This window comes from Pseudarthrobacter sp. PS3-L1 (assembly GCF_030063285.1).
Classification (GTDB): domain Bacteria; phylum Actinomycetota; class Actinomycetes; order Actinomycetales; family Micrococcaceae; genus Arthrobacter.
In genome coordinates, this window is record NZ_JASISU010000002.1 from 1 (window position 1) to 54,348 (window position 54,348).

Consider the following 54,348-nt stretch of genomic DNA (forward strand, 5'->3'; position numbering starts at 1 on the left):
TCTGTCAGTTTCTCAGCGGTATTCGTACTCGGCACAGCCTCAAGTGTTGCGGCCATATCGGGCTCCTCCCCGCCAGGCTCACCGCCCGGCGTGTCGAGCCAGATACACCGTTAATTCCACAGTCCCCCATGGTGTTTCGCTGTCCCTACGGGAGGGGTTGTTTTCCTCATGTTGTGGCCTGGTGGTTTTGGGTTTGTGTGGTGCGTTGGGGGTAGTAGTTGGGGAGTGCTCTGTGGAAGGCTGCTGCTTTGGCTGCGAGGTGGTCTTCTGCACGGGTTTGGCCGTGGAGGTATGCGCGTTCTGCGAGGGCTTGGATTTGTTCGTAGGCTTGTTCTTCGATGATGGTGGTGCGTGCTTCGGCGGCGAGGATTTCGCCTTGGATGTTGCGTTTGGTGTGGCCGAGTTTTTGTAGTGCGGTGTCGAGTCGGCGTGATTGTGCGCGTAGTTTGCGGAGTTCGGCTCGTTTGGTTTCGAGGGTTGCGGCTACGGCGTTGATTTGGCGTTCTGTGGCGAGGAGTTCGGCTGTGGATTTGTTGAGGTTCCGGTCGGGGCTCGGCTTGTACGTGTAGGTCATCGCCTGGTTGCCATCCACTTGGCATTGATGATGCGGGTGATTTGCTCCATGTCCATTTGGTTGAGTTCGCGGTCGGTGACAATGCCGTACCTGAATCCCTGTGTGCCGATTTGCGGGCTTGTCGTGTTCCCGGGCTCACTTCCACCCGTATTTGCTGTTTCAGCGCGTGTGGGGCGTTCCTTTGGGGTTGCTGGAGGGGTTTGTGTGCCGAGTCCCAACTCCAGGATGAGCTTGCGGAGTTCGCGTTCGATTTCCTCGACTTGTCCTTCCCCGATGTGTATCTGTCGCTCGGCCTCAGCCTTCTCGCGTTCTGAAACCGCGAGGTCGAGCCTAAATTTCGCTAGGCGCTCGGTTTCCTGCGCGAGCTGCTTGTACTTTTCTGGGCTGGTCTGGTCGGTCACGGTGTGTTCTCGCTTTCGTGGTTGTGGCTGGTCATTTCAAGAGTCCTCGCTTTTCAAGATCGTCCCGCCGGGCCTGCCTGCCCTCCTCGACAAGCTGATCCCAGATCTCCGGATTACGTGAACGGAAACTGTTGGGGTGATTCCGGATTGGGCGCTTGGCCTCGATGGCTGAATGCTTGGCCTCTGAAGTTGTCCTTAGGGTGAGAACTCTCTTCCGAAGACCAGCCGGACTAGCTTGAAATTTCTCATTGATCCTGTAGTGATCGAACACTGCCTGCTTGGCCTCGGCAGGCGTGGCAGTGTTCAACGATGCCTGCCATATTTCGACTGAGGCAGAGGCGTTTGAGATGAGTTGGTCGTATTGGCAGAGCCATGTCAAAAAGGCATTTGTTTCCGCTAGGTTCACTGGCGTAGTTCCTTCATTTCGTTTTCGGCGTCCATCTGGGCGAACATGTCGTGATTGGCTCGGCCTTGGTCCATGCGCTTCTCGGCGCCGGTCTTGAACTGAGTCACGTTCTTTGGGGGGAGTGGTTCGTCGTCCCAACAGCCGCCGTTAAGCCATGTTGCTGGGAGCTTCGTGAACGCTGGCTCCCGGTTCGGGTCTTCCCGGTATCTGCGGGTGCCTTCGATTAGCTGCTCTTGGGTGGCGCGGGTCCTGGCCTTGGTGTAAGCCCTCTCGGCTGCGGCCCTGGCTTCTTTCCTTGGATAGTCGACGTACCAGTCGAAGAAGTCGTCCTGCGTAGCTGGACTAGTCTTTCTCTTCTGATCCACTGTTACCCTGTTCCCCTGTTCCCCTGTTACAGGCGCGACTACTTCGGGAGGGCTCGCGACACTCTCGCGAATTTCGGACTCTTTGTAATCAAAAGTCCCGTCAGGACGGGGATTTCTTCCCTTGCCGGGCTTATCTATCCGCTGAATGGACTCCCAAAAGGACACATACAGCAGATTGTCCATTTCGCCCTTGTAGCGGTGCACCAAACCTGCTTGGTGTAGCTCGGAAATGGCTTCGGACACCCTCGCGACTGTCTCGCGACTGTTCGCGAATAGGTCGCGAGGAAACACATCAGTGACGATCAACTCGATATCATCAACCCCCACGCCGTTGTCATCCACGTAGGATTCAAGACCCTTCAATACCAGCCGGGCGTCCCACGAAACGGAACTGATTCGCCTGGACTTCCAGAACTCTGGCTTCGTCCCACGGATTCGCACTACTCACCTCCGGGGCCGACGTAGCGGGCAACGACTTCGTTGCCGTGTGAGTACGCGTCATAGTGGCCAGCGGGACGGAATGCTGCGCGTATACCCTGTCGGATCTGGAAGGCCGCAGATGCTGATGCTTGGATGTTTGGCGCTGTCCTAACGAGGGCCCATACTCCGGGGTTTTTGCGGAGGTGTTCGGCCACTTCAAGGTGTGAGCGCCGATCGCGTGTCACGCTCGGACCTGGACGGTACTGAAATTCCTTTGTTGCCACAGTAATGTTCCTTCCTTGTTTCTATGTTCCATTCTAGCAAGCGTGAGTTGTTTTACCTACGCTTTTGATGCGTTTCCCGGGACATGGTTAGGTCGCGTATTTCGGTACACGCCTAGTCCAATGCCAGCCCGAGAATTCGCATTCGTAGAAGCGGCACAGCTCCGAACTATCCCCGCCCATATCCCGCCGCAACCTCCTCGCATCCTCCCGGGTGGGTGAGTATGCCTTCCCGCACTGGCACGTCAGAAAGTGTGGCTTCATCGCCGGGGGCCGCTGCGCCTGATGCGTGCTCATCATCTGTTCCTTTCGTTTGTGTGCGGGGCTCCCGCGGTGTTGTGGGAGCCCCGTTGGTGGGTCCGGGCCTGGTTCTGTAGGCGCTTTGGACCCGGGGTGTTATCTGGTGCAGCCCGCGCATTCCCCGGTGCCGTTGAGTGCCTTGTCGCACGAGTCGCAGAGCAGGACGGAAGTGGTCTTGCGAGGCAGTACCAGGGCGGTCCGCGGTGGCAGGAGGGCGATGGTCTTCACGCCGCAGCCTCCAGTTCTGCGATGCGGGCTTCAGCTACGGCGAGCTTCCGCTCGGCCGCCTCACGCAGCTCGGCCGGCGACTTACCTTCGAGCCGCTGGAAGTGCATGACGTAGCCCTTGCCGGATTCCCTGTCCCAGAGGCGCTGCTCCAAGTAGTTCTCCGCATCCGGGAACTGCTCGAACGAGGCTTTCATGATCTCTAGGCAAGCGGCGGCAAGCTTTTCCGGCGTTGAGATCGATATGCCGTCCGGACCGCACTCGAGAAGGGCCGTTGATGGCTCAGTCGCTTCCTGGGGTTTGCTTTTGGCCTTGGACACCTTCCGAGGTCTGGACCCGTCTGGAATGAGGAACGTCATGTTGTGGCCTTTGCCCTCCATGAGGGCGTCGGGGTAGGCGGTCCCGATGAGGCTCATGACCGTAGCGGCCACGTCCATAGGAAGTGGGAGTGCAATCTGAATCCTGGTCATTTCCTCACTCATGCCGCCGCCTCGGTGATGTGGGTCCGGATCTGGCCGGGCTGGAACCCTGACCAGTGGTGGTCGCCGCCCGGGCCGGAAACGACAACGACAGGTGCTTGGGCGTAGTTCAGGGTCTTCGTCACGTAGTTGTAGGCGGCCTGGTCGTTCTCCATGTCCACCTCCGTGAACGGGACTCCGGCACGGTCCAAGAGGCCCTTCGTTTTCCCGCACCCCCAACAATCCGACTTCGTATAAACGGTGACAGCTACCCCGTCGCGGGCCTCGATACGTGGGCCAATATCAGTGATGGTCATGCTGCCGACTCCAAATCTTCCGTCTCCGCGAAGTACTCAGACAGCTTCACCGGATGCCACACCGCTGGATCAATCTTTCCCAACTCGTCCTCAAAAGGTTTCCGTCCAAAAGCAAGGAACCAATCTCCTGTTCGCCCCTGTTCAACGGATGGTGAGAGTACATATGTGGAGAATCCGCCTACATCTGATGGAGCATGGATCATCTCCTTTATCCCAATGACCTCCGGAGACCTCCAGGAGAGGCTTTTTAGTTGGATATCCAGAGCTTTGCCTGCTTTAGACCGAAGATTCGGTACACAGATTCCCCAGTCCTTGTGAAGACGCCAGCCGCTATCCGGTGCCTCTCCCTCAGTTGGTACGTAGCCAAGAATGTGCTCCCCAAACACGCCGCGGCGCATGGACATGGAGTCATGCCCGATTTGTTTGCTAAAGGCTTGAACTCTTGACCACCATTCGGTGTGGCGCTCTTCTCGATCCGCCATGTACTTCTGCACCGATTCATTGCTGGTTGCCTTGTATGCGATTACCGTCGTCATGCTGTGCTCCTCATGTGCCGGCAGTCCCGACACTCAGTAATGGGTGCCCGGTCGGGCCGGGTCGTGGTCTTGTATCTGATCCCGCACCGTTCGTAGAGGCGTTCCCCGTAGCGGAGTGCCGGGCGGTAAGGGAGGGACCTTGCAAGGACGCCCATCAAAAAGGAGGTTCCTGGTCGAACCCGCCCGCGTTGTTGCCCTGCTCCGCCCACGGGTCGCCCTGCTGTGTCGACTGCTGGCCACCGTTGAATCCGGAAGCCTGCCCACCGAACCCGCCAGAGCTTGCCTGCTGCGACTGGCCGTTACGCTGCGTCCGGTTCACCTTCGCGGTTGCAGACTTCAAGCTCGGCCCGATCTCCTGGACGCCGAACTCGATCACAGACCGCTTCTCACCGTCCTTCTCATAACTCCGCTGCTTCAAGACGCCGGAGGCGATTACGCGCATGCCCTTCGTGAGCGTCTCGGCCACATTCTCCGCAGCTTCACGCCAAACATCGCAACGGAGGAACAGAGTGTCGCCGTCCTTCCACTCGTTGCTGTTCCGGTCGAAAGTGCGCGGAGTGGATGCGATGGTGAAGTTAGCCACCGCCGCCCCGGACGGAGTAAACCTGAGCTCCGGATCTGCCACAAGGTTGCCTACTACGGTGATGATGGTCTCGCCTGCCATGGTTATCGTTGCCCCTTGTGTTTGGTGAATACTGCCTGTTCGGGGAGTTTCCTGTGGGTTGCCTCGATTGCATCGCGGCACGCTTCGGCCGCTTCGAAAGCTGCCTTTTCTGCGCAAGCGCCTTCGAACGCTGGGTTATCGCCGAACCAGTCACGCCGATATTCAGCAACCGTTCCGTCGTCGAGCTTCACCCGGACCGTCACCATGCCCGCCATTACTGGGCACCTTCCTGGGTGAGACCCCACTCGGCGTCTACGTCGGGAATGACGCCGTCAGCGTCTGCCGGAGGGTTCTCAGCCTCTTCGATGAACCTGGACGCTTCACCCTTGGTCATATCCTTGGACGTCTCGATGGGGCGACCGATGAAGCTGGAGAGCTCAGCCAGCCCAGACTCACGGTCGCTGGCTCCGAGCTTGCCAAGGATCACGTGGATCTTGGTGAGCTGCGAGTTAGTCGCCATTTCGACCAGGTCATCTTCTGGCTCGGGCTCGACAGCATCCTTGGGCGCCTCATTCACAACCGGCGGTAGTTCAGGGGTGGGTGCTTGGCGGCGCTTCACTGTCCCCTTCGCCTTGGGCGCGGCGGCCGGTGCAGAAGTTTGGGCAGCGTTCTCGCCCATGTCTTCTAGCTCTGATTCCTCCACGCTGTAAGCCGATATGCCCGCAAGCACTTCGGGGAACATGCGGCGGCAAGCCTCGGTTGCGGCCTTCGCGTAAAGCATCTCCTGGGGGTTTGACGTGTACTTGGGGTTCGACGTGTACCCGGCCTTCTTAGCGCGGGCCATGTCCCAAGTGAACTCATGCCAGTCAGTCTCGTTCTTGTGCCGTGCGCGCACCGTAACTGCATCGGCTGTTGCCGAGGTCTGGTCAAGCTTGTGACCGTGGGACTTCACGAGAGCAACCATGGACCGGGCGTACATGGCGGGGGAGCCGTGCACGATGAACATCTGCTGGACAGCCTGGAATGGATCGTACCCAATCGACGCGCCAGCAAGGATGATCGCAGTGACGTCGAGTGCAAGCTCCTCAGTGGTCTTGTAGTTGTTCTTGGACTTCATCCGCAGCGGGGCCGGCACAAAGTTGGAGCGGGCCATGAAATTCGCGATCTTGTTTGCGTGGCCGAGGGCGGTCACCCAGCTCTCAAGACTGGCAACGCCTGCCACGGAGGGAACTTCTGGCATAGCCATGGAGGCTGGACCTGCTGGGGGTATGGATACTTCGGTCATGATGCGATACTCATTTCTTTGGCTGGGTGGGTGAGTGGTTCGCGGGCTAGGAGCTCGCGGGCTTTTTTGGCTTTGGCCGTGTAGGCGGCTGCTAGGAACCACCCCATGTGTTCGTTGATTTGCTCCGGCGAGTCAGCCATTGGGTAGAGGCTGGTGCCGAGGGGGCGGTCACCGTAGCGGGCATGGGCGCCCTCCCTATCCATGGGCGTCACGTGGGCGACATAGGTGGCGAACACTTCCGGCATGGGCTGCTCGTTGCCGTCCTCGTCGATGTAGAACTCGGCTCGGGCATATGCTGCAAGCTGCAGCGCGGTCTCCCCGTAAACACCCTTGGATGTTTTGAGGTCGATCTGCACGAGCTTTCCGCCAGCGAGTAGCGGGCTCGTGGCGTACATATCGAACGTGCCCGCATAGTGGTGGGTCCTGTTCCCACACGGACGCTCCAGCAAGACCGGTGTGATCTGCCATTCGTCCAGGAACGCCGCGAAACCTTCCACGTAGCCGAGGAGATCCGCGTCAGCGTCGACTTCACCAGTGCGGGACAACTGCTCAGCCATCTTGTGCACTGCAGTACCCGTTGCGCCGGCGTCGTCGCGGTGCTTCCGCCACGCCCACTTCATCTCCCGGACAGCTTCGTCGGCGGGCATGACTGGCAGTTGCTCCAGGTGATCCATGGCCCAGAGTGCGGCCATTTCTGCTGCCCAAGGGATCAGTGCACCTTTCGGCACACCCTCACCAATAAGTGTCGTTACGCCGGTGACTGGCAGGCCGTCTAGTTTGTAGCGGTGTCCGGCTGGGCTGAAAGACAATCCCGTGGTCGCGGCTTTGGTGCGGGACTTGGCCACCGCACCAGTAGTCACGGTGGTCTTGGCCGGAGTTACGGGCTTCGGGGTTGCCGCACGTGCTCCGGTGCGGATCATTGCCCGGCTCATGCTGCGAGCTCGCCGTCAACCATGCGGTATTCGTGATCTTCGCCGTCGCTGACGTATTCGATGAATGCGAGGAAGTTGTTGTCTTCCAGCATTTCTTCGAGCTGCTGCAGGCTGCCCTTGTCCAAAACGTTGCCGTTGCGGATGACCATGGTGCGGAGTTCCGGGTCGGTGGCGATGATCATGGCCGCGGAGACAATGATCTGTTCGGCCCCGGAGGCGCGGCTGAACGGGATGCCTTGGTACAGCACACCTTCCTCATCGAAGGACAGGCCCTCGATGGGCATCTCCACAGCGGCGAGCCCGTCCCTCTTGGTCTGGTCAATCGCGGCAAGATCTTCCGTCAGCTTCTCGGCGTTTCCCCTTGCTGCGGTGAGTGCGGCGGCTACTTCCTGTGATGACTTGTAGTCGCGGACTGTGGCGTTGATCTGTTCTGCATTGTCGATGCGCTCCTGAATTGCGTCAGTGTCGATCAATGCCGGTGCGCCAGAGGCATGGTCGATGGCCTTGGCTAGGGATTCCTCTGCCTCGGCCAGCTTGGCGCGGAGGCGCTCCACTTCCTCCGTCCACGAGGAAGTGGACTCGTGGGCTGCGGTTACCAGATTGTTTTGCCGGGTCGCATTGCCGTGTTCTGCGAGGAGGTCACGGACACTGACCTCATCCGTGGTGGTGTCCACCGGGAAGGCCGGGAATCCGGCAGCTTGTGCCTCCAGGCGCTTCATGTCCCGGCTCACGGCTGTGCGCTCATCAAAGATGGACTTGCGCTTGGCGTCCAACTCGGATGGCACAAAGGGGAGATCCACCACGGACAGGAGAGTCTTTAGCTGCTCTTTATCCCCAGACGTGGCGAACGTGGAGGCATCCACGCCGAGATGGGAGATGATCGCGTTCAAGTCGGACTGCTTCAACTTGGCGCCGTCAGGGCGGGTGCCTGAAAGGGTTGAGCCGGAGGGTGTGAATGTGCGCCTCACAACTGTTCCGTCCGTGAGGGCAATGTCGATTGACGCCTTGCCGTGGCCATCCTTGATTGGCCGCTTAGTGTTCCTGGCGTTGAACCCACAAAGGGTGGTCTCAATAGCGTCCAACACGCTCGTCTTGCCGTTGGCGTTCTGGCCGGCCAGCACGATCAGGCTTCCGGTCGGTTCAATCTTTGCTGCGGTGAGGCGCTGGAAGTTGCTGATTTCGAGGGACTTGATAACGCTCATTTGGTGTTGCCTTTCGGGCTTGACGGTTGTGTAGCTTGGTGAGTCCCACGGGTCTGTGGGTTCAATGTTGATTCCGTGTGAGAGGAGTTCAAGGTCGGTCGGTTCGTAATCGTCCGGATCGCTCATGAGGCCCGGCGGTCACTGTTGCGGGCTTCGGCTTGCTGCTCGGCCCAGTACTCCTCGTACTCGGCTTCGCTGTCGTGGCGGAACGCTGCGGGGATCATGGTCACGGCAGCCATGAAGAACCCGGCGATGAACAGTGCTTCCATCAGGCGGCCACCGCTTCCGGCGTGTAGACCTCGTGGGGCACAAAAGCGGCGATGGTGTCCCGGACCGCCGTGGTGAAGTCCTGCTCCATGCGTTCGGTGATCTCGGCCCGATTGTCGACCGTCCCCGCTGCGTTGAGTTCCAGTAACGGATGAGTGCCGTCCTCAACCTTGGCCAGGGACTCCAGCGCCTCCAGCGCAGCACCCGCATATGTCGTGTTGATCGGGCAGTTCAGCAACCCAGTCAGCGAATACGCCACAGTCGTCTCCTCCTGCCACGGGGTAGGTGTCAGTTCGAAGTAATTGATGATCATGGCCCGCGCTGCCGCTTCGGCCTGTTCCTTGGTAAAGTAGTAATTACTCATCGGACGGTGTTTCCTTTTCGTGGTTTCGGTGGGTGCGAGGTCCGTGGGTTGCAGCCCCCGGGCCTCTTTTCTTTGGTCCTGCAGCTCGTGGGATTCGTTGCGGAACGAACCTGATTTGTTAGTGCGGCTAAAAAAATCACTGAGTACTCCGTGTTGCCTGATACCTATCAATAGCCTTCGGCGGGATACGCCACGGGCTCGTCTTCCCACCCGTCTTATAAGCCCCATAAAGTGCCTGCGTCTGACAATGGCGCTTTATAGTCGCCACCGGCTCCGCCAACATCTCAGCGACCTCCTGGACCGTGTAAGCGCGCCGAGGGATGGTCCTCGCTGACCGTCCAGGTTCGACCAGTTGGCTCATACCGGCAACAACTCTCGCGACGGTGAAAGATCCCGGTGCAGACGCTGCAGACCCTTCGCGGTGATCCTCACCTGCGGGGTAGCCAACTGCTCCTCACCATTTGTTCTGTGGAACTTGAAAGAACTGATCTTCTCCGCCACCAACCCAGCATCAACAGCCCACTGGTAGGGGCGACTGTTTGAATCCAGCCAAGGCCTCTGGGCCTCACGGAGATGCCGAAACAAACGGTTCTGCCCAACTTGCACGCCGCCATCCCGACACAAAACCTGCGCCGCGTCCCTCACCGAGTAATCACCAGTCGCAGCCGCCAATTTCTCCCACGATTTCGCCAACGGCTCCAGCTCCTCCACCCGGGCCCGGTACGACGCCATCGTGCTGTGCGCCTCGATCAACGCCTGCGCCATCAACTCCGCACCCGACAGCGGCTTGGCCTGCAGCTGCTTTGCCATCTCGAAGAACGCCTTCACCAGGGCCAGCTTGAACGCCCGCACCTGGGAGGTGTTCCGCTGGTACGTCATGAGGAGCGTTGACTGCTGCTCATTCAACAGAGCAACACGGACATTCCCTCCGCCATGCTGACCGGCCAATCTTGGTCGCGTTTGAAACGCGACCTGCCCGAACTCCTCCAAGTCGGCCAGGCTGCTACCGATCAGTTCCAGCACGTTCTTGTGCTGCACCCCGGCACCCTCAGCAATGGTCAGGGAAGAGACAGTCAGCACCCCACCTTCGGCGCGTTCGATGGATACAAGATCACTCATAGTCCTAGGCTCCTGCCGTTTCGTTCTGTACTTCGCGCAGTCCACGGGCGTATTCCCGCTGCGCCTGCCAAGCGTCACGCATCTCCAATGACCCGCCACTAACCCACACAGCCTTGAGCGCCTCTTCAAGCTCCTCAGCTTTCATCACCTCAACGCTTCCCTCATCGAGGCCGTTGTAAGGAGAAACCTCCGTCATGGGAAGCTCCAACGCTGACTCCAGACGAAGCAACTCGTTGTGAACGTCCTCAACCGAGCACATGCCCGAATCCAAAAGATCAATCAAATCCCGCAAACCCTGAGTAGGGGCGACAGTAGGTGAATCGGCGGTGGGGGTGAGAGTCAGGATTGCCATGGTTTTCTACTTTCCGGTTTTTATTGCTTCGGCTGTTACTACGTAGGTGATCTCGTCTTTAGTGACTCCGAGGCGAGCGGCGATAGAAGAAACAACAGTTTCGGAAGGCTGCTTTACGCCCTTCTCTACGTTGGTGAGGTAGCCGGGGGAGATTCCGCATTCAATGGCAAACTTTCCATGCCGGATTCCGAGCGCTTCTCTGATTGCCCTGATTGCTGGGCCGTGGGCCATGCGCATTCTCATCGTTTTGTTTCCTTTTCTTCGGGCTGATGTGCCGATAGGAAGAGCTTAGGCAACAATAGGAAAGAAGTCAAGCAAGACGTAGGAAACATAAGAAATCCGCGCCAATGCTGGGCAAAGTCGATGAATGACACGCTTGGTTTTCCACTTTTTGGGCCATCTTTCCCCGATACGCTCGTTTGTGTTTCCTGAAATTTCCTACGAGAGTGAAGCCATGATCAGCGGAGAACAAATCCGGTCAGCAAGAGAAGCCTCCGGTCTAACTCAACAAGAACTTGCCAAGCAGCTCGGGGTGACGCTGAGGACAGTTGGAAACTGGGAACGTGGAGAGAGTGTCCCTCGGAACAGGGAGCCGGCTATTCGGCAACTGCTTGCTCGCTATATGGGCGCCAAGGCAGCAGTAGTCAATATTCTCGATGGGGCAACAGACATGGAACTTCTAGCGGAGATCGCAAGGAGAATGGCCAGGGCTGATGTCCGGGCTACGGCTAACTCAGAACGTCTCCCAAAGAGGCCGGAAGATTACCGACTGGCGGCGCGGGAGCAAGACTCGGAAGTTGGCATCGACCAGATGCCAAACGAAACATGAGAGGAGAAAGATGAAACAAAGGATTATTGCGGTAGCAATCCTGGTTATAGCTTTGGCCGGGTGCTCAAGTATCGAGGAAGACTCATCGTACAAACCACCCCGCCTCTTCACTGGCGTCCTGGAACTCAACTTCGCACCATCGGATAGCAGCGACATTACAAAAGTAAGCAGAGGCCCAATCGCTTGCTTCGGAAGAACCAACGCTGCAATGAGCCCATACAAAGACCTTGGCATAGACAGCAAGGCGACGATCATCACAAGTTCAGGACTGACAGTGGAGGGTGGACTCGAATCCTCAAGGCTTCGGAATGACGTCTGCGTCATGAGCTACTCCGTCGAAAAGATTCCGTGGGGAGACGGCCCCTACGCAGTCTTTATCGGGCACAGGTCAGTCCCAGAGCAGACAGACACCACCCTGCAGTCCGGCGCCCAGCTCTACATTGGCAAGTAACGCGGCTGCAACCGCAGCACCATCACGAAAAGGAACACACAATGTCATCCGGTAAGAACCTCCAGATCCTCATCAACAACAACCGCGGCACCCGCAACAACGTCGAGCTATCCCGCGACGGGGGAGGGAACCCCAAGCCGTCCAGGCTGCAGCAGCTCGCAACGAAACCACTGACGGGATTCCCCGAAGCTGAGACGATCCGCGGCCTAGCCCGTGCGTTGAACGTCACGTACTCGTCCGTGATCTCCGCTATCGCCGCCGACGTAGGCCTCCCCATGGGACTGCCCGACCAGTCCGCCCTCGTCCTGGCTGGCGCCGGGGAACTCCCATCCTCATCACAGGAGCTCCTACTCAACATGTCCCGTGAACTGCAGCGCCTCGCAGGAGCCACACAACAGGTCAACTGACCACTTTGTCAGTGCCCCCAAGTACCTTCTTCACCTATGGGGTTTGAGAAGAAGGCTGAAGAGATGGGGGTGAAGATCCTCTACAAGGCTCCACCGCACGGATGGTGGGGTTGCTGGGACCCCGACAAGCGCCACATCACGCTCCACCCGGACCTCGGGTACATACAGCTCAGATCGACCGCCTGGCACGAGCTAGGCCACGCGCACTACGAACACATCGGCCACACGCCAAAGCAAGAACTCCAAGCCAGCGTGTGGGCCGCCCGTCACCTCATCCGCCCCCACGCATTCGTCGAGGCAGCGCGGATCACAGACGACCTCATCAGCATCGCCCACCGCCTCCACGTCCTCCCCGAAGACGTCCGCGCCTGGGAGAAATCGCTGACCCTCGAAGAACTCATCCACATCAGGAAGGAAATCAATGGCCCGTGTTGAAGACCGCTGGGTAAACCAAGACAAATCCCGCTCAGCCCTTTATGGAAAGGGCCTGAGGTACCGGGCCGAATGGACACCACTGGGGGAGCGGAAGCAGCGGAAGAGCTTCGCAACAAAGGCTGCGGCGACGAACTACCTGGCCGATCAGGTCGCGGAAATGAACAAGGGCACTTACGTCACGAAGTCGAAGAAAGTACTTTTCGCTGACTATGCCGCGTCGTGGGAGAAAAGCCAGCTGCATTTACGGGAGTCCTCCAGGGAGCAAATCTCCCGGAAGCTCCGCAACCACCTGATACCTGCCTTTGAGAACAAGACCCTGGACGCCATCACGAGGGCCCACGTCCAAGAAGCTGTGAGTGAGTGGTCGAAGACGTTGGCACCGGCAACACTGAAAGTCACGTACGGGTATCTGGCGTCGATGTATAAGGCCGCGGTCATGGACGGTGTTGTGGGAAAGAGCCCTTGCGTGGGGATCAAACTCACGCCCATCGAGGACGTTGCTGTGGTGCCTCTGCGCACGGAGAAAGTGCAGGAGCTCGCTGATGCCAGCGTGGGGGTTTACCGGCGCATGGTGATCTTCTGCGCCGCTACCGGCTTGCGGTCTTCGGAACTGCGAGGCCTCACATGGGATCGTGTGGACTTCACGACGTCGATGGTCACGGTGGATCGGCAACTTATCGGCAGCGCATCATCGAGTGCATGGTGGGGTCCACTGAAGACCCGCAGCAGCCGGCGGAGCATCCACGTCGGAGAAGCTACCCTGCAGCTACTCAAGGAACTGCAAGCTGGGCAGCCCGGTTATGGCGGGCTGGTATTCCATGACTCTGGCAATGCCATCACAAGGAAGATGGCTTCAAGTGCCTGGCAGGTAGCCAAGAAGAAAGTCGAAGGGCTTGGAGCTGGGTGGCACGAGCTCCGGCATTACGCGGCCAGCCTGTGGATCTCCGGAGGGATGTCCCCCGTGGCTGTGGCACACCGCCTAGGGCACAAGGATGCCACGGAGACCCTTCGGGTTTACAGCCATCTTTGGCCCTCAGATGACAGGCGAGCAGCGGAGCTCAGTGACGGCATGATCACCCTTCCACGTGCGACCTCTGACGATGAAGCTGATGTTTGATTGGCTGATGCCAAACATCTCGCCCACCGCCTTCTGGGACATCGCTCCTGTGGCGTAGATCCGCTTTATCTCAGTTACGTCCGCGGCCGTCAGCTTGGCTTTAGGCGATTCCTCGCCTTGCCGTAGGCGGCCCTTCTGCAAGGCGTCCTGCATGTTTACCAGGCGAGTCCCTGGGAAGAGGTGTGCGGGGTTGATGCAAGGCGGGTTGTCGCACTGGTGGCAGATGTGCACCCCTTCGGGGATCGGTCCGACCCAAGCCAAGTAGGCGGCGCGGGAGGCAACGGCCGCGCCTTGCCCGGTGGCAACCTCGCCATAGCCGCCGTTCCGCCGGTTGCCGTCCCATTCCCAGCAGCCCGTGGCGGTGACGGTCCAGCCAGTCCAGCGGAGGCGCTCGTCAAGGCCGGCATCGCGGGGAGCGTTGATCGTGATGTCAGGTGATCCGTGGCGCCGCACTCTGGTGTCGTGCTTATCGCAGAGCCCGTGCACGCGGGCCATGTTGCTGCAGGCCTGTGCGGTACACAGGGACTTTCGGCGGGTTCGATCCTCAAGCGGGCTGCCGTATCGGCGGTTCCTGGCGTAGTGGCTTTGGCAAAGCCCTTTGGCGGCGATTGTCTTGCCGCATTCGTCCACGGTGCACGTAGGATGGGTCATATCAGCATTCCCTAAAAGTGTTGGTCGCGCCCCCGGATAGTTACAGCTATCGCGGGGGTTTTACAGTTCCCATTTTACCCTGGTTGCCCCCAGTTTGCCCCTGAACCCCTGTGTGGCCTTGTGTTTGCTGGGTTTTCGCCAGAACCCGGCGTATCGGTCAACCCATCCACACAGCCCGAAACAGGCTGCAGCTGCGGCAATGTCCGTGGAGCACCCCGTAGGCTCGGCGTGTGAGTGATTTCACGTTCCAGCGGGCCTGTCCGAACAGTGCCCGGCCTTAGAATTATTTCAGGACGTAGATGTTCTTCCGCCGGATCTGCGTTATGTAGCCGGCGGTATTTCTTTGCGCATCCCCGGTTGCCGGAACCGCACTCCGGCAATCCTGTGGCCCGAGCGGGCCGCCAACCGCGTACGACGACGTACGCGGCTGCACCAAGGAAGGTAGTTCTGTGAGCCACACGTCAGATTCTTGTCTTGATACCTGGATGGGCCGGGAGGCCCTGGCTGAGGCCATGATTCCCGTTATTGGCCGCCTGTACCGCGAGAATAACGTGGTCACCAGCATTCATGGCCGCAGCCTGATCAACAAGTCCACGATGAACATTCTCAAGGCACACCGCTTTGCGCGGCGGATGAATCGGGAAGAGCTCCGACTCGAAGACACGGCACCCCTGCTTGATACGCTGGCCCGCCTTGACCTTGGCGCAGCGGCGATCGACGTGGCCCGGCTGACACACAAGTTCAAGGCTGAAGGCGGCGACACGACACTGGAGCAGTTCCTGCGGACTGAGCTCGCCGACGTCGTGGGGAAGCGTGGCGCTGACGACCGCACCAGCACCGACGTCGTGCTGTACGGTTTTGGCCGAATTGGCAGGCTCCTTGCACGTCTCCTGATTGAAAAAGCGGGCGGCGGCCATGGGCTGCGCCTGCGCGCGATAGTGGTGCGTCGTGGCTCTGACAACGACCTCGCGAAGCGGGCCAGCCTGCTGCGTCGCGACTCTGTGCACGGTTCATTCGAGGGCACCATCAGGGTTGATGAAGACGCAAACACCATCACTGCCAATGGTGTCCAGGTGCAGGTCATCTACTCCAACGACCCTGCTGCCATCGACTACACCGAGTTTGGCATCCGCGACGCGCTGGTGGTCGACAACACCGGACGGTGGCGCGACGAAGAGGGCCTGTCCCAGCACCTGCTGAGCAGGGGAGTGGCACGTGTCCTCCTGACAGCTCCGGGCAAGGGAAACCTGAAGAACATTGTGCATGGCATCAACCATGGATCCATCGAAGACACTGACCTGATCGTCACTGCTGCATCGTGCACCACCAACGCGATCACGCCAGTTCTGAAGGCACTCAATGACAAATACGGCATCATCCATGGCCACGTGGAAACCGTGCACTCCTTCACCAATGACCAGAACCTGATCGACAACTTCCACAAGGGCGACAGGCGCGGTCGGTCAGCGGCACTGAACATGGTGATCACGGAAACGGGCGCCGCCAAGGCTGTCGCCAAGGCGTTGCCAGAGCTCCTCGGCAAGCTCACGGGAAGCTCGATCCGCGTACCCACCCCTGATGTTTCCCTGGCCATCCTCAACCTCAGCCTGGAGAAGGGGACCACCAAGGACGAGGTCAACAACTACCTCCGGGAGATGTCGCTGCATTCCGACCTTCGCAAGCAGATCGATTACATCGATTCACCCGAAGTGGTATCAACGGACTTTGTCGGTTCGCGCCGCGCCGGCATTGTGGATGGCCTGGCTACGGTCTCAACAGACAAAAACCTGGTTCTCTACGTCTGGTACGACAACGAATTCGGCTACAGCTGCCAGGTTGTTCGGGTCATGGAAGAGATGTCCGGTGTCAACCCGCCGTCGTTCCCTGCAAAGGAACCTGCGGTGTCCCTGGCTGCCATCGCCACCTCCTGACGACAGGCCCTCCAGCGTTTCCCCAGCTGATCCGCTGGAATCATCCGGCCAGAGGGGCCACACTGGGAGGATGGAAGCCAAAAAGAGCGTTGAACACGACACCACCCTTGAGCATGCCCTGGATGTTGCCACGGCCAACCACAAAGAAGCCACGCGCCTGCTTGAGGACGCAAAAAAAGCCCATGCCCAGGGTGACGTCACCGATGAGCGCGTTGCCCAGCTTGAGAGCCTGCTGGCGGTAGCCCATGAGGATCTCCGGAGGGTAGTCAAAGAGCAGTAGGCCATGCCCCTGGCTGGCACTTGTCCTCCACACTGTGGATCACGGGATGAGGACCAGCCAGGGAACTAGTCTGGGGCAATGCAGCAGCATGGTCCCCGGGGCAGTTCCCGATGAGCCTGGAGTGGAGCGGGTACCGCAGTGCCCGGCGTCGTTCCCGGCAGGCGTGGGTCCTTGTGACCGCCGGAGCGTTAGCCGTGGTGGTGGGGATTGGTTGGTTCTTCACGGTTGGGCAGTTCCTGATTTTTTCGCCGTCCATGAGTGGTCCGAGCGAGGTGGCGGTGCTGGACAGCGGATGGATGGGGCCCGTGCGGCAGCCTCACCAGGTGCCGCGGGAACGCGCTTCAGTGGTGCTTGAACTACTGGCTGTGAAGGAACGGGCCAGCAGCGACGGATATGACCGCGACCACTTCGGGCAGGCGTGGGCGGATGTAGACCGCAATGGCTGCGATACCCGCAACGATATTCTGCGCAGGGATCTTGCGGCGCCAGTCTTCGCTCCCCAGTCCCGCTGCACCGTTGTCTCGGGTGCTTTCCGCGAACCTTACACCGGGGCGAACGTTGAGTTCACCAGGGGCGCCGAGAGCAGCAAAGTGGTCCAGATCGACCACGTTGTGGCACTCGGTGATGCGTGGCAGAAGGGTGCCCAGGAGATGACACTGCAACAGCGCCAGTCCCTGGCGAACGACCCCCTGAACCTGATTGCCGCCGACGGCACTGCCAACCAGGACAAGGGTGCCGGTGACGCGTCACAGTGGCTACCACCAAACAGAACCCTTCGGTGTCATTATGTGGCACGGCAGATTTCGGTCAAAACGGCTTACGGACTGTGGGTGACGCAAGCGGAGCGCAACGCCATGCGCGATGTCCTGGGGCGCTGTCCAGAGCAGCAGACCATCAGGCCCGAAAAATGACGGAACGGGGAGTACCCAGGTTCAGTGTCCGAAGGGATCCGGATCAACACCCGGCATCCACGTGAGCCCCGGAACGCCCCAGCCGCTGCGCTTTGCAAGCTTCATGGCCTTTCGTGAGTAGCGATCCATGAGGCGGTTCACGTAGAGCTTGCCGTCAAGGTGGTCGAACTCATGCTGGATCACTCGCGCAAACCAGTCAGTTGCTTCAAATTCGAGTGGATTTCCATCGCCGTCAAAGCCCTGCACCCGGGCCCATTCGGCACGTTTGAGGGGAAACTGCCCGCCCGGAAAACTCAGGCATCCTTCTTCTTCCTCCTCGGGATCCGGCAGCGCGCCGGAAACCTTCGAGAGGGTCAGGACCGGATTGACGACGGCGGCTACGTCCGGGGCTCCGTCGTTATTGGCGTAGCGGTACACAAAGAGTCGTTTGCCCACACCTACCTGCGGAGCCGCAAGGCCTACTCCGTTGGCTGCTTCATTGGTTTCGAACATGTCCGCAATCAGCGTTCGCAGTTCGTCGTCAAAGACCTCAACTTCAGTGGCCCGCCGGTGCAGGACCGGCTCGCCCCAGATAGTGATCGGCAGAACTGTCATGGGGGATCCTTCCGGAGTGCCGTGCGGTGTTCGCCGCTGGAATGCCCAGGTGCTGGGCGGCGGTTCACTGCTGGGGGTATATGGGAACAACAAAGGCTGTACCGGATCTCCGGTACAGCCTTTGTCTGAACAGGATAATCTGTTCAAGCGGGTGAGCGACGGGGGTTGAACCCGCGACCTCCTGGACCACAACCAGGCGCTCTGCCAACTGAGCTACGCCCACCATGTACCAAGCTGGACTTCCGCAGTGCGGCTATCCGTGAAGGCAACGTCAAATAGCTTACCCGCTGTTTCTGCCTACTGCGTCCACTTTTGGCGAATTTCGGAAAATTCCTCATTAATTGTGGCGCAGATTACAGTACTCCAGCATCGGCTCAGGGTTCAGTGACCTGATTTTGTGGTGCTGAGATGGCCCGGGCAATCTTTTGGGCTGTGGCGGAGTCTGGTCCGGGCGCCGGCACAAAAACAGCTTCACGGTAGTAGCGAAGCTCCTGGATGGAGTCCTGGATGTCGCCCAGGGCGCGGTGCCCACCGTTCTTGGCGGGCGACTGGAAGTAGGCGCGGGCAAACCACCGGCGGGAGAGTTCCTTGATGGTGCTTACATCGATGATCCGGTAGTGCAGGTGTTCCACAATGGAGGGCATGTCGCGGGCCAGGAACACCCTGTCGGTTCCCACGGAGTTACCTGCCAGCGGTGCCTTCCTGGGTTCTGGCACCCACTCCTTGATGTACGCCATGACAAGCTCTTCCGCTTCTGCCATGGTTTTGCCTTCTGGCAGTTCCTTGAGCAGGCCTGACGTGGTGTGCATGGTCCGGACGAAGTCTCCCATGTTGGCCAGGGACACCTCGTCCGGTTTGATGACGACATCCACGCCGTCGCCCAGAATATTGAGTTCGGAGTCCGTCACCAGCGCCGCCACCTCGATGAGGGCGTCGTTGACGGTGTCCAGTCCAGTCATTTCGCAGTCAATCCAGACGATGCGTTCATTTGTAATAGGCACCCGCCAAGCGTACCGGCAGAGTGGGTCCGTGCCACGGAACACAAGGTGCTGATCTGAGGGGGCAAGGGGGCGGCTGATATCATGGGCTGGTCGTCAACATGCCCTTTGCTGCGGTTCCGACGCCGTTTCGACTACGTACCAAAGGACTCCCATCATCATGAAGGCACGCGGTTCTGGAACGGTGGCATTGGCCGCGGACCGGATCAGGCGTGCGTTCTCACCCAGGGCAATCCCCGTGTCCGTGGAGAATGCTGCGGCAAGTAGTGCCGCCAGTCCCGCCCCGGACAACTCTGCTAGCGCTCCTGCGAGAGCCCACGTGGCCATCATCCAGGGATTCGTTGGATCCTTCATGATGCTGGTGGGTTCCATCGGCGCTGGCTGGATTGCTAACGGATCACCCATGATCCGGCACTGGCTGGTGATCACGCTGCGCACTGACGGCTGGGGCGTCACCATGTCCACGGTGTTGTTGACAGTGGGCGCAATGCTCCTGACGCGCTCCTGGTTGAGGCTGGGACAGCGGCTCAGGACCTGGGGCCCAGGGGCGTTGAAATCAGTGACCATTGCCGTGGCCGCGTGGTCGGCTCCCATGGTCTTCGCCGTCCCCATCTACTCCCGCGACGTGTACGCCTATACCGGGCAGGGCCGCCTTGTCCTGGAGGGCCAGGATCCCTACACCACGGGCATCAGTTCGCTGAGTAACTGGTTTGCCCTGGGTGCGGACCCTGCGTGGGCAGAGAACAAGACGCCCTACGGTCCCTACTTCCTCTGGCTTGCCAGGGGAGTGGTCTCGATTACCGGAGCACAGCCCGACTGGTCAGTGCTCCTGTTCCGGCTCTTGGCTGGTGTGGGTGTCCTGTTGTGTGTGATCTATGTTCCCAAGCTTGCAGAGCTGCACGGGATCAGCGGTGCGCGCGCCCTGTGGATTGCGGTAGCCAACCCACTGTTCCTGATCAGTTTTGTGGCCAGCGCCCACAACGACGCCCTTATGGTTGGACTCGCTGTAGTTGGCGTGTACTTTGCTGCCACGGGCAAGCACGTAGCTGGCATTCTTCTCGTCACGGCCTCGATCGGGATCAAGCCCATCACGGTGATCCTGCTGCCGTTCCTGGGTCTCATGTGGGCTGGCCCGGGGTCCTCGCTGGTCCGCAAGTTCCTGTATTGGGGTGCCACAGCGGGCCTGAGCTTCGGCGTACTCCTGCTCAGTGGAATTCCCTACGGACTGGGGTTGGGCTGGACGTGGGCCATCCTTGATCCCACGCCTGGCTACACCGGCTACTCGCCGTCAGGCCTCATTGGGCAGCAGATCGAAGTATTCACAAACGCGTTGGGCCTTCCCGGCTCGGACATCGCTACGTTGTTCCGGACAGCCCTGAAGTGGCTCAGTATCGTTGCGGTGCTGACCCTGATGTTCCGGGGGAGTTCCTCGCTGCTGGTCCGACGGCTGGCGTTGGCTTTCGGAGCCGTCGTGATGCTGGCGCCCATCATTCAGCCCTGGTACGTTCTCTGGTTCATTCCGTTCCTGGCCGTCACGGGAATCCGCAATGACTGGCAAATCAAGATCCTCTACGTGGTCATTACGTTCTTTGTTGTCTTCGGGGCCCAGGACCAGCTCTCAGTGTGGTCCTTTGTGGAACTCAATGTCCCGGCGTCGTCCCTTGCCTCCATCATCACGCTGGCGTTCACGATCTATTTGCTGGTCCTTGACCCACACACCCGGAAACTGCTGATAGAGGGCAAACCCAGCGAGTGGCTGCGCAGCAGCCGCCAGCGTATCTCCCCCTAAGGACTTGGCTCCTACCCCGCTGGCTGGACGGTCCGGGATGCCCGGCGGCCCAGTTCAACAGTGCGCTTGACGGACCACCAGAGCAGGACCACCAGGAGGACATTGCGTGCGGTGAGGACCGCCGCCATGATGGGGTTCGCGTGGATCAGGGGAGTGTAGAACAGGGGATAGATGATGAAGGTTGTCACGGCGATGCCCATGAGAAGTGCAGCGGGGACCTTCCAACGCTGCCAATCATGCGTGAGCCCCGCGATAACCACCGGGGCCAGCCAGATGATGAACTGCGGGGACCCCACCTTGTTGAACACCACAAAGGAAGTGGTCATCAGCAACGCGCCCTCGAGGAAGAGCTCCTCGCGTTCAGCACCCTTGCGCAGCGCCCACACCAGCAGGGCAGCACCGCCTGCAGCGGCCAGCACCAGCAGCGGCTGCATCAGCAAAGCTGCCACTGAGGCACCTGGTCCGTAGACCTCGGTGGAGTTGATGGCGAGGTTGTCAGCGATTTCGGAGCCGCCGACGTTGAAGACGCTCAGCCAGACCCACGGGGTCGAAAACGTGGCTTCAAGCTGCATGCCCCGCTCTCCCTGGTTGGTCAGGAAGTCCAGGATGTGCGGCAAGCCGCCACTGAGCCACGTTCCCGCGGCCACCACAGCAGTGACTGCAGCGCCAGCAAGGACCATCTGGACACGTTTGCGGCTCGCAATGACGATGGGCACCAGGACTGCGGCCGGCCAGACCTTGATCCAGGTGGCAATGCTGAGCAGTGTAGCCGCCATGACGGGCCGTTCCGCGGCCAGAATCACAGCGATCAGAACGATAGGGCCCGTGATTCCCTCGACCCGGGCAAAACTCAGGTAGCCCATAAAGACCGTGAAGAATAGCCAAAACCATGCAGGGGCTATGCCGCTGGCACGGCGTTTCCCGCGTGTCAGGACCAGCAGGCCGGCCGCGTTCAGTGCTGTGATAAGCAGCGTCCAGACCAGCAGGTAGAGCTCCGGGCCCGCAATGTTGGCAGCAAAAATCGGAATCTGCGCCAGCACGGGATAGACCCATGGGCTGATCTTGCCATCAAGGTCCGCCGGGTTGTAGCCCTCTATGGCCCACTGACGGTACTGCTCGGTATCGGAAAAGGTATCGCCGTTGAGGAAGAAGCTAGCCATCCAAGCCATGAAGTACAGGTGTACGGCGGCAAAACCCCACCAAACGCTGGTGGGGCGTGCAAACCATGCGATCACGGCGGGCGGCAGGACTGTGGAACGGATGCGTTCCAGGCGGTCGAAGAAGCGCGCGGAAATCTTAGTTCTCCTTGCCAGCGCCGTGCAGGGCAGGCTGCTTGCGGCCAATCAGGAAGAGGCGGCGCACTGACCAGCAGAAGAGCACTATCAACAGCACGTTGCGCGCAGTCAGAACCAACGCCATGACCGGGTTGTTATGGCTCAGGGCATCGTAAAAGAGTGGGTAGATGCAGAACGTCAGGAGGGCGATGCCGATCAGCATGGTGGCCGGGACACGCCAGTCGCGGAACGAATGGGCTAATCCGACAGCTACGGCTGGAGCAAGCCACACCATGAACTGCGGTGAGCCGACCTTGTTGAAAACCACAAACGCCGTGGCAAGACTGAGCGCGCCAGCCAGCAGGAGTTCTGTCCGGTCGACGCCGCCGGCAGAGTTTCCGTTGTGCAAAGCCCAGAAAATAAGGCCGGCAACCAGCAGTGCCGCAATGATCAGGAGGGGCTGCATGAGGACTGCCATGGCCGCCGTGCCAGGACCATCAACCTGCATGGAGTTGATGTCAGTGTTCATGTACATCCGTGAGTCGCCGGCCTGCAGGACAGAAAGCCAGAGCCACGGCGTGGTAAAGGTGGCCTCGAGTTGCATTCCGCGGTCACCCTGCTGGGTGAGGAAATTCAGCAGCTTTGGCAGTGTGCCCAGGGCAGCAGCCAGTCCGACGACGACGGCAGAGACTGCGATCCCTGCGAGGACTACCTGCACCCGATTCCTGACTACGGCGAAAAGCGCCAGCATGATGGCCGCTGGCCAGACTTTTACCCAGGTGCCGATGGCGAGAAGCACGCTGGCGACGAAAGGACGTTTGACGCCGTACGCAAGCGCAATCAGAACCAGAGGTGCCGTCAGTCCGTCAACGCGGGCAAATCCGAGCCAACCCATGATGAACACAAACACGAGCCACCACCAGCCGGCGCTCAACGAGGCCCGGTCGCGACCCCACGAGGTGAGCTTTCCCAGCGCAACAGCATCGAGGATGCTGATCATCAGGACCCAGAGGAAGAAGAAGGGACCCGGTCCTGCGACGCCAGCAATGGCCATGGGAATCAGGGCGAGAATGGGGTACACCCAGGGGCTGGGTCCACCTGTCAGCCGGGCATCGTCGAAGCCAGCGGCTGCCCAGTCACGGTAGATAAAAGTGTCGCTGAACGCCTCGCCCCGAAGCGAAAGAACCAGGGCGAAGATCAGGAATGCGCCGTGGACGCCGAAAAACCCCCACATCAGGCCCTTGCGTGTGAGGAGTGCCTGTTCGGTCCGCTCCGGAAGAATCCGACGCCGAAAACGGGCCAGGGCGCTGAAAAATGATTCCGTGGAAATGGGAGGATCCTTGTCGGTTGAGGTGTCACAGGTTGGCCGGACGTGCAGGCGCGGGGACCGTCCCATGGTATCGCAGGCACCATGGCTGGCTATGGAACCGCACGGTGGTTGATTCCGCTCCAGGCCACGGGCAACTGCTGAGCCCGTGTAAAGTGTCGGTGCTAAGGTATCCATGAGGCCCTCTGGGCGGCTTTAACAGCGGATCCACCGCACCCATATCGACATCGGACAGGGCATTCACTCATGGCGACCTCGGGCTTGCGTGATCAGGGGGCAGGAGGTTCGGTGTTCCCTTCAGACGGCACGGGTGGCGCCAGCGGACCCGGCGGCACTCCCGCCGTCGTGAGCCTGATGGATTCCTCGCGAACTGCCCTGCGGCAGGGACTCATCGGCGCAATACTCCTTGTGGTGGCGTCAATCGGAGTCGGCTGGCTCGCCGGAAGCAGCGTCCTGATCCGGACGCCACTGTTCATTTTTGCTCGTACCTCACCGGTTGCCGTGGTCGTTTCGACTGTATTGCTGTGCGTGGGTGCAATCCTGATGCTCCGTGCGTGGTTGCGCCTTGCACAGCGGCTGAAAGGCTTTCCTGCGGGTAGCCGGCCAGTCCTGATCCGGGCTTTCTGGCTGTGGAATCTTCCCTTGATGGTGGCCCTCCCGCTGTTCAGCCGCGACGCCTACGCCTACATTGGGCAGGGCCGTTTGATGACCAATGGCCTGAACCCATACACCAATGGCATCTCCGCTTTGAACAACTACTTCAACCTGGGCCCGGACACCCTGTGGACCGAAGCCCCGACGCCCTACGGCCCGCTGTGGCTGTGGATCGAACAGGGTGCGGTCTTCATCAGCGGTGGCGTTCCTGAGATCACGTTGATCCCGTTCCGCTTGGCGGGGCTGGCCGGGATGGTCCTGTTGATGATGTACATTCCGCGGCTGGCCGCACACCACGGCATGAATCCTGACCGTGCGCTATGGCTGGTTGCACTCAACCCCGTGGTGATCGTGAACTTTGTGGCCAGCGCCCACAATGATTCGCTGATGCTCGGACTCATGATTGCGGGCATCTACTGCGCTTCGGTCAAGCGCCCCATCTGGGGTATCGTCCTGGTCACGGCGTCCATTGCCATCAAGCCCATTACATTGATTGCCCTGCCGTTTGTTGGCCTCCTGTGGGCCGGGCACCGGGCTGGCTGGACCCGCCGCTTTATGTGTTGGACAGGGACGCTGGTGCTTTCTGTTGTCCTACTGGGAGCCGCAGGGTGGGTGAATGGCCTGTGGTTTGGCTGGCTCGGTGCCCTCCAGACTTCCAGTGCTGTTTGGATCTGGTACGCACCCGTGGGCCTGTTCTCCCATGCTGCCGGATGGGCCAGCTCAGTGATCGGGCTCCCGGGTGCCACGGTGACAGACATGATCCAACTGGTGGGCACTGTACTTTCCATCGCCTGCGTCCTCTGGCTGACGCTGCGCCCTGCAACCCGTGGCGCCCTGGGAATGTCCAGGGGGCGATCCACAAGCAAACCCCTGGACGACCTCCCCTACCAGGGGGTGGTGCTGCGGCGCATGGCGTGGGCATTTGCAGCAGTGGTACTCCTGGCCCCCATGATTCAGCCGTGGTACATGATCTGGCTCCTGGCGCTCTTTACCGTGACAGGGATCAGGGAAGGGTGGCAGACGCGCACCGTCTACTACCTGACCACGTTTTTTGTCCTCATTGCCCTCACGGATCAATTGAGCGTGTTCCGCTGGATCCCGATCGAACTGGTTCGTGGAGTAGCCATCGCCGTGGGTGCCTCCATGGCGCTCTACCTGATGTTCCTGGATCCAAAAACGCATGTCCTGTTCCGGCACCCGCGTAAAGCGAAGTCCTGACCGGTCATGTGTGTTGACGGCCACACTGCGTGAGTTAAGCTTGTGAGCGCTCAACAGCCCTTCTCTTCCTGAATCACGAGGACCCTCAGCATGCCCACCAAGGACTACAGCATTTCACGGGGAAGTTACTCGGCGGCAGTGTCAGCCATGGGAGGCGCCCTCCGGGAACTCCAACACCAGGGCCGGGACCTGGTGGTCAGTTTTGCCGCTGGCGGAGCAGTGCCGGACTACCGTGGCGTCATCTGCGTTCCTTGGCCAAACCGGCTATCTGATGGCCAGTACTCCTTTGCGGGCAAGGGTTACACGGCAGTGATCAACGAACCCGAACGGCAGACTGCCCTGCACGGGCTGGCCACTCACATCCAGTGGGACCTCGAGGAACACCTGGAGTCAGAGGTGACGCTCAGTACCCGCATCCATGCCAGCGACGCCTACCCGGGAGACCTGACAGTGCGGATCCGCTATGCACTGACGGCCGAGGGACTGAATTGCACGCTGGCAACTGAGAACACGGGCCCGGTCAGCGTTCCCTACGGTGCCTGCCCGCACCCGTATCTGGTGGCAGGGCCCTCCGGGTTGGACAGTTGGACTCTTGAAGTCCCGTCCGCTGCGTTCCTTGCCGTCACTCCGGAGCGGCTTTTGCCCACCGGGATGCAGGCAGTGGAGGAACGCAACTTTGATTTCCGCTCACCGCGCCACCTTGGTGCCATCACTGTTGACCACGCCTTCACGGACCTCACGCGGGACAGTGCGGGTGCGGCTGTCGTCCGCGTGTTCGATCCAGAGGGTACCGGCGTCGAACTGTCCTTTGGCCAGGAGTGGCCCTGGGTCCAGATCTATACGGGCGACAAGCCCATCAAACCTGACCGCCTGGGACTCGCCGTGGAACCCATGACCTGCCCGCCGGATGCCTTCACTACAGGGGTGGACCTGGTAGTCCTGGAACCGGGTGCGGCGCATGTTGGTAGTTGGCAGATCAGGGCGTTGTAGGCCTCGGCGTTAGACTTGGCGCTTCGGTGCCCCGGGAGACGGCATGACAGAGAGTGACGCTTCCCGAGCGGGAAAAGATGAACGGAAGGATGCTCCGATGCACGAGTCAATGCCCGAGTTGTCGGAGTGGAACAGAATGGAACTGACCACAGGATTGTGCTCTGTGACCCTGCGGGCACTCCCTGTTCCCAAGGTCATCGAGGCGGCCGTGGATGCAGGGCTGGCTGGCATCGAGTGGGGCGCCGATGTGCACGTAACCGACACTGCGACTGCTGCTGCAGCGGCGAAGGCAACCCTCGACGCCGGCTTGCTGGTCCTGTCGCTGGGGTCCTATTACCGGGCTGGTAGCTTTGCCGACTTCCGTCCCACGCTCGAGAGCGCCGTGGCACTGGGTGCCCCCCGGATTCGGGTCTGGGCTGGCGGGCAGGGGAGCGCTGAGTCAGATGCCCAAGGGTGGGCCGATGTTGTCACGGACACACAGCGCATTGCCGCGTTGGCTGACGAACATGAGATTGGCATTGCCTTTGAGTACCACGGGAGCACCCTGACCGATTCCCCCGACGCGACACTCAGGCTCCTTTCCTCGGTGGACCGGGCGAATGTGGGTACTTACTGGCAGCCCGCTGTGGGCCTCTCAGACCACGATGCCCTGGCTAGCCTGAATGCTGTGCTTCCGTATCTTGTGGGCGTTCATTGCTTCTCGTGGTGGCCCCTGGAGGAGCGGCTTCCCCTGGAAGGACGTAAACAACTGTGGCACGACGCCACGGACGTCCTGCGCGAGAGTGGCAGGTCCCTGGACATCATGCTCGAATTTGTCGAACAAGACAGCCCAGACAGTCTTGCCCGTGACGCCGAGTTCCTCAACATGGTCGCGTTGGGCGAAGACTGACGCCGGGCGCATCAGGCCCAGCCGAGGCTCCTGAGCCAGGCCGCGCACAGGGAGGTCCACTGGGAAACGCCTGGGGTGTCTTGGGCAAGGCCCAGCCCGTGGCGTCCATGGGGGAAAACGTGGAGTTCAACGGCCACCCCGGCACGGCGCAGTGCTCCTGTGTACGCGAGGCTGTTTTCGACCGGGACAGCGGCATCGTCGGCAGTGTGCCAGAGGAACGCGGGCGGGGTCGAGGCTGAAACATTGAGTTCGGCGGAGAGTTGGTGCAGGAGCTCCTCGCGGACGGGGTTGGCGTATCCATTGTCAGATTCCTCCGCGGGACCGACCAGGTTGTTGATGGACCCCTGATGTACATCAGCCGTGAAGGAAATCACGGGGTAGCAGAGGATGCTCAGGTCCGGAATGTTTGCTGGTACGTCAAGGGCGGCATCTTCGGTAGGAACGCCAGTGGAGAGCGTAGCGGCCAGATGACCACCTGCGGAGAAACCGAGCACGGCGACCCTACCTGGACTGACCCTGAGTCCATGGCCGCCCGTGCGGATCCACGCCATGGCGGCCTTGGCATCAAGCAGTGGCTGCGGGTGCCGGTTGGGGGAGACGCTATAGCGCAGAACAAATGCGTGCATGCCCAAGCTGGCCAGCCAGTGTGCCACCGGTTCGGCCTCATGGTCGGCCTGCCCTGCGTAGCCGCCACCGGGCAGTATTAGCACCGCAGGAGCATCAGGTGATGTCCCCTTTCCGCTGACGGCAGGAACGAGCGTGAGTCCGGCAGGTGGGTAGACGGTTGTTTCTGGCACGCGTGCTGACCCTACTCTTCGTGGTGTGTGCTGCGGCGGAGTGCCACATGACCGGTGATGGGGATGAAATCCATGTCACCGCCCGCCCTGCGCGCAGCCTGGGCGCCGATGTCCTCCAGCGGCAAATGGACTGTTGAAAGCTCCGGTTGGAAGTCCCGCAGGGTCTCGATGTCATCAAAGCCGGCAATCAGCGCGTCCCGTGGAATGCGCAGGTCCTGGCCGCGAATGGCAGCGGCTACACCGATTGCCATGACATCGTTGACAGCAAAGATGCACAGGTCCTTTTCGCCGGCAGCGATTCTCCGGGCCAGGGAAAGTCCGGCAGCGTGCCCTCCAGACCGGGTGAACTGCGTGCGGAACACCTCTGCTGGTTCCCGACCTGCTGCGGCCAGGCCCGCCTGGAATCCGCGGATCCGGTCATCTGAGGTAAACAATGACTCCGGACCTGCCACCACAATGAACCGGCCGGTATGGAGAACAGTGAGATCTGCTGCCAATGACGCCGCGAGTGCTTCGTTGGGCACCGCCACCACGTGGTATCCAGTTCCTGACGTCGCACCAACGACTGGATGGCCCACCACAGCAACCTGTCCACCATTGGCGCAGTACCTGTCCAACTCCGTGGCCAGCGCAGAATTGGCGTCAGTGTCCTCTTTTCTGGCAGACCGGGAACCAGCAAGCACTATGGAATCAGCCCTTCGAGCCGCGAAAGCTGCCACGGCTTCCCTTTCGGCTTCGGGCGCTCCTGCTGCCGTTGCCAGCAGGACCATCCGACCCTGATTGCGCGCTGCAACCTGGACTCCCCGCGCTATGGAAGCGAAGTAGGGATCGGCAATGTCGTGCACCACCAGACCGATCAGGCCAGAGCTGGATTTCGCGAGTCCCTGAGCCTGGGCATTGGCCACATATCCGAGCGACTCTGCGGCCTGCCGGACGCGGTTGGCGATGTCGGGTCCAGGCTTTCGGGCTGATCCGTTGAGGACCCGAGAGGCAGTGGCCGGGGACACCCCTGCGAGCCGTGCCACTTCTGCTAGCGTGCTGGCAACCACCGGAACTCCTTCGAAAAAACTACTCCCTGACCCTCAGTATGGCAGTTTCGTCTCTTGCTGGGAAAGCGCTTGCCAAATGACGCGAGACGCGTGCATCATGGATGCAGTGGGAATGCGCTTTCCCAAAGAATGCTTGAGTCAATTGCTCAACTCACCGTGGAGGACACATGGGCTTGGAAACTAAGACGATCCGGATCGCGATGAACGGCATCACCGGCAGGATGGGATACCGCCAGCACCTGCTGCGGTCAATCCTTCCCATTCGCGACGCCGGAGGCTTTACCCTCGAGGACGGCACAAGGGTCCAGGTCGAGCCGATCCTGGTGGGCCGCAATGAAGCGAAGATCCGCGAACTGGCCGAGCTGCACAAGGTATCCGAGTGGACCACGGACCTTGATTCCGTGATCAACGACCCCACTGTCGACGTCATCTTCGATGCCTCCATGACCAGCCTGCGGGCCGCCACGCTGAAAAAGGCCATGCAGGCCGGCAAGCACATCTTCACTGAGAAGCCCACGGCTGAGACGCTGGAAGAGGCCGTTGAGCTCGCCAGGATTGGAACGGAAGCGGGGGTCACAGCCGGTGTGGTTCATGACAAGCTGTACCTCCCAGGCCTAGTCAAGCTCCGCCGGCTCGTGGATGAAGGGTTCTTTGGCCGTATCCTCTCCATCCGAGGCGAGTTCGGGTACTGGGTCTTTGAAGGGGATGTCCAGGCTGCCCAGCGTCCGTCCTGGAACTACCGCAAGGACGATGGCGGCGGTATGACCACTGACATGTTCTGCCACTGGAACTACGTGCTCGAGGGCATCATCGGCAAGGTTCGGAGCGTCAACGCCAAGACCGCCACCCACATTCCCGCCCGATGGGATGAAGCGGGCAAGGAATACAAGGCCACAGCAGATGACGCTTCCTACGGAATTTTTGAACTGGAAACACCTGCCGGCGACGCCGTAATCGGCCAGATCAATTCCTCGTGGGCAGTCCGTGTCTATCGCGACGAACTGGTGGAATTCCAGGTCGACGGTACCCATGGATCTGCAGTGGCTGGCCTGAACAAGTGTGTTGCCCAACAGCGCGCGCACACCCCCAAGCCGGTCTGGAACCCAGATCTGCCGGTCACGGAATCGTTCCGGGATCAATGGCAGGAAGTTCCCGCCAACGCAGAGCTTGATAACGGATTCAAGCTGCAGTGGGAAGAATTCCTGCGCGACGTGGTTGCCGGCCGCGAGCACCGTTTCGGTCTACTGTCGGCTGCCCGTGGCGTGCAATTAGCAGAGCTTGGCCTGCAGTCTTCGGCCGAACGCCGCACCATTGATATTCCGGAGATCACGCTCTGATGGCCTCCCTGATCCTGCCCTCCGACGCTGGCGGCACCCGAGAATACCATCTTCGCGGGGCTACCACATGGGAAAAACCAACAGCCCCGCTCACCTCACGCCGGGTCTATGCAGCAGCTCACGTCATCCCTCATGTCTTGGCGGACAATTATCCTGGCGCACCTGCCCGGCTGGACTGGGATGCCACCCTGGCGTATCGCCATGAGCTGTGGTCCTACGGCCTGGGCGTCGCTGATGCCATGGACACAGCCCAGCGCGGAATGGGCCTCGACTGGGCAGCGACGCAGGAGCTCATCCAGCGCACGGGAGTCGAAGCAGCTACAGTCGTTGCCGCCGGCGGGGCTGCCATTGCCGGCAAGTCAGTGCGCGATCTCGTGTCCTGCGGCGCCGGTACTGACCAGCTGGACATCACTTCGCTCCCCGCAGGAGCTGCCGGGCTCAACGCCGTACTGGAGGCGTATCGCGAGCAGATTGCTGTCGTCAGCGAAGCTGGTCCCAAGATTATTCTGATGGCCTCCCGGGCTCTCGCCAAGGTGGCGTCAGGTCCAGAAGACTACCTGAACGTCTACTCAACCTTGCTCCGGGAAGTGGACCAGCCGGTCATCCTGCACTGGCTCGGCACCATGTTCGATCCCGCACTGGCCGGGTACTGGGGCTCGGATGACGTTACCGCGGCGACAGAGACATTCCTGAGCCTGATTAGGGACAACGCCGTCAAGGTAGATGGCGTCAAAGTCTCACTGCTGGATGCCAGCCACGAGGTTGCCCTGCGGGCTGCGCTGCCGTCGGGCGTGCGTCTCTACACCGGCGACGACTTCAATTACCCCGAGCTGATTGACGGCGACAAAACGCATCATTCGGACGCACTGCTGGGCATCTTCGCGGCTATCTACCCTGCTGCCTCTGCTGCACTCCAGAAGTATGATGCTGGCGACGCTGTGACAGCGCGTCAGATCCTTGACTCGACCCAGGAGCTAGGTAAACACATCTTCAGCGCACCTACCTTCTACTACAAGACAGGCATTGCTTTTCTGTCCTGGCTCAACGGAAAACAGCCAGGCTTCCAGATGGTGGGGGGCCTGCATTCCGGCCGGTCTGTCCTCCACCTGGCCAAAACCTTTGAATGTGCCGATCAGGCTGGCCTTATAGTAGATCCAGACCTTGCGACCCAGCGCATGTCCGCATATCTGCGTATCAGCGGAGTGGGCGCATGAGCGATTTTTCACGGTTGTCCCTGAATAGCGCCACCACCAAAATGTGGACGCTCGCTGAGGTCGTGGAAGGCTGCGTCGCTGCAGGCATCCCGGCAATCGGTCCATGGCGGGACCGGGTAGCGGAAGCGGGCCTGGATAAGGCTGGACGCCTGATCAGGGATGCGGAACTTCGTGTCTCGTCCCTTTGCCGTGGCGGGTTTCTGACAGCGCCCGACGCCGAAGGGCAAGCCGCTGCGCTCGCTGACAATCGGGCAGCAATCCTCGAAGCGGCGGCACTGGGCGCAAATGATCTTTTTCTTGTGGTGGGTGGCTTGGCACCGGGGGAGAAGGACGTGGTTTCAGCGCGGCAGCGGGTTGCTGACCGGCTTGGTGACCTGGTGCCCTTCGCGGCGGAAAACGGCGTGCGGCTGGTTCTTGAACCCCTCCACCCGATGTATGCCGCAGATAGGGCCCTGATTTCCACGCTTGGCCAAGCCCTGGATCTGGCGTCGCCGTTCGATACCGCCAGCGTCGGGGTAGCCGTTGACACGTTCCACGTGTGGTGGGATCCGGAACTGAAGGCGCAGATTGAACGGGCCGGCCGGGAGAACCGGATTGCTTCCTACCAGGTCTGCGACTTCACCATGCCCATTGCCGCGGACCCGTTACTTTCCCGCGGCTACATGGGCGATGGTGTTGTGGATTTTGGCACCATCGGTACCTGGGTGCGTGATGCCGGGTACACCGGGGATATCGAAGTGGAAATCTTCAATCAGGATATCTGGAACACTGACGGCAACACCGTGATTGCAACGGTCAAGGAACGCTACGCGGAGCTTGTTCTTCCCTTCGCCTGAGCACATTTGAGGTGCCTCTGCGCGTGGGACTTTCCACAACGACAGGCACGTGGAAAGTGACCTCGTCGCAGTAGCCTCTGCATAGTGTGGGATGGGTTACCATTTCTTTGCCCCTCGTCGATTCGCGAATGAGGGCTTCGACCTGGGGGTATACCCGAACGTGCGTCTGAAAAAAATCCTGATCGCTTCCTTGGCGGGCACTGCCGTCATCCTGAGCTCTACCGCAGTTCCGGCGTCGGCCGTTGTGGCCAAGTCGTACAAGAACTGCACTGAGCTCAATAAGGTCTATCCCCACGGAGTCGGCAAAACCGGCGCCCGGGACAAGACCACCGGAAAGCCAGTGACCACATTCCGCGTCAACAGCACCGTGTACAGCTACAACGACGGGGCAGCCCGGCGCCCGGGCGAGTATGACCTCGACCGTGATAACGACGGCATCGCCTGCGAAAAGCGCTGATTTTCTTCCCCGAGCGCGCTCAACGGGTTCGGCCAATGTCCACACTGGTGACAGGATGGGCGCGCTCGGCGGAAGGGTATGTCAGTCCGGTGCGACGTCCCCAGCGAGGATCTGTTCGCGGAGGATGTCGGCGTGTCCGCAGTGATGGGCGAGTTCGCGGAGGACATGAAGGTAAACCCAACGCAGGGGCAGGGGGCCGCGTCGGTTTCCCTGGACCACGTCGTCGAGAGTCATCGGGGCCGTGGCCGATACCGAGGCCGCGCAGGCTGAGAGATGGCGTTCCCGGACGGTTGTGATGGTGTCGCAGGGATCGAGGACAAACGATTCGTCCGGGGTGGCCGGAATCCCCATGGTCTCCCGGGACTGGCACGTTATTGCCTCCTCGAACCAGACGCGCTCCACGAAGATGGCGTGCTTGACCAGGCCCAAAAGAGTGGTGCGCGAGCTGACCAACGGCCGCCTGGCCTGTTCTTCAGTGAGACCCAGAAGACAGTTGTTGAGCATCCGTCGGTGATCGTTGAGGAAAGCCTCAAACTGGATCCGTTCCGATCTCCCGATGCTTGATTCTGGTGTGTCCTGCGCTTCGTCGGGTGTAACCATGTCCCGAAGTATGCCAGATGCTTCCTGCCTAGGAAGCCAGCGGCAAGCCGACAAAGTATTCCTGCTGAACAGGCCGACGGCCTAGCCTGTGGGCTGTCTTCAGGGACGGGAAATTCCTGGCATGGATGTGGCCCCACACGGTCTCAACGTTTGATTCCTGGCCAGCAAGGAAGGCAGCTTGCAAGACTGGAGCCAGTGCGTTGCCGCGCATGCGTTCCGTGAGGAAAAGATCCACCATGCACAGCCCGGACTGCCCAAGAATCCCGTCTATCCTGCCGGCGACAAGTCCCGCGAATCCGTGGTCATCATGAAGCACCATGAGCAGACCCGCTGCTGCTGATTCCTGAAAGGTTTTTTGCGAGGATTCCCGGACGTAGGGCGCTAGCAGGTGTGTTGCCTTCCGCCATGCTGCGTGTTCGTGCTGGTACTCGGGATGGGTGTCCGCGGCTGTGCTGGGCCACGAGATGTCCAGGCCGGAGGGGAAGGGGCCTGCCTGCCTGCCTTGCCGCTGCTGCAATGGAACCCGACATGATGGTTGTCCAGAGATCCGCCTCGGCGAACCCAAGCCCTGGCTCTTCGTGGAACGTGAAACCACGTGGTTCGAGGTGGCCATATTCGCTGGATACGGCAGCAGCGAGGGAGGTAAGCGTTGCAGGATCCTGCACCCGGAAGGACAGCTTGAGATCAATGAAGGCAAAGTCAGGATCCAGATTCCGGTAGCGCAGGCCAGCGATGCCGAGGCGTCCGTCACCAAATTCCAGGAGCCGTTCGCACATGTCAGCTTCGCTGACGGGCGCACCGATACGATCAACCCGTGCTGCTGCTACGTCCTGTGCCGCCAGCTCGTAGCGGGCATCAACATCGGCAATCTCGGCCTGGGCCGCACACCCGGGGTCGAAACCGGCGGGCAGGTAATCCAGAACAGGGCGGGTAAAGGCGGCGAGTTCGTCTTCGCCCAGGTCAAAGGCAATCATTTCCCCAAGACTACGTGACGGGGATGGGATGCATCGCTACCTCTTAGCGGGCATAGGGACACTGCGGCTGCTCCGCTAGGGGTAACTGTGCAGCGACGCGTAGGAACGGTACCGTTCCAGAATCTCCGGCCTGGGTTGCATGGTCGGAACGGACACAGCGTCGAGTGTCCAGTCGGGAAATGCGCCGCTGAGGACTCCTGCTGCCTGGCGGGCAGCGCCGTCGGCCACGTATTCTCCGGGGCGCGGCACCAGGATGGGTAAAGCCATCAGTGCGGATGCAGACTGCTGAACTGCGGTGGATTGCGCTCCGCCGCCTACCAGGATGAGTCGGTCGGCAACAACGCCCTGGGCCCGGAGGGCAGCGAGCCCGTCGGCAAGTGAGCAGACAACACCTTCGACGGCGGCCCTCGCGAGATTTGCTGGCGTGTAGTTTGCGCGCGTGAGGCCGTGCAGTGAGCCCGTGGCATCGGGGAGGTTGGGTGTGCGTTCACCGTCAAAGTACGGAATCAGGGTCAATCCTTCAGCTCCAGGATCAGCGTCCAGGGCAAGACTGTTGAAGTCGTTGAGGTTGAGATTGAGCAGGGCTGCTGTGGTGTCGAAAATTCGCGTGCCATTGAGTGTGCATGCCAGCGGGAGGAAGTTTCCCGTGGCATCCGCAAAACCTGCCACAAGGCCGCTGGAATCAGTGGAAGGGGCCGTGGAGACAGCGAACACTGTGCCGGAGGTACCCAGCGAGATCACCACATCCCCAATGCCTGCGCCAACGCCCAGCGCTGCTGCGGCGTTGTCCCCCGCGCCGGGGCCAATCAAGCAACCGGACGTAGTTTCTCCAGCTTTCTCCAGAGGCCCCAGCACAGACGGCAGGACGGGGAGGTGGCCCAGTGCAGCCGACAGCACTTCCGGAAGGTAGTTTCCGGTGACACTCGAGTAGTAGCCGGTTCCGGACGCATCGGAGCGATCAGTGTTAAGGGCAGCCAGATCCGCCTGGCCCGTGTCTACGGGTCCATGCCCCGCCAAGCGCCAGCTCAGCCAATCGTGGGGCAGACAGACGGCGGCAACTCTGGCCGCGTTCTCCGGTTCGTTGGCAGCGAGCCAGTGCAGCTTGGTCAGCGTGATTGAGGCCACCGGGACAGTTCCCGTTGTCCGTGCCCAATAAGCAGCACCCCTGACGCGATCGCCGTCGCCCGCGGTGCTGACCAGTTCGGCCGCGTCCGGAGCACTGCGGGTGTCGTTCCACAACAGCGCGGGGCGGATGACGTGTCCCAAGCGGTCCAGCACTACCATTCCATGCTGCTGGCCGCCAACGGATACAGCCGCAACATCTGCTAGGCCGCCAGCTTGACCGATGGCTTCCTGCATCGCGTCCCACCAACGGTCTGGATGGATCTCCGTTCCGCCAGGATGGCTGGCGCGTCCCTGCCGGACCAGGGCACCCGTCTCGGCATCGCGGATCACCACCTTGCAGGCCTGGGTCGAACTATCAATACCTGCAACCAGCGCCATGGGATTCCTTCGGTGAGTAGCGCCGTCGAGCGTCTCTATCCAGGTCAGGACAGCGACGTCCGACGGCGGAGTGCTGCTGCGTGAAAGCTGGCACTCGGTGCCAGTGGGGAAAATACTAGCGACGAATGTGCCAGCGGTGGTGCCATTGTGTGGCACCGGATTCTAGCGGGCGTTGAGGAGATGCTCGATGGCCAACTGATTCAGGCGAACAAAGGCGAAGGATCGCTCGCCAGCCTTGTCTGCGTCAAAAGCCTCAAAAGCGCTGGTATCGGCCAGCAGATCAGCCGTTGTCTCACCAATGGCCAGCGTAGGCTCGCCCAGTTCGGCGACTCCTGACGTTGCCATGGCTTCCTGGACCAGCGGATCGGAGCGGAAAGCCAGGGCGCGCTCCTTCAGGAGGAGATAGGTGGACATATTGGCCCTGGCCGACTCCCAGACACCGTCGTACCCGTCGGTACGGGAGGGCTTGTAATCGAAATGGCGAGGACCGTCATATGTCGCCCCACCGTTGGGGAAGCCGTTTTCCAAGAGATCAACCGTGAAGAATGCACTGGTGAGATCTCCGTGGCCAAACACCAGGTCCTGGTCGTACTTAATGCCGCGCTGACCATTGAGGTCGATGTGAAAGAGCTTGCCAGCCCACAGCGCCTGGGCAATCCCATGCGTGAAGTTCAGGCCAGCCATCTGTTCGTGGCCTGTTTCCGGATTAAGCCCCACGATGTCGCCGTGTTCCAGCTGTGCAATAAAAGCCAGGGCGTGGCCGACGGTGGGCAGGAAGATATCGCCTCGTGGCTCGTTGGGCTTCGGTTCGAGGGCGATCCGCAGGTTGTAGCCCTTCTCCTTGATGTACGCGGCGGCCGTGTCTACTCCCTCCTTCATGCGGTCTAGGGCCGCCGAGAGATCCTTGGAGCCGTCATACTCGCTGCCTTCGCGGCCACCCCACATAACAAAGGTTTCGGCGCCAAACTCTGCCGCAGAATCAATGGTGCGCAGGACCTTGCTCAGCGCGAAGCGGCGGATTGAGCGATCATTTGAGGTAAAGCCGCCGTCTTTGAAGACGGGGTGACTGAAGAGGTTGGTGGTGACCATGGGCACTTTGAGCCCGGTTGCGGCCAGGGCGCTACGAAAGTTTTTTAGGATCAGGTCCCGTTCCGTCACCGTGGCGCCAAAGGGAACAAGATCGTTGTCGTGGAAGGTCACGCCATAGGCGCCAAGGTCACCGATGCGATGTACTGCCTCGACCGGGTCCAGGGCCTCGCGCGTGGGGACACCGAACGGATCGGAGCCTGTCCAGCCTACGGTCCAGAGTCCAAAAGTGAAGCGGTCTTCCGGTGTGGGACTAATAGTCATGGGTTTGCGTCCTTGCAAATCGTGGGTGTAGCCAAGCGCTGTAGCTATGCTCGCTCTGCCATTCAGGAGTGAGTTAGTTTATGACCTGAACTATATAGCTGCGCATGCGTTATGGTCAATGGATCGAACGCAACAGTCGTTAAGAGCTACTCGTGGGGAGATCACAGGTGTCGGAACCACAGCCGGGCTCGGAGACCCGAAGCCAGTCCATTCCGGGCAGTGTTGGCGATGTCCGCCGGACGAATCTGGCGCTGGCCCTGACATCGATCGCACGCGCCGCGCCGTCGGGGCCCATTACCCGGGCCCAGCTGGCGACAGCAACGGGACTGACCAAAGCCTCGATCTCCAGCCTGGTCCTTGACCTGCTTACCGGGGGAGTGGTGCGTGAAGTTGCGCTGGAGCCACGCGCCGAGAGGGGACGCCCCGGCGTCGGACTCGAAATGAACCCGGGCCGCGCGGTGGTGGGGATGGAAATCAACGTTGACTACATTGCCGCCGAACTGGTCAGCCTGACCAGGGAACGCCTTTTGTGCGTGAAGCGATTCCGGGACAATCGCGGCAGTTCCGCGGCCGACGTCATGGCGGATCTGGCGGAGCTGGTGAACACGCTGCTGGCGGAGGCTGCTGATCGCGGAATAGCTGTGATCGGTGGCGGCTTGGCAGTGCCGGGGCTCATCGACCAGGCCACGTCCACAGTCCTTACCGCTCCCAACCTGGGATGGAGCGGGGAAACCCTCGATGCCAGAGGCCTCCTTCCCGAGGCCCGGCTGGGAGTCACCCTCCTTAATGAAGCCAATGCAGCTGCACTCGCCGAAGTGCGCTCCAGGACTGGTACTGCCGGGCCCGACTTCGTCTTTGTATCCGGCGAAGTGGGTGTTGGTGCCGGCTTTGTCATTGCCGGATCCCTGTTTGTTGGGCCAGCTGGCCACGCAGGTGAAATCGGGCACCTCGTGCTGGAACCAGAAGGTCTGCCCTGTTCCTGCGGCGGCATTGGCTGCCTCGAAACCATTGCGGGCCAGGATGCGATTCTGCGTGCTGCTGGCTTGGCCGACGATCCGCTGGAGACGGACATGTCCAGATTGCTCTCAGCACTTTCCAGTGGCGAGTCGATGGCTGTCGCGGCCGTCCAGCGAGCAGCCACGTTCCTTGGGATGGCACTGGTCTCGACTGCACGCTTGATGGGCGTGTCTACTGTGGTGCTGGGTGGACACTTCGCTGTTCTTGCGCACTGGTTGGTTCCACCCCTGTTCGAGAGCATGCAGCGGCATGCTCCGGGGCTCATTAGGGCCGACCGCGTTCTCCTGTCGTCCGCAGGTGAAGGTGGTGCCGCATTCGGCTGTGCGGGCAGTGTGGTCCAGTCACTCCTTGACGCTCCACAGTTCCTGATTCGCCCAGGGCCGGCGGACGTTGCTGAACACCCCTGATGTCTGCTCGAACGTCCAGCTACCTCTCAGGCGGATCCGTAGAATAGGAAGAAGTCGATTTATTAGGAGAAAAGCATGCCGTTAGTCCGCATTGACCTTATTGAAGGACGCACTTCCGCTCAGAAGCGGGACGTTGCAGATGCCATCCACACGGCTATTGTCCAGACCTACGGGATACCGGAGCGCGACCGCTTCCAGGTTATTACCGAACACGCTGCCGACAACATCATTGCCCAGGACGCCGGATTGGGCTTTGAACGGACCGGGAACGTGGTCATGGTCCAGATTTTCACGCAGGCAGGACGCTCCGATGAGGATAAAGAGGCGCTCTACAAAGCCATCCACGACAACCTCCACGCAGTGGGCCTCACCTCCGAGGACCTGTTCATCGGCTATAACGAAAATGGCCCCCAGGACTGGTCCTTCGGTTTCGGGCGCGCACAGTACCTCACGGGTGAACTCAAGGTTCCCGGAAAGAACTAGCGAACAGTCTGTCCGGCCGACGTCGGAACACACTGGACGCGACAACATGCTGGACGCGACGAGGATGGCTCAGAACGCCTCGTTGCCGTTCAGCAGGATCCCTGAGCTTGAACCTGCCATTGGGGCATGGAAAGAACGGGTCGCCCTGCTCCACCTGGAGGGGCTCGCAATCCGTGCGGTCGCTGATCCTTGAAAACAATGGTTGAGGGTCCAATACCCGCGCCTTGATCTCGATGGTTGTGGGCATGCTTCCACTACATCGCGGTATCCCTAAGGTGGGATGTCAGGTCCTCGCAGGCTGAGCTGTCCGCCATGATCCATGGCCTTCTCCGCCAACACCAGTCTCCGGAGTGCTGCAGCATCCCACCAACGTTGGGCGGCTCTGGTTCCTGAAAGGAATCGATGGCCGCGCCGATACACAGGCTCGGGAACGGAAACGGAACCGGACGGTGACTTTCCCCTGCGGTAGCCTCGTCGGGTGAATGCGGACTCGGAGGAACTGGCAGGGGGCAACGCCTCAGGACGCGTGGTACGCATTGGGATGACAGTCCGGAAGACCTGGCTGGATCATTCCGCAGCGGTGCAGGACTACATGAAGACCCTCCGCGGCCTGGGCGTTGACGTTCCGCTCCCCCTAGGTCGTGATGAGGTGGGCAGAAACACGGTTGAGTACATCGACGGTGTCTCGGCTATGGACAGCGTGCCGCTGGGACACTGTGAGCTGTTCCGGATCGGCGGCATGATCCGCCAGATCCATGATGCAAGCGAGGGGCTGCCGCTTCCGGACCCAGGTAGCTGGACCACTCTGCTACCGACCGAAAACCCAGATCTCATGTGCCACAACGATCTTGCCCCGTGGAACCTGATCCTCGGGGAGCGCTGGGTCTTTATCGACTGGGATGCCGCCGGACCAAGTACCCGGCTATGGGACCTGGCCTACGCGGCCCAGTCATTTGCCACGTTGTTTGAGGGACAACCCGTGGCTGAGGCTGCCCGGAGACTGAAAGCCTTCGTGGACGGCTATGGTGCCGACACCGCCCTCCGGCAGGCATTGCCCCAAGCTTTGGCAGAGCGGACCGCGGCAATGGACAACTTGCTGCGGAATGCTCACGGATCCGGACTTCAGCCATGGGCCCAGATGTACAACGAAGGACATGGGGAGCTCTGGGCTGCCGCCACAGGGTACGTCACTCGGAATCAGAAAACGTGGCAGAGTGCCCTTCTCGCCTAGTGAATCCATGCGCTTCAGCGCCCCGCCATGAGGACGTCAATCACTTCGGTGAGCACAGGCGCGAGCGTCGTGAGGCCAAGGACAATAAAGACGCCACCGGACACGCGCACTATGACGCGGTCCACGGAGGGCCGGCTCAGCCATGCACTGGCTGTATCAGCCGCCGTCGCCACGATCATCAGGTAGGCGCCTATGACTGCCGCAACTGTGCCCCCAACAACGGCGATGACAAAGAGCGGTCCGGCATTGGCGGGAGTGAATTGTGGTATCAGTGCCAGAAAAAACAGTCCCGTCTTAGGATTGCTCAAGCAACAGAGCAGACCGGCGAGAAACGACGCTCCGGCGCTCGGTGCAGTCAACAGTGGTCTGTGCGCCACCGCTGTTGACAGCGACGCGGTGGGGCCACTGTCCGGCGCTGCGCTTTCCACGAGACCCGATGGTGGCACGCGAGGTTCAGCACCGCGTGAGCGGTGGTGTGAGAGTGCCCTGCAGCCCAGGAAAATCAGGTAGCTCCCGCCGAGAACCTGAAAGGCATGAAACGCCGTGGGGGAGTTTCTCAGGAATGTCGCCACCCCGGCAGCAACCAGTGCGGCCCAGACGAAGATCCCTGACGTTGTGCCCAGTGCTGCCAAGACACCGGCGCGCCGCTGGCGAAGGGAGTACTGCAGGGTGAGGAGCGTATCGGGCCCAGGCGTCACCGCCAGGATGAGTGCCACGCCCAGAAGCGCAAGGTAATTTGTTGTGTTCATCGGTTCGCCTTCTGGTGTGACGCGGAATGCTCCAGCTGATGCGGGAACGATGCTGCACGGTACAGCGCACGTCAACTGTGACACCGCCCATGTATCGGCACAAGCAACTAATAACGGATGACTGGCAGGTATCGACTTATGATTGCTCATGCTCAACCTTCCCCGCCTCGTCATCCTCCGAGCAGTGATTGCCGCAGGATCTGTCCACGGAGCTGCCAACAGCCTGCATCTCGCACCTGCCACTGTGAGCCAGCATTTACGCGTGCTGGCCCGGGAGACCGGGCTTGTACTCTTTGAAAAGAGTGGCCGCGGCATCGATGCCACACCAGCAGCTCTTCACCTCGCAAAGGAAAGCGCCCACGCCCTGGCCGACCTTGAACGGCTCGAACGGACAGTGCTCGATCTGCGCCAGGGCCGGACAGAACGAATAACCTTCACGTGTTTTGCCTCTGTCGCACAAGCATGGATGCCCCGTGTGGTCAGTGTTCTGCAGTCTGCTGCTCCGGCAGCCGTTGTTGAGATCAGTATCGCTGAACTCCAGCGGCCCTCCGGAACGTCGAGCGCTGACGTTGATATCCGAAATGAGGCGCTCGACGCCGATCCTTTGCATGTTGACGGATACCAGCGACACGTTCTCTGCGACGAGGAGATGTGGCTGGTCCTGCCCCTGGAACACCGCTTGGCCAAGAACCGGATAGTCGACATGATCGACCTTCGGGACGAGCACTGGATTGACCATGACATCAATGACGGTCCAACAGGTAGGGTCATTGCCCAGGCCTGCCTGAGTGCAGGGTTCACGCCCCGCTACGTTGCCCGGCTCGATGACCATCATGCTGCGCTCGGTCTTGTGGCCGCCGGACTTGGCATCTGTGTTCTTCCGGGCCTGGCGTTGGCCGGCTTGCCTGCAAACCTCACGATCCGACAGGTTGCCAATCCCACAGTGGGCCGACGGATTGTCGCGTTCACCAGGAGTCGTCCCGATCGGGCCAGGCTTGTCCATCTGGCCCTGGGGGCGCTTCGTGAGGCGGCCGAATCCGCACATTAAGGACTAAAAGCGGCCCTGGCCAATGCAAACGCACTGGCAGAGCCGCTTTGTGTGCCCCAGGAGGGAATCGAACCCCCGACCGGCGGATTAGAAGGCCGCTGCTCTATCCCCTGAGCTACTGGGGCTGACACTGCGTAGATCCGGTGGACCTGACGCCTCAAAGAGTTTACCTGACCAGCTGCCGTGGCGGGTATCGCACCTCCCCTGGGACGTTATCCACATACGGATCTCCTGACCTTTTCCCGCGACCAGTGCCTGAGCAGACTGGAATCTCCATCAGGATTCACTTGCGCAGACAGGACACACGATCATGAATGACACCATGACCCTCAGGGGTTTTGTTGCAACGGATGTCAAGACCTCAACCACTCCAGGTGGCGTGCCAACGGCATCCTTCCGGATGGGGTGCACCGAACGTCGCTTCGACAAGGCACTGGGTGTCTGGATGGATGTGCATACCAACTGGTTTGCCGTTCAGGCATACCGCCAACTTGCAGGAAACATGGGATGCAGCATCAAAAAGGGGCAGCGCGTCATTGTGGTGGGTCGGCTCGAGCTCAGGAGTTGGGAACATGAGGGACGTGTGTATCACGCGAGTGAAATTGATGCTGAGTCACTTGGCCACGACCTTACGTGGGGAACAGCCAACTACATCCGCACTGTGTCAGCACCCACGGGAGACCACAGCGGAACCGGAGACGGCACCTCAGAACCAGGACAGGTTCAGGTGCGCGATGACGAGGGAACCATCCTGAACGTCAACGCTGAGACAGGCGAAGTTGATGACGCTCCCGATGGTGAGGAGCAGGCCGGAGACCAAGCCCAGGAGCATCCAGCGTCAGATCGTGAGGCTGCGTAGCGGGATATTTTGGTGCGGGGCCATGGCTGGGTCTGCCGGGGGAGGTGTGGCTCAACCAATGTCCTGGGGCGGGGAATGTGAGTTCTTCCGTGGAACACACTAGATTTGGAACCATGGCGGAATTTATCTACACAATGACCAAGGCCCGCAAGGCTGTTGGCGAAAAACTCATTCTCGACGACGTAAGCATGTCCTTCTTCCCGGGTGCAAAGATCGGTGTTGTTGGTCCTAACGGTGCCGGTAAGTCCACCATCCTGAAAATCATGGCTGGACTGGACACCCCCTCTAACGGCGAAGCTCGGCTCAGCCCGGGATATTCCGTGGGAATCCTGCTACAGGAACCTCCGCTGAACGAGGAAAAAACCGTTCTGGGCAACGTCCAGGAAGGCGTTGGAGAGATCTACGGAAAGATCCAGCGCTTTAACGAGATCTCCGAAGAGATGGCCAGCCCCGACGCGGACTACGACGTGCTCCTCGAAGAAATGGGCAAGCTCCAGGAAGCAATTGACGATGCCGATGCCTGGGACCTCGACTCCCAGCTGGAGCAGGCTATGGATGCACTCCGTTGCCCGCCAGCTGACTCAGAGGTCACCAACCTTTCGGGCGGTGAGCGTCGCCGGGTTGCCCTGTGCAAACTCCTGCTCCAGAAGCCTGACCTGCTGCTGCTGGACGAGCCCACCAACCACCTTGACGCCGAAAGTGTCCTGTGGCTGGAGCAGCATCTCTCGTCCTACTCCGGTGCGGTGTTGGCCGTGACTCACGACAGGTACTTCCTGGACCACGTAGCAGAATGGATCGCAGAGGTTGACCGCGGCCACCTCTACCCCTACGAGGGCAACTACTCCACCTACCTTGAGAAGAAGCGCGCCCGCCTTGAAGTTCAAGGTAAGAAGGACGCCAAGCAGGCCAAGCGACTCACCGAAGAACTCGAGTGGGTCCGGTCCAACGCCAAGGGACGGCAGACAAAGTCCAAGGCGCGATTGGCCCGCTACGAGGAGATGGCTGCGGAGGCTGACCGCACCCGCAAGCTCGACTTCGAAGAGATCCAGATCCCGCCGGGACCACGCCTGGGTGGTGTTGTCCTTGAGGCGAAGAATCTCCAGAAGGGCTTTGACGGCCGCACCCTGATCGACGGGCTGAGCTTCACGCTTCCCCGCAACGGCATTGTTGGCGTCATCGGCCCCAACGGTGTCGGAAAGTCGACGCTGTTCAAGACCATTGTGGGCCTCGAGGAGCTGGACGGTGGTGATCTCAAGATCGGGGATTCGGTCAAGATCTCCTACGCTGACCAGAGCCGTGGTGGCATTGATCCCACCAAGACCCTCTGGGAAGTTGTCTCGGATGGACTGGACTTCATCCAGGTAGGGCAGGTAGAAATGCCGTCCCGTGCCTACGTGGCAGCCTTCGGCTTCAAGGGGCCGGATCAGCAGAAGAAGGCGGGTGTGCTCTCCGGTGGTGAGCGTAACCGCCTCAACCTGGCACTGACCCTCAAGCAGGGCGGAAACCTCCTGCTCCTTGATGAGCCCACTAACGACCTTGACGTCGAGACCCTCTCCAGCCTAGAGAACGCGCTGCTGGAATTCCCGGGCTGTGCTGTTGTGGTCTCGCACGATCGTTGGTTCCTGGACCGTGTCTCCACCCACATCCTCGCCTATGAGGGTGACGAGGAAAACCCGGCAAAGTGGTACTGGTTCGAGGGCAACTTCGAGTCCTACGAAGAGAACAAGATCGAGCGCCTTGGCCCGGACGCCGCCACGCCGCACCGCGTGACGCACCGCCGCCTGACGCGCGACTGACGCTTCCAGGGACGTGAGACCAAGACCCTGAGCACAAAATACGGCGCACGAAATACGGCCTGCCCCCTGGAATCCAGGGTGCAGGCCGTTTTGTTTTCGGTTGAAGGGGACGGATACGCCCCGGGCGCCTAGCGCGTCTGGTTTTCCGGAGGGCCATCCACAAAACCTTCGGGCACGCGCACCATTCCTTCTTGGGCTACGGTTGCCACAAGCTCACCCTGGCGGTTAAATATCTGGCCCTTCGCGAGCCCGCGGGCACCCTGGGCCGTTGGAGAGTCCTGAACGTACAGCAACCACTCGTCCACCCGTGCCGGACGGTGCCACCACATGGCATGGTCAAGGCTGGCCACATTCATGCCGGGAGTGATCCAGCTCAGCCCGTGTCGGCGGAGGATAGCCTCGAGCAGCGTGTAGTCGCTGGCGTAGGCAAGGGCTGCCCGGTGGAGGTTGGCGTCTTCTGGCATAGGCCCGAAGGTCTTCATCCACACGGCATTGACCGCCTGTTGGGGTCCTTTGGCGGACACATACAGTGGGCTGTCAATGTGACGGATATCAAATGGGCGTTCATAGGCCCAATGCCTGGCCACTGGATGGTCGAAGGCCCCCAACAGGTCTGCGGTAGTGGGCAGCGACTCCGGATCCGGGACGTCCGCTGGCATGCGCACCTGGTGTTCCACGCCGTCGTCGGCAGTCTGGAATGAGGCGATCATCGACAGGATTGGCTTGCCGTTCTGGTAGGCGTGGACCCGGCGGGCCGAGAACGACCTGCCGTCGCGGAGCCTTTCGACGCCGAAGGTGATGTTCGCGTTGGCGTCGCCCGGGCGCAGGAAATATCCATGCATGGAGTGGATGTCACGGTCCGGCTCGACTGTCCTGACTGCCGCCACGATGGACTGCGCCAGCACCTGGCCACCGAAGACACGCTGGCCGGGCTGCCTCTGCGAGGGTCCCAGGAAAATGTCTTCGTCCGTCCGCACACCCTGCAGGTCACCCAGCGTCAGAAGGTCGATCAGTGAGGCAGTAGGGTCTCCGCCGGGCGAAACGGGCAGCGGTGCGGGGGCTTCAGTCATGCTTCGACTCTAGACGCCACCCTGAGGCCGCTCAACTGGAGCCGTGACGGTAGTGTTCTAGGTGTGTCAGAGCTCCTCACTTCCTCTTTCCATTTCGCCGATCCCCAGGATCTGGCGGACCTCCGTACTTTTGTGACCCGCGCCAAAAACGTTGACGACGGCGCCATTCGCCTGCAGGGATCGGGTTCGGTTTTGGCCGCATACGTCTGCGTTCTGCGGCCCCGGTTGTTGGGCGAATCGACGCCTACCATTCTGGGACTGCGCACCATGGCGCTGTCCCGTCCCTCAACAGTGGACGTGACGGTTCCACTGTCAGCAGTTCTGGACCGGATCGCCCGTGCGTCGGAAAACTCGGCCAGCCTGCCGGTTCCGCCGTCCACGGTCAGCGAGTCCTGGACGGGTGTGAGCGCGCCAAGGTCGGGGTGGGACCCCGTGGGGCCCGTCTCGGAGATCGATCTCCGGAGTGTTGCGGAGGCAGGGATCAGGGAGGTCGCCGACCTGGTGCCGAGCAGTGCAGGTGCGATGATGGTCAACAACGCCCGGGCCAACGTCTGGGGGCGTCCGGTAGATTTTGCCGCTGGCTTGCCCGCGGGTGCCGCATTCGCAGCCCTGACCCTTGGGTTCCTGGCGGACGGTAAGCAGGAGCTCTACCGCGCCGGGCGCTGGTTCCGGCTCAGTGGCCCGCGCGGCCACGTCCTGATCCGGACAGGAATAAACATCGGACTGCCGCGCTAGAGATCGTCAGTGAAGGGTCGGTGTGTTGGGGCTGAGTGGTTCCGAACGTCTTCAGCGCAGCGCTCCGGAGGAGGGACTGTTGATCATGGACAGTGCGGCACGCTCCATGTAATCCCACAGCGTGCCCTCGTGCAGGGGCGGAAGTTCAAGGGCGTCCACGGCCACACGCATGTGGAGCAACCACCGATCTTTTGCCTCGGGGGTGACCCCGAATGGCATGTGGCGCATGCGCAGCCGGGGGTGTCCGCGTTCCTGTCCATAGGTTGTGGGGCCTCCCCAATACTGCTCAAGAAACATGAGGAACCGGCGTTTTGCCGGCCCCAGATCCTCTTCCGGGTACATGGCCCGTAGAAGCGGATCTGCTGCGACGCCATCGTAAAACACGTCGATGAGCTTCACGAAGGTCTCGTGTCCGCCGACGGCGTCGTAGAAGTTGTCTGTGTAAAGGGGCTTGGTGAAGGGATCGTTCTGCAACAGCTGGCGCGGCTGCCCCGGTCCGCCTGGGGCAGATCCGCCTGTCGCTGTTCCACCCGATGATGGATCTGTTGGTGAAGTCATGATTCAGTCGCCTGCCTTCTGCTGTGTTTTGTTCAGTTGCCCGGTGGTGGGGCCGGTGGGGTGTTCATCAACGGTGACTGCGGTTGCAGGCTCTTCGATGGAGCTGGTGGGTGCACCAGCGGCAATATATTTCCCTTGGGACCGGTTGCCCACACGGAGAATTTCGCCGTTGCGCAGGTACCAGATGGCGCCGTCCTCTGCGAGGACACGGGTGATCCGAAGGCCCATCGCCTGCACGGTACCCACGACCTCACTGGTTTCGATCACATCGCCAATTCCGTATTGGTCCTCGATGGTAATGAAGATGCCGGCCAGGAAATCACGGATCAGCTGCTGCGCGCCGAAACCAATGGCAATACCCAGGATGCCTACGCTGGTCAGCAGCGGCGCGATATTGATGTTCAGGTTCTGCAGGACATACATGATCGTAATGATGGCAATCAGCACGCCCACCACGCTCTTGAGCAGGGCCCCGATGGTCTCGGATCGTTGAACCCTTCGCTCATGGTCCAGGGCACGCAATGCCGGGCTGACCCACCGGAAGTGTTTGCGTTTAAAAAGGGAGGACCCGGTGGCGACCCGGCGCGTCACCCGGGAGATGACAAAAGAGGCCACAACCCAGACAACAACGCCGACTCCGACGCTGATCAGCACTCCGGGGAGGCTGAAGCCTGCGGGCGCGTCCGTCAAGGAAGCTGTTATCGACAACGGGCTGCTCATCTACGGAAAATCTCCTTTGGGTGTGCCGGCAGCATCGACGCATTGTGCCGGTCAGGCGTGTTCGCCCGACGCATAAGACTCTGGTGTCGATTCAGCCTAGCGCCGTAGCGTGCAGGCATGCGCATTCTGATCTTGGGTGGGAACGCCTGGCTGGGACAGCTGATCGCCCGCCATGGTGTTGACAGCGGTCATGACGTGACCTGCGTGGTACGCGGGACCTCGGGCGAGGTTGCTTTGGGTGCCACGCTGGTGACTGCGGACCGCGACAACGACGACGGACTGGCAGCTGTGGCGGACATCAGGTGGGATGCAGTCATTGACGTTGCCCGTCAGCCCGGTCACGTGCGCCGTGCAGTCCGGGACCTTCGCGGTGCCGCCCGGTACGTTTTCGTCTCATCCGCCAGCGCCTACGCGCAGCAAGGTCCCTTGGGCCAGGGGGAAGACGCAGCGCTTCTTACCCCTCTGGCAGCAGATGTCATGGAGTCGACAGCGGACTACGGGGCAGCGAAGGTTGCCTGTGAGGAGGCCATCCTCACGAGTTTTGGCCCAGGCCGATCGTTGATCGCACGGGCGGGGCTGATAGGCGGTCCGGGTGATACTTCCGGGCGGACAGGCTATTGGCCCCTGCGCTGTGCTTTTCCTGCTCGCGCTGATGGAGGTGTTCTGGCCCCGGATGATCTTGGAATTCCCACGCAGATCATCGATGTCCGCGATTTGGCTGCCTGGCTGATCCGCGGCTGTGAGCAAGGAACTGCCGGAATCTTCAACGCGACCGGCTACTCGATTCCCCTGGGCGAGCATCTTGCGCAGGCCCGTCTGGCCGCCGGACACGGCGGACGTCTCGTCTTGGCCGCCGGGCAGTGGCTCAAGGCCAGAAACATTAGCGAATGGTCCGGCCCCTCGTCGTTACCCCTGTGGCTGAGCGATCCGGACTGGCAGGGAATGAATGCGCGGTCCAACGGGCGCGCCGTCGCGCGTGGACTCTCGCTGCGACCACTCGTGGATACTTTGCGGGACACCCTCGACTGGGAAGTGCAGCAGGGTATCGACCGCCAGAGAGAGGCTGGTTTGACCCGGGCAGAGGAAGCCGAGCTTCTGGCAGAAATCTGTGGCGGCCGTTGATCCAGGCAGCATAAAGACGCTCTGTCAGGTGGCTGTAGTGACAGGTGCGTGGAGCACCGGAAAATTCACACTGCGGGCAATAAAGCACACGGCATTAGCTGCTTTATGTAGTTCCTCGGCACCGGAAACATGCGCGGGGTCGGCCACGGTGACCTGCGGATTCAGCGTTACCGATGCGAACTGCCCACTGCCGTCCCGATTCAGTCGCATCAGGCCCGTTGCGTTGTCCTCATAGGAGGTCACCACCACTCCGCGCTGGACAGCGATGTGGAGGAAAGAGAGCATGTGGCACTGAGCCAGGGCACTGAGCAGCAGCTGCTCGGGATTGAAGCGGTTCTTGTCACCGTGAAACGTGGAATCGGCAGAACCGGCCAGGACCGGCAGCCCGGGAATCAGGATGTCGTGATCGCGGGAGTACCCCCGGTAGGTCGACGTACCCTTACCCAGGTTGCCGGTCCACCGCACCGTGAGTTCGTAGCGGTGTTCATCGAGTTTCATGGGGCAAGTCTAGGACCACACCACGGGACACAGCGGTCCCGTGGTGTGGTGGCCCAGGGCTCAGGCGTCCTAAACCTCGACGTCGGCCGCACGTGCCCGCAGGGCACGCGCAACGCCGTCGCGGTTCTCGAGCATCATTCGCCGCAGCGCGGCGCTGTCCGCCGGAAGCTCCGCCAGGAACTTATCAGTGCGGTCCACAGTCGCCTGGCTGGTAAGCGTTGCCGGATAGAGGCCAACCACAATCTGCGACGCCAGGGCATGCGTACGGTTGGCCACTATTGCCGGGACAGCCTCGAAGTACTTTTCCGCGTAGGGTTCCAGCAGGGCAGTGTCGTGAACGCGCATGAAGCCAGCAACTGCGGAGCCCTGCAGCGCGTTGGACAGATCCCCCTTGACCACAATGGAATTCCAGGCAGCGGCCTTGGCTTCGGCGGTCGGCAGGGCTGCCGTGGCGAGGGCCGCGGCGTTCTGGCCACTGGAGGTGTTGTCCGCAGCAAGTTCGGAGTCGATTGATTCCTGCCCCATTCGCCCACCAGCGACCAGTGCGGCCACCAACTCCCAGCGCAGGTCCTGTTCGACGTCGAGGCCGTCCAGGGTTACCGAGCCGTCCAAGAGGCCGGCGACACTGTTCAACTGGGCCGGACTGCCTGCGAGCAGGGCAAATGACTTCACGAACTGCAGCTGCGCATCCGAACCAGCGGCAACGGAGCCAGCAAGTTCCCACAGTCGATCCGCTGCGCCCAAGATCGTTGCCTCGCGGTGCTCGGCAGCAACATAGAACTTCAGTGTTGTGGCCAGCTGGCGAAGCTGAACTGAGATCACCGAGGAGTCAGTCTCGGATGCCACATTGGCCAGGATCAGCTCGACGTACGCCCGTGCCGGAGTTTCTCCGTCGCGCGCTGCATCCCAGGCAGAGTTCCATACCAGCGTCCGGGGCAGGCTTGTGCCGAAGTCCTTCAGGTGTGCTGTAGCGGTGGCCAGGGACACCGGGTCCAGGCGCACTTTGGCGTAGGCGAGGTCGTCATCGTTCACCAGGATCAGGTCCGGACGGTTAAGCCCCACGAGGGCCGGCACTTCTGTGCGTTCGCCGTCGACGTCGAGTTCCTCGCGGTGCACACGTTCCAGGGTCCCGGATTCTCCCAGGCTGTAGAACCCAACAGCGAGGCGGTGCGGCCGGATGGTGGGCTGATCAGCAACGGCTGACTGGACGATGGCAAACGCGGTGATAGCGCCCGCATCATCAACGGCTACGTCCGGTGTCAGAGTGTTGACACCGGACGTCTCCAGCCAGAGCTGGCCCCACCTATCAAGCTCGCGGCCACTTGCAGCCTCAAGCTCAACCATCAGATCGCTGAGTTCCGTGTTTTTCCAGGAGTGCTTGCGGAAATACTCACGAACGCCGGACATGAATTGCTCCGGGCCGACCCAGGCCACTAGCTGTCGCAGCACTGAGGCGCCCTTTGCGTATGTGATGCCGTCAAAGTTGACCTCAACGTCCTGCAGGTCGTTGATCTCGGCGAAGATCGGGTGCGTTGTGGGCAACTGGTCCTGGCGGTAGGCCCAGGATTTCTCGACTGCGGCGAATGTGGTCCAGGCGCTGGTGAAGGACGTGTTCTCCACTGCAGCAAGATGGGACATGTACTCGGCAAAGGACTCGTTGAGCCACAGGTCGTTCCACCAACGCATGGTCACAAGGTCGCCAAACCACATGTGGGCGAGTTCGTGCAGGATGGTGATGGCACGGCGTTCTACCTGGGCCCCGGTTACTTTGCCGCGGAACACGTAGCCTTCGAGGATGGTGACGGCTCCGGCGTTTTCCATTGCTCCAGCGTTAAATTCGGGAACAAAGAGCTGGTCATATTTCTCGAACGGGTAGGGGCAGCCGAACTGCTTTTCGTAGAATTCGAAGCCCTGCCGCGTCAACTCGAAAATGTTCTCGGCATCTAGGTACTGCATGAGTGATTTGCGGGCAAAAACTCCCAGGGGGACAGTGCGTCCGTCTGAACTTGTCACTTCGCTTCGGATGGACTCGTACGGCCCAGCGATCAGTGCCGTCACGTAGGAGGAGAGCCGGGGAGTGGGAGCAAAGGACCACGTGGCGCGGGCCGTGCCGTCTGCGCTGGTGCCCGCATCCTGCGGCGTCGGCGTGGGGGAGTTGGAAATGAGGTCCCACGACGAGGGAGCCGTGACAGTGAAAGCGAAGGTCGCCTTCAGGTCCGGCTGTTCGAAGACGGGGAACATCCGCCGCGAATCCGGCACCTCAAACTGCGTGTACAGGTACACCTCACCATCAACGGGGTCCACGAATCGGTGCAGGCCCTCGCCGGTGTTCATATACGGAGCATCGGCGACAATGGTGAGCTCATTGCGCTCGGCAAGATGGGGAAGCTGGATGCGGATTCCGTCAGCAACCGTCGCTGGGTCCAGGATCGCACCGTTGAGCGTGACACTGTGGACGGCGTCCGTAACGGCATCAATAAAGGTTGTTGATCCTGAAATGGCCGTAAACACGACCGTCGTGGTGGACCTGAATACACGTGGTCCCGTGGTCAGGTCCAGCGTCACGTCGTAGGAGTCGACGGATATCAGGTCAGCGCGTTCGCGTGCCTCGGCGCGCGTGAGGTTCATGCCTGGCAAAGAAGTGCCTCCAGAAGAAAAGTCGGAGCCGGTGGTCTGCGACCCTTTCCGGCCTGGGCAGCGAGGGTCTCAGCGGAAGAGCGTTCGCCAATGCCGTGGACATCTCACTGTGAAATCATTGTTTCACTTCTTTGTCCGTTGGCAAGTGCCCCTTTGGGGCAGCTGTCCCGCAGGCGTTCCGTGCGGGAGTAGCGTGGAGGCCATGGGTACGCTTCATGACACCGTTGACCGAAAGGCACTCCGCTTTGCCCTCGGGTTTCCGGTGGTTCTCGCTGGAGCTTTTGCCGTCTCCGCAGTCCTTATCCGCCCCGACCTTCCCACGCCGCTGGCCGTCGCATGGAACGCCGAGGGTGGGGCGGCCTTTGCGCCTTTCGAAGCCTATGTTGGCCTGGGAAGTGCGCTGATTGTGGTGCTGGGGTGGATGATCTTCCTGCAGGCTGTCCCAGTCTCGCGCCCCACTGTGATGCGACGGATCATGATGGGGGTGGGCCTGTTCAGTGTCCTCTTTATCACCAGCGTCCTTGCCGCCGGGCTGATTGGCCAGGCCGGAATTGCCGATGCGCGAGACTCCCGGGTCGATGCCACAGTGCTCGCCCTCGGCAGCGGCGCTGCAGTCGGGCTCGGTGTGGTGATGGGTTTTGTCTTCAAGGCCGACCAGCAATGGTCTGCCGAGGACGATTCTGCCTTCAAGCGTGAGCTTGCGCATCTGCTGGACCCGGACCTGGCACGTGATTCGTTCTACGGCTGGGCGCATGCGCGGAGCTCCATATTTGTCATGATAACGCTGGCGGGTACGTCCCCAGCTGCCCTGCTCTTCCTGGCCGTTCCCTGGCTGGGCCTCACGCTGCTGGCCCTTGCGGTGGTAGCTGCCGCGTTTCTAGTCACTCGGATCAGTGCCGACCGGCTCGGACTGCGGATCTACCTCGCGGGACTCATTCCAGTGGTGCGTCTTCGCGCTGCGGAGATTGATTCGGCCCAGGCCGCTGATGTCCAGGCCTCGGACTACGGTGGCTGGGGATTCCGGCGTGAGGGCGCCACGACCGCTGTCCTGGTGCGAAGCGGGGCCGCGGTGGTGGTACGCACAGCTGACGGCAGGAAATATGTTCTTTCGAGTCCCACTGCAGATTCTGCCCACCATTTGGCAGAACTGCTGGTCCGGGTTTCCACCCGCGCACGCCGTCCTCCCTCGACAGGCGGGGAACCAGGACCTGTCCAGCCCACCTAGTAGTCTGGACTCCTGTGGCCTTGGGACATCAATCCCGAAGGTCGCCAGAGCCCTGTATCCCACGTACCCGCCTGGCCCGGCCGTACACCGGCGCCCCAGCACCGAACGGATTTCACCGTGACCTCAGCTTCCGGACTTCCCCGCGTCCACATCGCCACCGACCATGCAGGCATGGAGTTGAGCGCGCACCTAGTGAGCCATCTCGGTGCCAAAGGATACGACGTTGTTGATCACGGCCCCCGGGAGTATGACGCGCTGGACGATTACCCGTCATTCTGCATCAACGCTGCCGCGGCCGTTGTGGCTGACCAGGCGGCCGGCATCCATGCGCTAGGAATCGTCCTTGGTGGTTCTGGAAACGGTGAGCAGATTGCCGCCAACAAAGTCAGGGGTGTCCGGGCGGCGTTGGCGTGGAACCACTCGACAGCGGTACTGGCCCGTGAACACAATGACGCCAATGTTGTGGCGGTGGGTGGGCGCCAGCACTCAGTTGAGGAGGCAACGGCACTGATTGAGGCCTTTCTGAGCGAACCCTTCAGCAATGACGAACGCCATCTTCGCCGGATCGGGAAAATTTCAACGTATGAGGAGACCGGCGAGGTCGCCAACTAGTGCCTGAGGGTCATTCCGTCCACCGCCTTGCACAGCAGTTCAGAGACATCTTTACGGACGAAAAGCTCACTGTGACGAGTCCGCAGGGCCGCTTTGTGGCAGGCGCTGCCGTGTTGGATGGCCATGTCATGGAGTCCACTGAAGCACACGGAAAACATATGTTTCTGCACTTTGACAACGGCCTGCAACTCCATGTCCACCTGGGCCTCTACGGTGCCTGGAGCTTTGGTGGTGACGCCACGTTCAGGGGTGCTTCAAGTATTGGTGCTCCACGCCGGGTGGGGGAGCGGGAGACGTTCGACGCCGGAGCT

At 60.8% G+C, this 54,348-nt stretch carries 63 protein-coding genes and 2 tRNA genes (1 of these 65 only partly in view); 27 read left to right on the top strand and 38 right to left on the bottom strand.

The genetic code is table 11. The features are described 5' to 3' along the window. Positions 1-166: 166 nt before the first annotated feature. The 18 genes from QMG79_RS04350 to QMG79_RS04430 all read right to left on the bottom strand — a co-directional run bounded on the left by QMG79_RS04350 (position 167) and on the right by QMG79_RS04430 (position 10,651). Positions 167-574: a hypothetical protein gene (locus tag QMG79_RS04350; RefSeq protein WP_283537377.1), complete on the bottom strand. Its 408-nt coding sequence runs from the start codon at positions 572-574 to the stop codon at positions 167-169. Beyond that, positions 571-975, bottom strand: coding sequence for a hypothetical protein (locus tag QMG79_RS04355; RefSeq protein WP_283537378.1), 405 nt, complete (start codon positions 973-975; stop codon positions 571-573). The genes QMG79_RS04350 and QMG79_RS04355 overlap by 4 nt, the downstream gene beginning before the upstream one ends. Positions 976-1,377: 402 nt before the next feature. Beyond that, positions 1,378-2,088, bottom strand: coding sequence for an LvrA C-terminal domain-related protein (locus QMG79_RS04360; protein ID WP_283537379.1), 711 nt, complete (start codon positions 2,086-2,088; stop codon positions 1,378-1,380). A gap of 98 nt (positions 2,089-2,186) precedes the next feature. Then, positions 2,187-2,411, bottom strand: a complete 225-nt coding sequence (locus tag QMG79_RS04365) for a hypothetical protein (RefSeq protein ID WP_283537380.1) — start codon at positions 2,409-2,411, stop codon at positions 2,187-2,189. 560 nt (positions 2,412-2,971) lie between these two features. Next, the gene (locus tag QMG79_RS04370) at positions 2,972-3,454 is read right to left on the bottom strand and encodes a hypothetical protein (RefSeq protein ID WP_283537381.1); all 483 of its coding nucleotides are present in this window, start codon (positions 3,452-3,454) and stop codon (positions 2,972-2,974) included. After that, positions 3,451-3,747, bottom strand: a complete 297-nt coding sequence (locus tag QMG79_RS04375) for a glutaredoxin family protein (RefSeq protein WP_283537382.1) — start codon at positions 3,745-3,747, stop codon at positions 3,451-3,453. Before QMG79_RS04375 ends, QMG79_RS04370 begins: the two co-directional genes overlap by 4 nt. After that, positions 3,744-4,283, bottom strand: coding sequence for a hypothetical protein (locus QMG79_RS04380; RefSeq protein WP_283537383.1), 540 nt, complete (start codon positions 4,281-4,283; stop codon positions 3,744-3,746). The genes QMG79_RS04375 and QMG79_RS04380 overlap by 4 nt, the downstream gene beginning before the upstream one ends. A gap of 154 nt (positions 4,284-4,437) precedes the next feature. Next, positions 4,438-4,947, bottom strand: a complete 510-nt coding sequence (locus QMG79_RS04385) for a single-stranded DNA-binding protein (protein ID WP_283537384.1) — start codon at positions 4,945-4,947, stop codon at positions 4,438-4,440. Between the two features lie 2 nt (positions 4,948-4,949). Then, the gene (locus QMG79_RS04390; protein ID WP_283537385.1) at positions 4,950-5,162 is read right to left on the bottom strand and encodes a hypothetical protein; all 213 of its coding nucleotides are present in this window, start codon (positions 5,160-5,162) and stop codon (positions 4,950-4,952) included. Further along, positions 5,162-6,172: a hypothetical protein gene (locus QMG79_RS04395; RefSeq protein WP_283537386.1), complete on the bottom strand. Its 1,011-nt coding sequence runs from the start codon at positions 6,170-6,172 to the stop codon at positions 5,162-5,164. The genes QMG79_RS04390 and QMG79_RS04395 overlap by 1 nt, the downstream gene beginning before the upstream one ends. Then, a complete protein-coding gene (locus QMG79_RS04400) occupies positions 6,169-7,104 on the bottom strand; it encodes a hypothetical protein (RefSeq protein WP_283537387.1) in 936 nt (311 codons plus the stop codon). The genes QMG79_RS04395 and QMG79_RS04400 overlap by 4 nt, the downstream gene beginning before the upstream one ends. Further along, positions 7,101-8,432 carry an ATP-binding protein gene (locus QMG79_RS04405; protein ID WP_283537388.1) on the bottom strand — a complete coding sequence of 444 codons (1,332 nt, stop codon included), beginning with the start codon at positions 8,430-8,432 and terminating at the stop codon, positions 7,101-7,103. Before QMG79_RS04405 ends, QMG79_RS04400 begins: the two co-directional genes overlap by 4 nt. Beyond that, positions 8,429-8,575 (bottom strand): hypothetical protein, encoded by a 147-nt coding sequence (locus QMG79_RS04410; protein WP_283537389.1) that lies wholly within the window; start codon positions 8,573-8,575, stop codon positions 8,429-8,431. Before QMG79_RS04410 ends, QMG79_RS04405 begins: the two co-directional genes overlap by 4 nt. Next, positions 8,575-8,937, bottom strand: coding sequence for a hypothetical protein (locus QMG79_RS04415; protein ID WP_283537390.1), 363 nt, complete (start codon positions 8,935-8,937; stop codon positions 8,575-8,577). The genes QMG79_RS04410 and QMG79_RS04415 overlap by 1 nt, the downstream gene beginning before the upstream one ends. Positions 8,938-9,073: 136 nt before the next feature. Then, complete coding sequence (locus tag QMG79_RS16605) at positions 9,074-9,298, bottom strand: helix-turn-helix domain-containing protein (RefSeq protein ID WP_502934697.1); 225 nt, start codon at positions 9,296-9,298, stop codon at positions 9,074-9,076. After that, positions 9,295-10,017 (bottom strand): phage regulatory protein/antirepressor Ant, encoded by a 723-nt coding sequence (locus QMG79_RS04420; protein WP_283537391.1) that lies wholly within the window; start codon positions 10,015-10,017, stop codon positions 9,295-9,297. The genes QMG79_RS16605 and QMG79_RS04420 overlap by 4 nt, the downstream gene beginning before the upstream one ends. Before the next feature lie 43 nt (positions 10,018-10,060). Then, on the bottom strand, positions 10,061-10,408 hold the full coding sequence (locus QMG79_RS04425; RefSeq protein ID WP_283537392.1) for a hypothetical protein: 348 nt from the start codon (positions 10,406-10,408) through the stop codon (positions 10,061-10,063). A gap of 6 nt (positions 10,409-10,414) precedes the next feature. Beyond that, the gene (locus QMG79_RS04430) at positions 10,415-10,651 is read right to left on the bottom strand and encodes a helix-turn-helix domain-containing protein (RefSeq protein WP_283537393.1); all 237 of its coding nucleotides are present in this window, start codon (positions 10,649-10,651) and stop codon (positions 10,415-10,417) included. Between the two features lie 124 nt (positions 10,652-10,775). Between QMG79_RS04430 and QMG79_RS04435 the strand changes: the two genes are divergently transcribed. The 5 genes from QMG79_RS04435 to QMG79_RS04455 all read left to right on the top strand — a co-directional run bounded on the left by QMG79_RS04435 (position 10,776) and on the right by QMG79_RS04455 (position 13,647). Beyond that, on the top strand, positions 10,776-11,237 hold the full coding sequence (locus QMG79_RS04435; RefSeq protein ID WP_283537394.1) for a helix-turn-helix domain-containing protein: 462 nt from the start codon (positions 10,776-10,778) through the stop codon (positions 11,235-11,237). Between the two features lie 208 nt (positions 11,238-11,445). Next, complete coding sequence (locus QMG79_RS04440) at positions 11,446-11,688, top strand: hypothetical protein (protein ID WP_283537395.1); 243 nt, start codon at positions 11,446-11,448, stop codon at positions 11,686-11,688. A gap of 41 nt (positions 11,689-11,729) precedes the next feature. Continuing rightward, positions 11,730-12,095, top strand: a complete 366-nt coding sequence (locus tag QMG79_RS04445; protein ID WP_283537396.1) for a hypothetical protein — start codon at positions 11,730-11,732, stop codon at positions 12,093-12,095. Positions 12,096-12,131: 36 nt separating this feature from the next. Beyond that, positions 12,132-12,530 carry an ImmA/IrrE family metallo-endopeptidase gene (locus QMG79_RS04450; protein ID WP_283537397.1) on the top strand — a complete coding sequence of 133 codons (399 nt, stop codon included), beginning with the start codon at positions 12,132-12,134 and terminating at the stop codon, positions 12,528-12,530. Further along, positions 12,517-13,647: a tyrosine-type recombinase/integrase gene (locus QMG79_RS04455; protein ID WP_283537398.1), complete on the top strand. Its 1,131-nt coding sequence runs from the start codon at positions 12,517-12,519 to the stop codon at positions 13,645-13,647. The genes QMG79_RS04450 and QMG79_RS04455 overlap by 14 nt, the downstream gene beginning before the upstream one ends. On the opposite strand, the gene QMG79_RS04460 is transcribed toward QMG79_RS04455, so the two are convergent. Further along, positions 13,564-14,298, bottom strand: a complete 735-nt coding sequence (locus tag QMG79_RS04460; RefSeq protein WP_283537399.1) for an HNH endonuclease — start codon at positions 14,296-14,298, stop codon at positions 13,564-13,566. The genes QMG79_RS04455 and QMG79_RS04460 overlap by 84 nt on opposite strands. Before the next feature lie 449 nt (positions 14,299-14,747). Here QMG79_RS04460 and QMG79_RS04465 point away from each other — a divergent pair, with 449 nt between their 5' ends. From QMG79_RS04465 to QMG79_RS04475, 3 genes are all read left to right on the top strand, one after another. Continuing rightward, positions 14,748-16,229: a glyceraldehyde-3-phosphate dehydrogenase gene (locus QMG79_RS04465; protein WP_283537400.1), complete on the top strand. Its 1,482-nt coding sequence runs from the start codon at positions 14,748-14,750 to the stop codon at positions 16,227-16,229. A 70-nt stretch (positions 16,230-16,299) separates the two neighbouring features. Then, positions 16,300-16,509, top strand: coding sequence for a hypothetical protein (locus tag QMG79_RS04470; protein ID WP_283537401.1), 210 nt, complete (start codon positions 16,300-16,302; stop codon positions 16,507-16,509). A 110-nt stretch (positions 16,510-16,619) separates the two neighbouring features. Next, on the top strand, positions 16,620-17,420 hold the full coding sequence (locus QMG79_RS04475; RefSeq protein ID WP_283537402.1) for an HNH endonuclease family protein: 801 nt from the start codon (positions 16,620-16,622) through the stop codon (positions 17,418-17,420). 21 nt (positions 17,421-17,441) lie between these two features. Here QMG79_RS04475 and def read toward each other — a convergent pair whose 3' ends face one another. From def to orn, 3 genes are all read right to left on the bottom strand, one after another. Further along, positions 17,442-18,014, bottom strand: coding sequence for a peptide deformylase (gene def, locus QMG79_RS04480; RefSeq protein ID WP_283537403.1), 573 nt, complete (start codon positions 18,012-18,014; stop codon positions 17,442-17,444). A 150-nt stretch (positions 18,015-18,164) separates the two neighbouring features. Then, positions 18,165-18,237: transfer RNA gene (locus QMG79_RS04485), tRNA-His, on the bottom strand. A gap of 151 nt (positions 18,238-18,388) precedes the next feature. Next, positions 18,389-19,015 (bottom strand): oligoribonuclease, encoded by a 627-nt coding sequence (gene orn, locus QMG79_RS04490; protein WP_283537404.1) that lies wholly within the window; start codon positions 19,013-19,015, stop codon positions 18,389-18,391. A gap of 157 nt (positions 19,016-19,172) precedes the next feature. Here orn and mptB (QMG79_RS04495) point away from each other — a divergent pair, with 157 nt between their 5' ends. After that, entirely contained in the window at positions 19,173-20,801 is a 1,629-nt protein-coding gene (gene mptB / locus QMG79_RS04495; RefSeq protein WP_283537405.1) for a polyprenol phosphomannose-dependent alpha 1,6 mannosyltransferase MptB, read from the top strand. A gap of 11 nt (positions 20,802-20,812) precedes the next feature. On the opposite strand, the gene QMG79_RS04500 is transcribed toward mptB (QMG79_RS04495), so the two are convergent. Both QMG79_RS04500 and QMG79_RS04505 read right to left on the bottom strand, forming a co-directional pair. Then, positions 20,813-22,036 (bottom strand): glycosyltransferase 87 family protein, encoded by a 1,224-nt coding sequence (locus QMG79_RS04500; protein WP_283537996.1) that lies wholly within the window; start codon positions 22,034-22,036, stop codon positions 20,813-20,815. 61 nt (positions 22,037-22,097) lie between these two features. Then, positions 22,098-23,471 carry a glycosyltransferase 87 family protein gene (locus tag QMG79_RS04505; RefSeq protein ID WP_502934698.1) on the bottom strand — a complete coding sequence of 458 codons (1,374 nt, stop codon included), beginning with the start codon at positions 23,469-23,471 and terminating at the stop codon, positions 22,098-22,100. Positions 23,472-23,690: 219 nt separating this feature from the next. On the opposite strand from QMG79_RS04505, the gene mptB (QMG79_RS04510) reads away from it, so the two are divergent. The 3 genes from mptB (QMG79_RS04510) (at position 23,691) to QMG79_RS04520 (ending at position 27,153) form a co-directional block, all read left to right on the top strand. Next, positions 23,691-25,274: a polyprenol phosphomannose-dependent alpha 1,6 mannosyltransferase MptB gene (gene mptB, locus QMG79_RS04510; RefSeq protein ID WP_283537406.1), complete on the top strand. Its 1,584-nt coding sequence runs from the start codon at positions 23,691-23,693 to the stop codon at positions 25,272-25,274. A 90-nt stretch (positions 25,275-25,364) separates the two neighbouring features. Continuing rightward, on the top strand, positions 25,365-26,264 hold the full coding sequence (locus QMG79_RS04515) for an aldose 1-epimerase family protein (protein ID WP_283537407.1): 900 nt from the start codon (positions 25,365-25,367) through the stop codon (positions 26,262-26,264). Between the two features lie 97 nt (positions 26,265-26,361). Continuing rightward, positions 26,362-27,153, top strand: coding sequence for a sugar phosphate isomerase/epimerase family protein (locus QMG79_RS04520; RefSeq protein WP_283537408.1), 792 nt, complete (start codon positions 26,362-26,364; stop codon positions 27,151-27,153). 11 nt (positions 27,154-27,164) lie between these two features. Here the strand turns inward: QMG79_RS04520 and QMG79_RS04525 are convergent, their stop codons facing one another. Together QMG79_RS04525 and QMG79_RS04530 are read right to left on the bottom strand one after the other, a co-directional pair. Further along, positions 27,165-27,950 (bottom strand): alpha/beta hydrolase, encoded by a 786-nt coding sequence (locus QMG79_RS04525; protein WP_283537409.1) that lies wholly within the window; start codon positions 27,948-27,950, stop codon positions 27,165-27,167. 11 nt (positions 27,951-27,961) lie between these two features. Then, positions 27,962-28,999: a LacI family DNA-binding transcriptional regulator gene (locus QMG79_RS04530; protein ID WP_283537410.1), complete on the bottom strand. Its 1,038-nt coding sequence runs from the start codon at positions 28,997-28,999 to the stop codon at positions 27,962-27,964. A gap of 167 nt (positions 29,000-29,166) precedes the next feature. On the opposite strand from QMG79_RS04530, the gene QMG79_RS04535 reads away from it, so the two are divergent. The 4 genes from QMG79_RS04535 (at position 29,167) to QMG79_RS04550 (ending at position 32,843) form a co-directional block, all read left to right on the top strand. Beyond that, positions 29,167-30,336, top strand: coding sequence for a Gfo/Idh/MocA family protein (locus tag QMG79_RS04535; RefSeq protein ID WP_283537411.1), 1,170 nt, complete (start codon positions 29,167-29,169; stop codon positions 30,334-30,336). Beyond that, on the top strand, positions 30,336-31,550 hold the full coding sequence (locus tag QMG79_RS04540; RefSeq protein WP_283537412.1) for a dihydrodipicolinate synthase family protein: 1,215 nt from the start codon (positions 30,336-30,338) through the stop codon (positions 31,548-31,550). The genes QMG79_RS04535 and QMG79_RS04540 overlap by 1 nt, the downstream gene beginning before the upstream one ends. Next, a complete protein-coding gene (locus QMG79_RS04545) occupies positions 31,547-32,386 on the top strand; it encodes a sugar phosphate isomerase/epimerase family protein (RefSeq protein ID WP_283537413.1) in 840 nt (279 codons plus the stop codon). Before QMG79_RS04540 ends, QMG79_RS04545 begins: the two co-directional genes overlap by 4 nt. A gap of 91 nt (positions 32,387-32,477) precedes the next feature. Next, positions 32,478-32,843 carry an excalibur calcium-binding domain-containing protein gene (locus QMG79_RS04550; RefSeq protein WP_283537414.1) on the top strand — a complete coding sequence of 122 codons (366 nt, stop codon included), beginning with the start codon at positions 32,478-32,480 and terminating at the stop codon, positions 32,841-32,843. 81 nt (positions 32,844-32,924) lie between these two features. Here the strand turns inward: QMG79_RS04550 and QMG79_RS04555 are convergent, their stop codons facing one another. From QMG79_RS04555 to xylA, 5 genes are all read right to left on the bottom strand, one after another. After that, positions 32,925-33,443: a DinB family protein gene (locus tag QMG79_RS04555; protein WP_283537415.1), complete on the bottom strand. Its 519-nt coding sequence runs from the start codon at positions 33,441-33,443 to the stop codon at positions 32,925-32,927. Between the two features lie 28 nt (positions 33,444-33,471). Continuing rightward, positions 33,472-33,762 carry a hypothetical protein gene (locus QMG79_RS04560; protein ID WP_283537416.1) on the bottom strand — a complete coding sequence of 97 codons (291 nt, stop codon included), beginning with the start codon at positions 33,760-33,762 and terminating at the stop codon, positions 33,472-33,474. After that, positions 33,749-34,417, bottom strand: a complete 669-nt coding sequence (locus QMG79_RS04565) for a hypothetical protein (protein ID WP_283537417.1) — start codon at positions 34,415-34,417, stop codon at positions 33,749-33,751. The genes QMG79_RS04560 and QMG79_RS04565 overlap by 14 nt, the downstream gene beginning before the upstream one ends. A 75-nt stretch (positions 34,418-34,492) precedes the next feature. Beyond that, on the bottom strand, positions 34,493-35,920 hold the full coding sequence (locus QMG79_RS04570) for a xylulokinase (RefSeq protein WP_283537998.1): 1,428 nt from the start codon (positions 35,918-35,920) through the stop codon (positions 34,493-34,495). Between the two features lie 162 nt (positions 35,921-36,082). Continuing rightward, entirely contained in the window at positions 36,083-37,270 is a 1,188-nt protein-coding gene (gene xylA / locus QMG79_RS04575) for a xylose isomerase (protein ID WP_283537418.1), read from the bottom strand. A 167-nt stretch (positions 37,271-37,437) separates the two neighbouring features. Here xylA and QMG79_RS04580 point away from each other — a divergent pair, with 167 nt between their 5' ends. From QMG79_RS04580 to QMG79_RS04590, 3 genes are all read left to right on the top strand, one after another. Continuing rightward, the gene (locus QMG79_RS04580; RefSeq protein WP_283537419.1) at positions 37,438-38,694 is read left to right on the top strand and encodes an ROK family protein; all 1,257 of its coding nucleotides are present in this window, start codon (positions 37,438-37,440) and stop codon (positions 38,692-38,694) included. 75 nt (positions 38,695-38,769) lie between these two features. Continuing rightward, a complete protein-coding gene (locus tag QMG79_RS04585) occupies positions 38,770-39,177 on the top strand; it encodes a tautomerase family protein (RefSeq protein ID WP_283537420.1) in 408 nt (135 codons plus the stop codon). A 478-nt stretch (positions 39,178-39,655) separates the two neighbouring features. After that, positions 39,656-40,408 carry a phosphotransferase gene (locus QMG79_RS04590; protein ID WP_283537421.1) on the top strand — a complete coding sequence of 251 codons (753 nt, stop codon included), beginning with the start codon at positions 39,656-39,658 and terminating at the stop codon, positions 40,406-40,408. A gap of 14 nt (positions 40,409-40,422) precedes the next feature. On the opposite strand, the gene QMG79_RS04595 is transcribed toward QMG79_RS04590, so the two are convergent. Next, positions 40,423-41,157, bottom strand: coding sequence for a LysE family translocator (locus QMG79_RS04595; protein ID WP_283537422.1), 735 nt, complete (start codon positions 41,155-41,157; stop codon positions 40,423-40,425). A gap of 148 nt (positions 41,158-41,305) precedes the next feature. Here QMG79_RS04595 and QMG79_RS04600 point away from each other — a divergent pair, with 148 nt between their 5' ends. Beyond that, positions 41,306-42,205, top strand: a complete 900-nt coding sequence (locus tag QMG79_RS04600) for a LysR family transcriptional regulator (protein ID WP_283537423.1) — start codon at positions 41,306-41,308, stop codon at positions 42,203-42,205. A gap of 52 nt (positions 42,206-42,257) precedes the next feature. Here QMG79_RS04600 and QMG79_RS04605 read toward each other — a convergent pair. Next, positions 42,258-42,330 (bottom strand) — tRNA-Arg (locus QMG79_RS04605). Positions 42,331-42,515: 185 nt separating this feature from the next. Here QMG79_RS04605 and QMG79_RS04610 point away from each other — a divergent pair. Continuing rightward, positions 42,516-43,064, top strand: coding sequence for a single-stranded DNA-binding protein (locus QMG79_RS04610; RefSeq protein WP_283537424.1), 549 nt, complete (start codon positions 42,516-42,518; stop codon positions 43,062-43,064). A gap of 113 nt (positions 43,065-43,177) precedes the next feature. After that, positions 43,178-44,860, top strand: coding sequence for an energy-dependent translational throttle protein EttA (gene ettA / locus QMG79_RS04615; protein ID WP_283537425.1), 1,683 nt, complete (start codon positions 43,178-43,180; stop codon positions 44,858-44,860). Between the two features lie 128 nt (positions 44,861-44,988). Here the strand turns inward: ettA and QMG79_RS04620 are convergent, their stop codons facing one another. Further along, positions 44,989-45,930 (bottom strand): acyl-CoA thioesterase, encoded by a 942-nt coding sequence (locus tag QMG79_RS04620; RefSeq protein WP_283537426.1) that lies wholly within the window; start codon positions 45,928-45,930, stop codon positions 44,989-44,991. A gap of 63 nt (positions 45,931-45,993) precedes the next feature. Here QMG79_RS04620 and QMG79_RS04625 point away from each other — a divergent pair, with 63 nt between their 5' ends. Continuing rightward, positions 45,994-46,665: a DUF8185 domain-containing protein gene (locus tag QMG79_RS04625; RefSeq protein ID WP_283537427.1), complete on the top strand. Its 672-nt coding sequence runs from the start codon at positions 45,994-45,996 to the stop codon at positions 46,663-46,665. A gap of 51 nt (positions 46,666-46,716) precedes the next feature. Here QMG79_RS04625 and QMG79_RS04630 read toward each other — a convergent pair whose 3' ends face one another. Both QMG79_RS04630 and QMG79_RS04635 read right to left on the bottom strand, forming a co-directional pair. Continuing rightward, entirely contained in the window at positions 46,717-47,223 is a 507-nt protein-coding gene (locus QMG79_RS04630) for a globin (protein ID WP_283537428.1), read from the bottom strand. A 3-nt stretch (positions 47,224-47,226) separates the two neighbouring features. Next, positions 47,227-47,943, bottom strand: coding sequence for a mechanosensitive ion channel family protein (locus QMG79_RS04635; RefSeq protein ID WP_283537429.1), 717 nt, complete (start codon positions 47,941-47,943; stop codon positions 47,227-47,229). Positions 47,944-48,060: 117 nt separating this feature from the next. On the opposite strand from QMG79_RS04635, the gene QMG79_RS04640 reads away from it, so the two are divergent. Then, complete coding sequence (locus QMG79_RS04640; protein ID WP_283537430.1) at positions 48,061-49,065, top strand: NAD-dependent epimerase/dehydratase family protein; 1,005 nt, start codon at positions 48,061-48,063, stop codon at positions 49,063-49,065. A 24-nt stretch (positions 49,066-49,089) separates the two neighbouring features. On the opposite strand, the gene QMG79_RS04645 is transcribed toward QMG79_RS04640, so the two are convergent. Beyond that, positions 49,090-49,563 (bottom strand): OsmC family protein, encoded by a 474-nt coding sequence (locus QMG79_RS04645; protein ID WP_283537431.1) that lies wholly within the window; start codon positions 49,561-49,563, stop codon positions 49,090-49,092. A 69-nt stretch (positions 49,564-49,632) separates the two neighbouring features. Then, entirely contained in the window at positions 49,633-52,191 is a 2,559-nt protein-coding gene (gene pepN / locus QMG79_RS04650; RefSeq protein WP_283537432.1) for an aminopeptidase N, read from the bottom strand. 211 nt (positions 52,192-52,402) lie between these two features. Here pepN and QMG79_RS04655 point away from each other — a divergent pair, with 211 nt between their 5' ends. From QMG79_RS04655 to QMG79_RS04665, 3 genes are all read left to right on the top strand, one after another. Next, entirely contained in the window at positions 52,403-53,425 is a 1,023-nt protein-coding gene (locus QMG79_RS04655; protein ID WP_283537433.1) for a hypothetical protein, read from the top strand. A gap of 117 nt (positions 53,426-53,542) precedes the next feature. Then, entirely contained in the window at positions 53,543-54,037 is a 495-nt protein-coding gene (locus QMG79_RS04660) for a ribose-5-phosphate isomerase (protein WP_283537434.1), read from the top strand. Further along, on the top strand, positions 54,037-54,348 hold the 5' end (the start) of the coding sequence (locus QMG79_RS04665; RefSeq protein WP_283537435.1) for an Fpg/Nei family DNA glycosylase. 714 nt of this gene lie beyond the right edge of the window; 312 of the gene's 1,026 nt are visible here — the first part of the coding sequence; it begins with the start codon at positions 54,037-54,039; its stop codon lies off the right edge, out of view. Before QMG79_RS04660 ends, QMG79_RS04665 begins: the two co-directional genes overlap by 1 nt.

What these genes read in the sequence shown, in the direction of transcription:
- pepN (WP_283537432.1), bottom strand. Translation starts at nt 52,191, where the DNA reads ATGAACCTCACGCGCGCCGAGGCACGCGAACGCGCTGACCTGATATCC.
- QMG79_RS04470 (WP_283537401.1), top strand. Translation starts at nt 16,300, where the DNA reads ATGGAAGCCAAAAAGAGCGTTGAACACGACACCACCCTTGAGCATGCC.
- mptB (WP_283537405.1), top strand. Translation starts at nt 19,173, where the DNA reads ATGAAGGCACGCGGTTCTGGAACGGTGGCATTGGCCGCGGACCGGATC.
- def (WP_283537403.1), bottom strand. Translation starts at nt 18,014, where the DNA reads ATGACAGTTCTGCCGATCACTATCTGGGGCGAGCCGGTCCTGCACCGG.
- QMG79_RS04570 (WP_283537998.1), bottom strand. Translation starts at nt 35,920, where the DNA reads ATGGCGCTGGTTGCAGGTATTGATAGTTCGACCCAGGCCTGCAAGGTG.
- QMG79_RS04350 (WP_283537377.1), bottom strand. Translation starts at nt 574, where the DNA reads ATGACCTACACGTACAAGCCGAGCCCCGACCGGAACCTCAACAAATCC.
- QMG79_RS04505 (WP_502934698.1), bottom strand. Translation starts at nt 23,471, where the DNA reads ATGGGACGGTCCCCGCGCCTGCACGTCCGGCCAACCTGTGACACCTCA.
- QMG79_RS04610 (WP_283537424.1), top strand. Translation starts at nt 42,516, where the DNA reads ATGAATGACACCATGACCCTCAGGGGTTTTGTTGCAACGGATGTCAAG.
- QMG79_RS04635 (WP_283537429.1), bottom strand. Translation starts at nt 47,943, where the DNA reads ATGAGCAGCCCGTTGTCGATAACAGCTTCCTTGACGGACGCGCCCGCA.
- QMG79_RS04375 (WP_283537382.1), bottom strand. Translation starts at nt 3,747, where the DNA reads ATGACCATCACTGATATTGGCCCACGTATCGAGGCCCGCGACGGGGTA.
- QMG79_RS16605 (WP_502934697.1), bottom strand. Translation starts at nt 9,298, where the DNA reads ATGAGCCAACTGGTCGAACCTGGACGGTCAGCGAGGACCATCCCTCGG.
- QMG79_RS04445 (WP_283537396.1), top strand. Translation starts at nt 11,730, where the DNA reads ATGTCATCCGGTAAGAACCTCCAGATCCTCATCAACAACAACCGCGGC.
- QMG79_RS04390 (WP_283537385.1), bottom strand. Translation starts at nt 5,162, where the DNA reads ATGGCGGGCATGGTGACGGTCCGGGTGAAGCTCGACGACGGAACGGTT.
- QMG79_RS04545 (WP_283537413.1), top strand. Translation starts at nt 31,547, where the DNA reads ATGAGCGATTTTTCACGGTTGTCCCTGAATAGCGCCACCACCAAAATG.
- QMG79_RS04400 (WP_283537387.1), bottom strand. Translation starts at nt 7,104, where the DNA reads ATGAGCCGGGCAATGATCCGCACCGGAGCACGTGCGGCAACCCCGAAG.
- QMG79_RS04520 (WP_283537408.1), top strand. Translation starts at nt 26,362, where the DNA reads ATGCACGAGTCAATGCCCGAGTTGTCGGAGTGGAACAGAATGGAACTG.
- QMG79_RS04460 (WP_283537399.1), bottom strand. Translation starts at nt 14,298, where the DNA reads ATGACCCATCCTACGTGCACCGTGGACGAATGCGGCAAGACAATCGCC.
- QMG79_RS04620 (WP_283537426.1), bottom strand. Translation starts at nt 45,930, where the DNA reads ATGACTGAAGCCCCCGCACCGCTGCCCGTTTCGCCCGGCGGAGACCCT.
- ettA (WP_283537425.1), top strand. Translation starts at nt 43,178, where the DNA reads ATGGCGGAATTTATCTACACAATGACCAAGGCCCGCAAGGCTGTTGGC.
- QMG79_RS04450 (WP_283537397.1), top strand. Translation starts at nt 12,132, where the DNA reads ATGGGGTTTGAGAAGAAGGCTGAAGAGATGGGGGTGAAGATCCTCTAC.
- QMG79_RS04515 (WP_283537407.1), top strand. Translation starts at nt 25,365, where the DNA reads ATGCCCACCAAGGACTACAGCATTTCACGGGGAAGTTACTCGGCGGCA.
- QMG79_RS04640 (WP_283537430.1), top strand. Translation starts at nt 48,061, where the DNA reads ATGCGCATTCTGATCTTGGGTGGGAACGCCTGGCTGGGACAGCTGATC.
- QMG79_RS04435 (WP_283537394.1), top strand. Translation starts at nt 10,776, where the DNA reads ATGACACGCTTGGTTTTCCACTTTTTGGGCCATCTTTCCCCGATACGC.
- QMG79_RS04455 (WP_283537398.1), top strand. Translation starts at nt 12,517, where the DNA reads ATGGCCCGTGTTGAAGACCGCTGGGTAAACCAAGACAAATCCCGCTCA.
- QMG79_RS04540 (WP_283537412.1), top strand. Translation starts at nt 30,336, where the DNA reads ATGGCCTCCCTGATCCTGCCCTCCGACGCTGGCGGCACCCGAGAATAC.
- QMG79_RS04475 (WP_283537402.1), top strand. Translation starts at nt 16,620, where the DNA reads ATGAGCCTGGAGTGGAGCGGGTACCGCAGTGCCCGGCGTCGTTCCCGG.
- QMG79_RS04405 (WP_283537388.1), bottom strand. Translation starts at nt 8,432, where the DNA reads ATGAGCGATCCGGACGATTACGAACCGACCGACCTTGAACTCCTCTCA.
- QMG79_RS04535 (WP_283537411.1), top strand. Translation starts at nt 29,167, where the DNA reads ATGGGCTTGGAAACTAAGACGATCCGGATCGCGATGAACGGCATCACC.
- QMG79_RS04410 (WP_283537389.1), bottom strand. Translation starts at nt 8,575, where the DNA reads ATGGAAGCACTGTTCATCGCCGGGTTCTTCATGGCTGCCGTGACCATG.
- QMG79_RS04395 (WP_283537386.1), bottom strand. Translation starts at nt 6,172, where the DNA reads ATGACCGAAGTATCCATACCCCCAGCAGGTCCAGCCTCCATGGCTATG.
- QMG79_RS04565 (WP_283537417.1), bottom strand. Translation starts at nt 34,417, where the DNA reads ATGATTGCCTTTGACCTGGGCGAAGACGAACTCGCCGCCTTTACCCGC.
- QMG79_RS04430 (WP_283537393.1), bottom strand. Translation starts at nt 10,651, where the DNA reads ATGAGAATGCGCATGGCCCACGGCCCAGCAATCAGGGCAATCAGAGAA.
- QMG79_RS04440 (WP_283537395.1), top strand. Translation starts at nt 11,446, where the DNA reads ATGAGCCCATACAAAGACCTTGGCATAGACAGCAAGGCGACGATCATC.
- QMG79_RS04630 (WP_283537428.1), bottom strand. Translation starts at nt 47,223, where the DNA reads ATGACTTCACCAACAGATCCATCATCGGGTGGAACAGCGACAGGCGGA.
- QMG79_RS04370 (WP_283537381.1), bottom strand. Translation starts at nt 3,454, where the DNA reads ATGAGTGAGGAAATGACCAGGATTCAGATTGCACTCCCACTTCCTATG.
- QMG79_RS04385 (WP_283537384.1), bottom strand. Translation starts at nt 4,947, where the DNA reads ATGGCAGGCGAGACCATCATCACCGTAGTAGGCAACCTTGTGGCAGAT.
- QMG79_RS04600 (WP_283537423.1), top strand. Translation starts at nt 41,306, where the DNA reads ATGCTCAACCTTCCCCGCCTCGTCATCCTCCGAGCAGTGATTGCCGCA.
- QMG79_RS04645 (WP_283537431.1), bottom strand. Translation starts at nt 49,563, where the DNA reads ATGAAACTCGATGAACACCGCTACGAACTCACGGTGCGGTGGACCGGC.
- QMG79_RS04555 (WP_283537415.1), bottom strand. Translation starts at nt 33,443, where the DNA reads ATGGTTACACCCGACGAAGCGCAGGACACACCAGAATCAAGCATCGGG.
- QMG79_RS04425 (WP_283537392.1), bottom strand. Translation starts at nt 10,408, where the DNA reads ATGGCAATCCTGACTCTCACCCCCACCGCCGATTCACCTACTGTCGCC.
- xylA (WP_283537418.1), bottom strand. Translation starts at nt 37,270, where the DNA reads ATGACTATTAGTCCCACACCGGAAGACCGCTTCACTTTTGGACTCTGG.
- QMG79_RS04550 (WP_283537414.1), top strand. Translation starts at nt 32,478, where the DNA reads ATGGGTTACCATTTCTTTGCCCCTCGTCGATTCGCGAATGAGGGCTTC.
- QMG79_RS04415 (WP_283537390.1), bottom strand. Translation starts at nt 8,937, where the DNA reads ATGAGTAATTACTACTTTACCAAGGAACAGGCCGAAGCGGCAGCGCGG.
- QMG79_RS04655 (WP_283537433.1), top strand. Translation starts at nt 52,403, where the DNA reads ATGGGTACGCTTCATGACACCGTTGACCGAAAGGCACTCCGCTTTGCC.
- QMG79_RS04595 (WP_283537422.1), bottom strand. Translation starts at nt 41,157, where the DNA reads ATGAACACAACAAATTACCTTGCGCTTCTGGGCGTGGCACTCATCCTG.
- QMG79_RS04380 (WP_283537383.1), bottom strand. Translation starts at nt 4,283, where the DNA reads ATGACGACGGTAATCGCATACAAGGCAACCAGCAATGAATCGGTGCAG.
- QMG79_RS04560 (WP_283537416.1), bottom strand. Translation starts at nt 33,762, where the DNA reads ATGGTGCTTCATGATGACCACGGATTCGCGGGACTTGTCGCCGGCAGG.
- QMG79_RS04585 (WP_283537420.1), top strand. Translation starts at nt 38,770, where the DNA reads ATGCCGTTAGTCCGCATTGACCTTATTGAAGGACGCACTTCCGCTCAG.